Annotated in this window: 57 protein-coding genes and 1 riboswitch (2 of these 58 cut by a window edge); of the genes, 28 read left to right on the top strand and 29 right to left on the bottom strand. The window is 64.8% G+C overall.

Features of this window, described 5'->3' with window-relative positions; genetic code table 11:
* Window positions 1-522 carry the 5' portion of an aldo/keto reductase gene (locus NCR35_RS29165; protein ID WP_250537365.1) on the bottom strand. It extends 483 nt beyond the left edge of the window, so only the first 522 of its 1005 coding nucleotides appear in the window; it begins with the start codon at window positions 520-522; its stop codon lies off the left edge, out of view.
* Between the two features lie 127 nt (window positions 523-649).
* Between NCR35_RS29165 and NCR35_RS29160 the strand changes: the two genes are divergently transcribed.
* The 3 genes from NCR35_RS29160 (at window position 650) to NCR35_RS29150 (ending at window position 4793) form a co-directional block, all read left to right on the top strand.
* A complete protein-coding gene (locus NCR35_RS29160; RefSeq protein ID WP_244851192.1) occupies window positions 650-1561 on the top strand; it encodes a LysR family transcriptional regulator in 912 nt (303 codons plus the stop codon).
* Between the two features lie 368 nt (window positions 1562-1929).
* Window positions 1930-3003 carry a glycoside hydrolase family protein gene (locus tag NCR35_RS29155; protein ID WP_250537364.1) on the top strand — a complete coding sequence of 358 codons (1074 nt, stop codon included), beginning with the start codon at window positions 1930-1932 and terminating at the stop codon, window positions 3001-3003.
* Between the two features lie 215 nt (window positions 3004-3218).
* Window positions 3219-4793: a catalase gene (locus NCR35_RS29150; RefSeq protein ID WP_250537363.1), complete on the top strand. Its 1575-nt coding sequence runs from the start codon at window positions 3219-3221 to the stop codon at window positions 4791-4793.
* 52 nt (window positions 4794-4845) lie between these two features.
* Here NCR35_RS29150 and NCR35_RS29145 read toward each other — a convergent pair whose 3' ends face one another.
* The gene (locus NCR35_RS29145) at window positions 4846-5175 is read right to left on the bottom strand and encodes a GlpM family protein (protein WP_244851196.1); all 330 of its coding nucleotides are present in this window, start codon (window positions 5173-5175) and stop codon (window positions 4846-4848) included.
* 78 nt (window positions 5176-5253) lie between these two features.
* The gene (locus tag NCR35_RS29140) at window positions 5254-6444 is read right to left on the bottom strand and encodes a GGDEF domain-containing protein (protein ID WP_250537362.1); all 1191 of its coding nucleotides are present in this window, start codon (window positions 6442-6444) and stop codon (window positions 5254-5256) included.
* 152 nt (window positions 6445-6596) lie between these two features.
* Between NCR35_RS29140 and NCR35_RS29135 the strand changes: the two genes are divergently transcribed.
* The gene (locus tag NCR35_RS29135) at window positions 6597-7514 is read left to right on the top strand and encodes a LysR family transcriptional regulator (protein ID WP_250537361.1); all 918 of its coding nucleotides are present in this window, start codon (window positions 6597-6599) and stop codon (window positions 7512-7514) included.
* Between the two features lie 6 nt (window positions 7515-7520).
* Here NCR35_RS29135 and NCR35_RS29130 read toward each other — a convergent pair whose 3' ends face one another.
* The 10 genes from NCR35_RS29130 to NCR35_RS29085 all read right to left on the bottom strand — a co-directional run bounded on the left by NCR35_RS29130 (window position 7521) and on the right by NCR35_RS29085 (window position 20421).
* Complete coding sequence (locus NCR35_RS29130; protein WP_250537360.1) at window positions 7521-8219, bottom strand: sterol desaturase family protein; 699 nt, start codon at window positions 8217-8219, stop codon at window positions 7521-7523.
* Window positions 8220-8288: 69 nt separating this feature from the next.
* Window positions 8289-9662, bottom strand: a complete 1374-nt coding sequence (locus NCR35_RS29125) for an MFS transporter (protein ID WP_250537359.1) — start codon at window positions 9660-9662, stop codon at window positions 8289-8291.
* A gap of 109 nt (window positions 9663-9771) precedes the next feature.
* Window positions 9772-11511, bottom strand: a complete 1740-nt coding sequence (locus NCR35_RS29120; protein ID WP_250537358.1) for a GMC family oxidoreductase — start codon at window positions 11509-11511, stop codon at window positions 9772-9774.
* Between the two features lie 23 nt (window positions 11512-11534).
* A complete protein-coding gene (locus tag NCR35_RS29115) occupies window positions 11535-12341 on the bottom strand; it encodes an enoyl-CoA hydratase/isomerase family protein (protein WP_244851207.1) in 807 nt (268 codons plus the stop codon).
* A gap of 6 nt (window positions 12342-12347) precedes the next feature.
* A complete protein-coding gene (locus tag NCR35_RS29110; RefSeq protein WP_250537357.1) occupies window positions 12348-13940 on the bottom strand; it encodes an AMP-binding protein in 1593 nt (530 codons plus the stop codon).
* Window positions 13933-14493: a (2Fe-2S)-binding protein gene (locus tag NCR35_RS29105; RefSeq protein WP_250537356.1), complete on the bottom strand. Its 561-nt coding sequence runs from the start codon at window positions 14491-14493 to the stop codon at window positions 13933-13935. The genes NCR35_RS29110 and NCR35_RS29105 overlap by 8 nt, the downstream gene beginning before the upstream one ends.
* Complete coding sequence (locus NCR35_RS29100) at window positions 14466-15287, bottom strand: FAD binding domain-containing protein (RefSeq protein ID WP_250537355.1); 822 nt, start codon at window positions 15285-15287, stop codon at window positions 14466-14468. Before NCR35_RS29100 ends, NCR35_RS29105 begins: the two co-directional genes overlap by 28 nt.
* Window positions 15284-18316, bottom strand: coding sequence for a xanthine dehydrogenase family protein molybdopterin-binding subunit (locus NCR35_RS29095; RefSeq protein ID WP_250537354.1), 3033 nt, complete (start codon window positions 18314-18316; stop codon window positions 15284-15286). Before NCR35_RS29095 ends, NCR35_RS29100 begins: the two co-directional genes overlap by 4 nt.
* Before the next feature lie 4 nt (window positions 18317-18320).
* Window positions 18321-18935, bottom strand: coding sequence for a UbiX family flavin prenyltransferase (locus tag NCR35_RS29090; protein ID WP_250537353.1), 615 nt, complete (start codon window positions 18933-18935; stop codon window positions 18321-18323).
* Window positions 18928-20421 carry a UbiD family decarboxylase gene (locus NCR35_RS29085; protein ID WP_250537352.1) on the bottom strand — a complete coding sequence of 498 codons (1494 nt, stop codon included), beginning with the start codon at window positions 20419-20421 and terminating at the stop codon, window positions 18928-18930. Before NCR35_RS29085 ends, NCR35_RS29090 begins: the two co-directional genes overlap by 8 nt.
* Before the next feature lie 291 nt (window positions 20422-20712).
* Between NCR35_RS29085 and NCR35_RS29080 the strand changes: the two genes are divergently transcribed.
* The 4 genes from NCR35_RS29080 (at window position 20713) to NCR35_RS29065 (ending at window position 24802) form a co-directional block, all read left to right on the top strand.
* A complete protein-coding gene (locus NCR35_RS29080) occupies window positions 20713-21636 on the top strand; it encodes a LysR family transcriptional regulator (protein WP_250537351.1) in 924 nt (307 codons plus the stop codon).
* A 13-nt stretch (window positions 21637-21649) separates the two neighbouring features.
* The gene (locus tag NCR35_RS29075; RefSeq protein WP_250537350.1) at window positions 21650-23089 is read left to right on the top strand and encodes an aldehyde dehydrogenase family protein; all 1440 of its coding nucleotides are present in this window, start codon (window positions 21650-21652) and stop codon (window positions 23087-23089) included.
* 260 nt (window positions 23090-23349) lie between these two features.
* Complete coding sequence (locus NCR35_RS29070; RefSeq protein ID WP_250537349.1) at window positions 23350-23712, top strand: hypothetical protein; 363 nt, start codon at window positions 23350-23352, stop codon at window positions 23710-23712.
* 154 nt (window positions 23713-23866) lie between these two features.
* Entirely contained in the window at window positions 23867-24802 is a 936-nt protein-coding gene (locus NCR35_RS29065) for a GGDEF domain-containing protein (RefSeq protein ID WP_250537348.1), read from the top strand.
* Between the two features lie 14 nt (window positions 24803-24816).
* Here NCR35_RS29065 and NCR35_RS29060 read toward each other — a convergent pair whose 3' ends face one another.
* The 4 genes from NCR35_RS29060 to NCR35_RS29045 form a co-directional block, all read right to left on the bottom strand.
* Entirely contained in the window at window positions 24817-25758 is a 942-nt protein-coding gene (locus tag NCR35_RS29060; RefSeq protein ID WP_250537347.1) for an NAD(P)-dependent oxidoreductase, read from the bottom strand.
* A 95-nt stretch (window positions 25759-25853) separates the two neighbouring features.
* Window positions 25854-27158, bottom strand: coding sequence for an MFS transporter (locus NCR35_RS29055; protein ID WP_250537346.1), 1305 nt, complete (start codon window positions 27156-27158; stop codon window positions 25854-25856).
* A 67-nt stretch (window positions 27159-27225) separates the two neighbouring features.
* Window positions 27226-28149: a dihydrodipicolinate synthase family protein gene (locus NCR35_RS29050; RefSeq protein WP_244851223.1), complete on the bottom strand. Its 924-nt coding sequence runs from the start codon at window positions 28147-28149 to the stop codon at window positions 27226-27228.
* Between the two features lie 59 nt (window positions 28150-28208).
* Entirely contained in the window at window positions 28209-29783 is a 1575-nt protein-coding gene (locus NCR35_RS29045; protein WP_250537345.1) for a UxaA family hydrolase, read from the bottom strand.
* Between the two features lie 164 nt (window positions 29784-29947).
* Between NCR35_RS29045 and NCR35_RS29040 the strand changes: the two genes are divergently transcribed.
* Together NCR35_RS29040 and NCR35_RS29035 are read left to right on the top strand one after the other, a co-directional pair.
* Complete coding sequence (locus NCR35_RS29040) at window positions 29948-30853, top strand: LysR family transcriptional regulator (RefSeq protein ID WP_250537344.1); 906 nt, start codon at window positions 29948-29950, stop codon at window positions 30851-30853.
* A gap of 67 nt (window positions 30854-30920) precedes the next feature.
* On the top strand, window positions 30921-31403 hold the full coding sequence (locus NCR35_RS29035) for a GNAT family N-acetyltransferase (protein WP_250537343.1): 483 nt from the start codon (window positions 30921-30923) through the stop codon (window positions 31401-31403).
* A gap of 20 nt (window positions 31404-31423) precedes the next feature.
* Here NCR35_RS29035 and NCR35_RS29030 read toward each other — a convergent pair whose 3' ends face one another.
* Complete coding sequence (locus NCR35_RS29030; RefSeq protein WP_250537342.1) at window positions 31424-31840, bottom strand: organic hydroperoxide resistance protein; 417 nt, start codon at window positions 31838-31840, stop codon at window positions 31424-31426.
* A gap of 268 nt (window positions 31841-32108) precedes the next feature.
* Between NCR35_RS29030 and NCR35_RS29025 the strand changes: the two genes are divergently transcribed.
* Entirely contained in the window at window positions 32109-32816 is a 708-nt protein-coding gene (locus NCR35_RS29025) for an SDR family NAD(P)-dependent oxidoreductase (RefSeq protein WP_250537341.1), read from the top strand.
* A 24-nt stretch (window positions 32817-32840) separates the two neighbouring features.
* Window positions 32841-33077, top strand: coding sequence for a tautomerase family protein (locus tag NCR35_RS29020; protein ID WP_250537340.1), 237 nt, complete (start codon window positions 32841-32843; stop codon window positions 33075-33077).
* Window positions 33078-33081: 4 nt separating this feature from the next.
* Here NCR35_RS29020 and NCR35_RS29015 read toward each other — a convergent pair whose 3' ends face one another.
* Window positions 33082-34014, bottom strand: a complete 933-nt coding sequence (locus tag NCR35_RS29015; RefSeq protein WP_250537339.1) for a LysR family transcriptional regulator — start codon at window positions 34012-34014, stop codon at window positions 33082-33084.
* A 33-nt stretch (window positions 34015-34047) separates the two neighbouring features.
* A complete protein-coding gene (locus tag NCR35_RS29010) occupies window positions 34048-34503 on the bottom strand; it encodes a MarR family winged helix-turn-helix transcriptional regulator (protein WP_250537338.1) in 456 nt (151 codons plus the stop codon).
* Between the two features lie 174 nt (window positions 34504-34677).
* Window positions 34678-34844: riboswitch (FMN riboswitch) on the top strand.
* A gap of 70 nt (window positions 34845-34914) precedes the next feature.
* On the opposite strand from NCR35_RS29010, the gene NCR35_RS29005 reads away from it, so the two are divergent.
* A complete protein-coding gene (locus NCR35_RS29005) occupies window positions 34915-35415 on the top strand; it encodes a 6,7-dimethyl-8-ribityllumazine synthase (protein ID WP_250537337.1) in 501 nt (166 codons plus the stop codon).
* A 141-nt stretch (window positions 35416-35556) separates the two neighbouring features.
* Here the strand turns inward: NCR35_RS29005 and NCR35_RS29960 are convergent, their stop codons facing one another.
* A complete protein-coding gene (locus NCR35_RS29960) occupies window positions 35557-35973 on the bottom strand; it encodes a rubredoxin (RefSeq protein ID WP_284503382.1) in 417 nt (138 codons plus the stop codon).
* Window positions 35974-36116: 143 nt separating this feature from the next.
* Here NCR35_RS29960 and NCR35_RS28995 point away from each other — a divergent pair, with 143 nt between their 5' ends.
* The gene (locus NCR35_RS28995; RefSeq protein ID WP_250537336.1) at window positions 36117-36704 is read left to right on the top strand and encodes a TetR/AcrR family transcriptional regulator; all 588 of its coding nucleotides are present in this window, start codon (window positions 36117-36119) and stop codon (window positions 36702-36704) included.
* Window positions 36705-36711: 7 nt separating this feature from the next.
* Here NCR35_RS28995 and NCR35_RS28990 read toward each other — a convergent pair whose 3' ends face one another.
* Complete coding sequence (locus NCR35_RS28990; RefSeq protein WP_250537335.1) at window positions 36712-37047, bottom strand: hypothetical protein; 336 nt, start codon at window positions 37045-37047, stop codon at window positions 36712-36714.
* Window positions 37048-37194: 147 nt separating this feature from the next.
* Here NCR35_RS28990 and NCR35_RS28985 point away from each other — a divergent pair, with 147 nt between their 5' ends.
* From NCR35_RS28985 to NCR35_RS28975, 3 genes are all read left to right on the top strand, one after another.
* Window positions 37195-37671 (top strand): DUF2244 domain-containing protein, encoded by a 477-nt coding sequence (locus NCR35_RS28985; protein WP_250537334.1) that lies wholly within the window; start codon window positions 37195-37197, stop codon window positions 37669-37671.
* A 43-nt stretch (window positions 37672-37714) separates the two neighbouring features.
* Window positions 37715-38203, top strand: coding sequence for a hypothetical protein (locus tag NCR35_RS28980; RefSeq protein ID WP_250537333.1), 489 nt, complete (start codon window positions 37715-37717; stop codon window positions 38201-38203).
* 107 nt (window positions 38204-38310) lie between these two features.
* Entirely contained in the window at window positions 38311-38544 is a 234-nt protein-coding gene (locus NCR35_RS28975; protein ID WP_244140179.1) for a DUF2934 domain-containing protein, read from the top strand.
* Window positions 38545-38580: 36 nt separating this feature from the next.
* Here NCR35_RS28975 and NCR35_RS28970 read toward each other — a convergent pair whose 3' ends face one another.
* On the bottom strand, window positions 38581-38808 hold the full coding sequence (locus tag NCR35_RS28970) for a hypothetical protein (RefSeq protein ID WP_244851237.1): 228 nt from the start codon (window positions 38806-38808) through the stop codon (window positions 38581-38583).
* A gap of 151 nt (window positions 38809-38959) precedes the next feature.
* On the opposite strand from NCR35_RS28970, the gene NCR35_RS28965 reads away from it, so the two are divergent.
* Entirely contained in the window at window positions 38960-39859 is a 900-nt protein-coding gene (locus tag NCR35_RS28965; protein ID WP_244851238.1) for a LysR substrate-binding domain-containing protein, read from the top strand.
* A gap of 15 nt (window positions 39860-39874) precedes the next feature.
* Here the strand turns inward: NCR35_RS28965 and NCR35_RS28960 are convergent, their stop codons facing one another.
* From NCR35_RS28960 to NCR35_RS28945, 4 genes are all read right to left on the bottom strand, one after another.
* Entirely contained in the window at window positions 39875-41986 is a 2112-nt protein-coding gene (locus tag NCR35_RS28960; protein ID WP_250537332.1) for a phosphocholine-specific phospholipase C, read from the bottom strand.
* Window positions 41987-42015: 29 nt separating this feature from the next.
* On the bottom strand, window positions 42016-42327 hold the full coding sequence (locus tag NCR35_RS28955) for a hypothetical protein (protein ID WP_250537331.1): 312 nt from the start codon (window positions 42325-42327) through the stop codon (window positions 42016-42018).
* A 121-nt stretch (window positions 42328-42448) separates the two neighbouring features.
* Entirely contained in the window at window positions 42449-43189 is a 741-nt protein-coding gene (locus tag NCR35_RS28950) for a DUF421 domain-containing protein (RefSeq protein WP_250537330.1), read from the bottom strand.
* Window positions 43189-43896: a YetF domain-containing protein gene (locus tag NCR35_RS28945; RefSeq protein WP_250537329.1), complete on the bottom strand. Its 708-nt coding sequence runs from the start codon at window positions 43894-43896 to the stop codon at window positions 43189-43191. Before NCR35_RS28945 ends, NCR35_RS28950 begins: the two co-directional genes overlap by 1 nt.
* A gap of 145 nt (window positions 43897-44041) precedes the next feature.
* Between NCR35_RS28945 and NCR35_RS28940 the strand changes: the two genes are divergently transcribed.
* The 4 genes from NCR35_RS28940 (at window position 44042) to NCR35_RS28925 (ending at window position 48820) form a co-directional block, all read left to right on the top strand.
* On the top strand, window positions 44042-45259 hold the full coding sequence (locus NCR35_RS28940) for a DUF2252 domain-containing protein (RefSeq protein WP_244851243.1): 1218 nt from the start codon (window positions 44042-44044) through the stop codon (window positions 45257-45259).
* A 64-nt stretch (window positions 45260-45323) separates the two neighbouring features.
* Complete coding sequence (locus NCR35_RS28935) at window positions 45324-45887, top strand: DUF3005 domain-containing protein (protein ID WP_250537328.1); 564 nt, start codon at window positions 45324-45326, stop codon at window positions 45885-45887.
* A gap of 45 nt (window positions 45888-45932) precedes the next feature.
* Window positions 45933-46172, top strand: a complete 240-nt coding sequence (locus NCR35_RS28930; RefSeq protein WP_244851245.1) for a DUF3460 family protein — start codon at window positions 45933-45935, stop codon at window positions 46170-46172.
* 278 nt (window positions 46173-46450) lie between these two features.
* Window positions 46451-48820 carry a hybrid sensor histidine kinase/response regulator gene (locus NCR35_RS28925; RefSeq protein WP_502801737.1) on the top strand — a complete coding sequence of 790 codons (2370 nt, stop codon included), beginning with the start codon at window positions 46451-46453 and terminating at the stop codon, window positions 48818-48820.
* A gap of 47 nt (window positions 48821-48867) precedes the next feature.
* Here the strand turns inward: NCR35_RS28925 and NCR35_RS28920 are convergent, their stop codons facing one another.
* Together NCR35_RS28920 and NCR35_RS28915 are read right to left on the bottom strand one after the other, a co-directional pair.
* Window positions 48868-49275, bottom strand: a complete 408-nt coding sequence (locus tag NCR35_RS28920) for an Hsp20/alpha crystallin family protein (protein WP_250537327.1) — start codon at window positions 49273-49275, stop codon at window positions 48868-48870.
* 44 nt (window positions 49276-49319) lie between these two features.
* A complete protein-coding gene (locus tag NCR35_RS28915; RefSeq protein ID WP_250537326.1) occupies window positions 49320-49760 on the bottom strand; it encodes an Hsp20/alpha crystallin family protein in 441 nt (146 codons plus the stop codon).
* Between the two features lie 242 nt (window positions 49761-50002).
* Here NCR35_RS28915 and NCR35_RS28910 point away from each other — a divergent pair, with 242 nt between their 5' ends.
* The 6 genes from NCR35_RS28910 to NCR35_RS28885 all read left to right on the top strand — a co-directional run.
* Window positions 50003-50386, top strand: a complete 384-nt coding sequence (locus NCR35_RS28910; protein WP_175943644.1) for a hypothetical protein — start codon at window positions 50003-50005, stop codon at window positions 50384-50386.
* Between the two features lie 141 nt (window positions 50387-50527).
* On the top strand, window positions 50528-50968 hold the full coding sequence (locus NCR35_RS28905; protein WP_244851248.1) for a YsnF/AvaK domain-containing protein: 441 nt from the start codon (window positions 50528-50530) through the stop codon (window positions 50966-50968).
* A 96-nt stretch (window positions 50969-51064) separates the two neighbouring features.
* The gene (locus NCR35_RS28900; protein WP_244851249.1) at window positions 51065-51964 is read left to right on the top strand and encodes a YsnF/AvaK domain-containing protein; all 900 of its coding nucleotides are present in this window, start codon (window positions 51065-51067) and stop codon (window positions 51962-51964) included.
* 247 nt (window positions 51965-52211) lie between these two features.
* Window positions 52212-52415 carry a cold-shock protein gene (locus NCR35_RS28895; protein WP_159834819.1) on the top strand — a complete coding sequence of 68 codons (204 nt, stop codon included), beginning with the start codon at window positions 52212-52214 and terminating at the stop codon, window positions 52413-52415.
* 246 nt (window positions 52416-52661) lie between these two features.
* A complete protein-coding gene (locus NCR35_RS28890; protein WP_250537325.1) occupies window positions 52662-52880 on the top strand; it encodes a hypothetical protein in 219 nt (72 codons plus the stop codon).
* A gap of 256 nt (window positions 52881-53136) precedes the next feature.
* On the top strand, window positions 53137-55253 hold the 5' portion of the coding sequence (locus tag NCR35_RS28885; protein ID WP_250537324.1) for an EAL domain-containing protein. 304 nt of this gene lie beyond the right edge of the window; 2117 of the gene's 2421 nt are visible here — the first part of the coding sequence; it begins with the start codon at window positions 53137-53139; the stop codon falls past the right edge of the window.

Raw genomic sequence — 55253 nt, 5'->3', positions numbered from 1 at the left:
TACCGGATGCACGGCCGCAGCCTTGCGAATCGTCGCCGCGCCCACTTCGGACAGTCCGACGTGGCGCACATAGCCCGCCTGGATCATGTCCGCGATCGCGCCCACGGTGTCTTCGATCGGCACCTTGGGGTCGAGCCGCGCGGGGCGGTAAATGTCGATATGGTCCACTTGCAGGCGCTGCAACGTGTAGGCGAGAAAGTTCTTCACCGCATTGGGCCGCGCGTCGTAGTCGGTCCAGTTGCCCGACGGCTCGCGCATGCCGCCGAACTTCACGCTGATGATCGCCGAATCGCGGCGCGACGGCGGCGCGCTCTTCAGCGCCTCCGCGATCAGCATTTCGTTGTGGCCCATGCCGTAGAAGTCGCCGGTATCGAGCAGCGTGACGCCCGCTTCGAGCGCGGCGTGAATCGTCGCGATGCTCTCCGCGCGATCGGACGGGCCGTACATGCCGGACATGCCCATGCAGCCGAGACCGATGGCGGACGATTGCGGTCCCGTCTTGCCGAGTTGACGCACTTTCATGTTGATTCTCCCAACGAGATAGTCAGACGATGGAGCCCGAGAACCCGGGCTTGCGATGCATTATCCGAGCAAACCTCGCGTGCGATAATCCGCCTCAATTCGAATGGGCTGTGCGCCGAGGCGAACAATGAGCGAACCGGATCTGTCGGACCTGCATGCCTATCTCGCGGTGGCGCGCTCACGCGGCTTCCGTCAGGCGGCGCTGTTGCGCGGCGTGTCCGCTTCGTCTCTGAGCGATGCCATTCGCCGTCTCGAAGCGCGGCTCGGCGTGCGGCTTCTGAACCGCACCACGCGCAGCGTCACGCCGACGGAAGCTGGGCAGCGTCTGATCGAGCGGCTCACGCCCGCATTCGCGGAGATCGCCGGCGCACTCGACGCCGTCAACGTCTTTCGCGACAGTCCCACGGGGACGCTGCGCCTCAATGTGCCGACGATCGCCTCGCGGGAAATTCTGCCGTCCATCATTCCGCGCTTTCTCGCAGCGCATCCGGGCATCTCGCTCGAAGTCAGCGCAACCGACAATTTCATCGATGTGCTCGCCGCTGGTTTCGATGCCGGCATCCGCTACGACGAAAGCATCGAGCGCGACATGATCGCGGTGCCGATCGGACCGCGCACGCAACGCTTCGTCGCGGCGGCCGCGCCTGCGTATCTCGAAGCGCATGGCGAGCCGAAGCATCCGCGCGAACTCGTGAATCACGCGTGCATTGGGCATCGCTTCGAAAGCGGCGTGCTCGCGTCGTGGGAATTCAAGCGCGGCGGCAAGACAGTGCGCATTACGCCGCGCGGGCCGCTTGCCACGACATCGATTGAACTGAGCCGCAGCGCCGCGCTCGCCGGACTCGGCCTCACCTACACCTTCGAAGAATTCGTCCGCGCGGAGATCGAGCGCGGCACGCTGGTTCCCGTGCTCAAGCCGTGGTGGCAGAGCTTTCCAGGGCCGTCCCTCTACTACCCGAGCCGCGCTCATATGCCGGGGCCGCTGCGCGCGTTCGTCGACTTCCTTCGGGCACAGAACGCGTCGCGCGTCGAGAAGTAACTTATACCGTTGCCAAAATTGTCCCAGTAAATTTGTTAGACGAAAGCTAAAGTTGGTCTGGCGAGGGACGTTAAACAAGCAAGAAGAGCAACAACTGGTTACAAACACGGTAAGTTCTTCCTAAAGCGACTCGGCTGCAAACGTTTGCACCGCACGCACTTCCGTCTCTGAAACACATGGAAGCGCACGCAAGCGCACGCGCTCGGCATCCGAATCGGAGTTACGCAGCTTTGCCCGCCCGCAGGGATACGCGGGACCCTGGCCCGTTGCCGACCCGCCCCTGAAACGGCGCTCCGGACAGCACGCCTCTTCTTGACGATGCACGCTTGTCTATCAGTAGTACTTACCATACTAACCAACAAAAAATCATGACCCCGACCACCACACGACGCCTCTTCGCGAGCAAGGCCGCCCTCGCCGCCGCACTGACCACCGGATTGCTGCTTGCCGCTTGCGGCGGTGGCAGCGCCGCCGACTCCGCTTTCGATACAGCCGCCACCGCGAAGGTTACGACCGTGCCGGGCAGCATTTTCTACGGCATCAACGGGCATAACAACGAAGGCGGCGCGTACGACATCTCGACGCCCACGCTTCAACTTCAGCAGGTGAAGGACCTCGGCGCCACGCTTTACCGCAACGAGGTGTACAACCTGGGATCGGCGACCAAGCTCGCCGGTATCGCAAAGACGGCGGCTGCGGCGGGCGTGACGGTTTATCCCGTGCTGCTGATCGGTGTCGGCAGCTTCACGAACGAAACCGACGCCTACAACGCCGGCTTCACGCTCGGTCAGCAGACGGCGACGGCATATAAGTATCCGTACTACGAAGTCAGCAACGAGTTGGACAGCAGGCTTCTCACTGGCAATGTGGACGGTGTGTATCCGCAGCAGTACGTCAACGACAAGTTCAAGATTGCGCGCGGCATCGTGCGCGGCATGATCGCGGGCATTAAGTCGGTGGATACGAACGGCAAGATCATCATCGGCGGCGGCGCGTGGATGCACTACGGCTTCGACCAGATGCTGTGGAACGGCACGCAGCCGGACGGCACGTCGGGCTATCCGAAGGTGACGTGGGACATCACCGCATGGCACTGGTATTCGGATCAGGGCGACATCACGCATGCTTGCGGCGGCACGGGCTGTCACGACGTCCTCGCGACGCTGCAACAGTTCGGCAAGCCGATCTGGATCAACGAGTTCGGCGTGCGGCCGTGGCTCGGCACGGATGACCAGATCGCGTCGTACCTCGTGGGCAACAAGATGATGGCGCAGTTCGTCTCGATCGCGTCCAAGTACAACATCCAGTCGATCCAGGCGTATCAGCTGTATGACGACCCCGTGGGCGGCGAAGGCAACTACGGTCTCTTGAAGAACGACGGCAAGACGGTCAAGGCGGCCTACAGCGCGTTCAAGAACTTCGTGGCGACTAACCCGAGGTAAGCAGTACGCGGGCAGATCGACGTGGCGGTCTGCCCGCGCAGCTCGAATCATCGACGAATGCTGGACGACGACGCGCTCCGTGAATGAAGCGCGTCGTCGTCCATTGTATTGTCGACCGGTATGCGCGTTGCTACGATGAGGCGAACCGGCGGACAGAAGCATGCCGCCGGCTCGACCACTCACCTGTGACTCTGGCACAGAGCAAGGAGCGCGCTATGAGCGACAAGGCATTTCTCACCACGCGACAGGGACATCCTGTTCCCGACAATCAGAGCATGCGCACCGTCGGCGAACGCGGCCCGGCGACGCTGGAAAATTATCCGTTCATCGAAAAGATTACTCACTTCGATCGCGAACGCATTCCCGAGCGCGTCGTGCATGCGCGGGGCACCGCGGCTCACGGCTACTTCGAGGCCTACGGCAAGATCGGCAATGAGCCGGCTTCCAAGTACACACGCGCCAAGGTCCTGACGCAAAGCGGCGTCAAGACGCCCGTTTTCCTGCGCTTTTCGACGGTGATCGGCGGCAAGGAGTCGCCCGAGACGGCACGCGATCCGCGCGGCTTCGCCATCAAGTTCTATACGGAAGACGGCAACTGGGACCTCGTCGGCAACAACCTCAAGATTTTCTTCATCCGCGATGCGATCAAGTTCCCGGACATGATCCACGCGTTCAAGCCCGATCCTGTCTCGAACCGGCAGGAGCCGTGGCGCTTCTACGATTTCATCGCGCATCATCCGGAATCGCTGCACATGGTGACGTGGGTCAAGAGTCCGTGGGGCATTCCCGCCGACTACCGCCACATGCAGGGTTCGAGCGTCAACACGTACAAGCTCGTGAACGATCAGGGCGAAGCGGTGCTCGTCAAGTTCTCGTTCGAGCCGAAAGCGGGCGTCAGGAATCTGACCTCGCAGCAGGCGTCCGAGATTCAGGCGAAGGACGTGGGCCACGCCACGCGCGACCTGTACGATGCGATCGAACGCGGCGAGTTTCCCGAGTGGGAAATGTGCGTGCAGATCATGTCGGACGATGAACATCCGGAACTCGACTTCGATCCGCTCGACGACACGAAACGCTGGCCCGAGGACAAGTTTCCGCTTCTGCCGGTGGGACGTCTCGTGCTGGACCGAAATCCGAAGAACGTGTTCGCCGAAACGGAGCAGTCCGCGTTCGGCACCGGCGTGCTGGTGGACGGCATCGACTTCTCCGACGACAAGATGCTGCAAGGACGCACGCTCTCGTATTCGGATACGCAGCGGTATCGCGTTGGTCCCAACTATCTGCAACTGCCGGTCAATGCGCCGAAGAACGGCGCGCGCACGAATCAGCGCGACGGGCAGATGGCGTATTACGTCGATCAGGCGGGCGAGAACCCGCACGTCAACTATGAGCCGAGCATGATGGGTGGCCTGAAAGAAGCGCCGAAGAAGGAGCACGACTACCATCAGTGGGTCGAAGGGCATCTCGGACGCTATCAGAGCTCACGCACGCAGGACGACTACAAGCAGGCCGGCGAGCGGTATCGCACGTTCGAGGATTGGGAGCGCGATGATCTGATCGCGAACCTCGTCGAAGACATGAAGGCGTGCCCGAAGCCGATCGCGCTGCGCATGGTGTGGCACTTCTGGCATTGCGATCCGGACTACGGAACGCGCGTCGCGCAGGGCGCGGGCATCGACCTGGAAGAAGCGAAGAAGCTGCCGCCGCTGGAAGGCAAGCCGCTTCCGGGCGAAGGCCGCGACACGCCGGCCTACACGACTAACGAGCCGGAAGAAGAAGCGGCGCGTTGATCGACGAACGGTTCGGGGCGCATGGTGCACGCGCTCCGAACCGTGCGCGTGGCTAGAAGAATCGCGGCGCGAGAAAGATGGTCAGCGCCGCGATCAGCCATGCGGCGAGTCCGCCGAGAATCGCCAGCCGGTAGTCCACGAAATGCACGAGCACGTAGCATGTGCCCAGAAACACGAGGTAGGCGGGAATGGTGCGCGCGCCGGAGAGGCATGCGGTCCTGAAACCGGTCGCATCGCCCTTGGCGCCGACCACGAGAAGCGCCATGATCGCGAACGTGGGCGCAAGAGGCAGAATGCCGGGGAGCACGTTGCCCCGTTTGGATGCCATCGCGATCAGCGCGGTGACGAGACCGCCCAGCAGACCCTTCCACAATACGTCCATCGAATTTCCGTTGATGCAGGTGCGAAGCGGGGATTATAGGGAGAGTGGGACGGGCGTGGGCGCTCGAAAGCCCTCCGCTCAAACCACCTCCTCCCCACACCGCGCCTCGCCCCACTGCGCGAGCCGCCCCACTTCCACCCGATTCCCGCCGCCCGCCTTCGCCGCATACAAGGCCCGGTCCGCCGCGCCGAGCACATCGGCGAGCGCGCTCGCGGGCGTGCCGGATCGCGCAAGCCCGATGCTCACCGTCGCCCGCAACTCCGCGCCGTTCGCACCGCGAGAGGTCGCCGCGGCGAAGCGCCTGACGACATCCTCCGCGAGCTCTTTCGCGCGATCGCCGTGCGGCCCGGCGAGCACCGCCGCGAACTCTTCGCCGCCGATGCGCGCGAGAACCGCATCCGGTCCCAGCACCTTTCGCGCGATGAGCGCGAACGTCTTCAGCACTTCGTCGCCGGCCTGATGGCCGTATCGGTCGTTGATGGTCTTGAAGTGGTCGAGGTCGATGGCCAGCACCGACACGTCGCGCCCGGCCGCCACGCGCCCGCCGTCTTCGAAGAACGAGCGGCGATTGCCGAGTCCGGTCAGATAGTCGGTCTGCGATTGCCGCAAAAGCTGCGCGTGAGCTTCGTCGCGGACGAGCCGCAGCAGCGTCATCGGCAAGAGGACGGAATAGAGGATGCCCTCGTACATCGTGATCTTGGCGATCAGCATCAAAAGCGGCGTGCCGAGCGCCGCCATCCACGGAAGAACGCACGCGCGCGCGGCATAGAGCGCCGCATGCACGCCGCACACGATCACGGCGATGCGCCGCGCCTGTCCCCAGTGCATGCGGTCGCTGCGCAGCAGTTCTCGCGAGGTCATCGCGGCGGCGGCGGCGATGGGAAGCGCGCTCGCATAGCTCCACACGGTCTCCTGCCAGCGCACGCCGCCGATCGCCCAGGCGAGCGCCCACGCGAGCGCCTGCACGGCAAAGAGGCCGATGGAGAACGCGCGATGACGCCGCCCGTTCAACGCCGCGACGCCATGCAGGAGCAACAGATACCCCGCCTCGATGACGAGATTGCTCAACGCCGAGCCGAACACGCCCGGCACCGCGTGGCGGAACGACGCCGCCGCGCAGCCGATGGCGAGCGTGCCGTAGCCCGCCGCGAGGATTTTGAGTTCCCTGCTGCGCCCGGGGTTCGTGCGATGCTCCCAGAACGTCATCCCGCAACTGACGAGAAGCGTTCCGACGACTAGGACGTAGAAGGTGATGAGGTCGACACGCATGCGCTCGCTTGCCTGATATCTGCCCGAAATGACGATTCCATACGACGGAGTTAACGGCTCGATGCAGCGAATGCTGAAGGGTGCGTCGAACCGCGATGCGCCGCCCGGCGGTACCATGTCCGTTTCGCCGCCCGGCTGTGCACGCCTGTAACATGGAACTGAAGCAGATCCAGTACTTCATCGCGCTATTCGAGGAAGGCACCGTCACGCGGGCGGCCAAGCGCCTCAATATCGCGCAGCCTGCGTTGAGCATGCAGATCGCGAAGCTCGAAACCGAGCTGCGGCAGACGCTCTTCGAACGCGGGCCGCACGGCATGGCGCCGACCGAAGCCGCGCGCCTCATGTACCGGCTCTATACGCCGATCATGCGCGACATCGGCCATGCGCGCGAGCAGTTGAGCCGGCGCGATGTCATCGTGACGGGGCGCGTGTCGCTCGGGATGGTGTCGTCGGAGGCGCAGAGCGTGTTGCCCGAATCGCTCGCGCGCTTCGACGCCCTCTTTCCGCAAGTGGAAGTGTCGGTGGCGGACGGCTTCAGCGCGCAACTCATCGACGCCGTGGAATCCGGCCGGCTCGATGCCGCGATCATCAATAAGCCGCGCGGCCGACTCGCGCTCGACGTCGAGCCGCTGCTCGTGGAAGAGATGGTGCTCGTGACGAGCGCCGCGCACGGGCCGGATCTGCCGGAGACGATCGACCTCGTCGCGCAGTCCGGCATCGAACTCGTGCTGCCCACGCGGCGCAACGGCCTGCGCGGCGCGCTCGACGCCGCGCTCATGGCCGCCGATATCGTCATCAAGCCGAAGTTCGAAATCGACCTTCTCAGCACCATCGTGCAGTTCGTCGAGCAGAGCAGCGTCGCGACGATTCTGCCGCGCGTCGTCGTGCAGTCGAAAGTGGACGAAGGGCGGCTGCGCGTGCGCACCATCGACAAGCCGCCGATCGTGCGTCACATCATTCAGGTCACGCATCCGAAGCGGCCCATCGGGCCGGCGGCGCAGGCGCTCATCGCCATCATCACCGAGGAGATCCGGCGCGTGACCACGGGCGCGCCGGCTCCTTCCGCATGACGCGAATCAGCCGCGGCGCGCAGTCGTTGGCACGGTGCGCGGCGCATCGCTGCGCGTGCCGAACAGCGTGTCGCAGATCGGGAAGGTGAGATTGAAGTTCTGCGTCGCCATCTGCTCGGGATCGTGATGCGTCACATGCAGGCGGCGCACCGTGTTGACGAACGGCACGCGGTCGAGAAACGGACTGTCCGTGACGTGCGAAAGCGTGTGCAGCCCTTCGTACATCAGGTAGTACGCGGCCATCGTAAGGAGTGCGATGTATCCGGCATTGCGCGTGAACACGAAACCGATCAGCAACGCGAGCGGCGCGGCGGCGAGCACGAACGCGACCGGCGCGAACGGCGGAAACAGCAGCGCGCGCCAGTGCTTGTGGCCCTTGTACTCCAGCGTCACATGCGTGAAGAAGCGATGATGCACCGCGCAGTGCCGCTTGTAGACCATGCTGAAATACTTCGTCGGCCGATGCAGCACGTAGCGGTGCGCGGCCCATTCCGCCCAGTTGCCGAAGAGAAAGAGCGGCACGACCGCGAGCCATTCCGCGAACGTCGGCGCGTGAAGCTGCATGGCGCAATACAGGATCACCGCCGTCGTGAAGACGAGCGTGAAGCCCAGATGCATCTCTCCGCGATACCACTTCGGCGTCGCTTCCACGTATTCGTCGCGGAACTTGTACGAGCGCGCGCGAACGTCCTCGTCATACTTCATGATGAGCGTCTCCAGTGTTTGTATCGAACGATGCGGACCGCGTGCGTCGCGAGCCCGCAAGGACATGCTTCAGGACGGATTACGCGCCGCGCTGTTGTCCAGCTTGCCGAGCGTTTCCGGCACGACGAACGCGCCGACGAGGAAGATGATGCTGATCGCGCCGACGAAGATCGCGAGCGTCGACGGCAACTGGCTCGCGTCCTTCGCGACGAGCGAAACGAAGGTCGGCATCATCCCGCCGATGGCGAAGCCGATGTTCCACGAAAGGCCCGTGCCGGTCGCGCGGATCGCGGTCGGAAAGCGCTCGTTCAGGAAGATCAGGATCGGCGCATAGCCCGCGCTGCCGAGTGCGGAAAGCAGCACCGCGTAGACGCCGATCATCGTGATGCTCTGCGCCGTCGGCAACAACAGGAAAAGCCCCGGCAGCGCGACCAGCCGAATGAGGCCGATCCACACGAACGCGCTCTTGCGCCCGATGAACGTCGAGAGATGCCCCGCCGCGATCGATGCGATCACCACCGCGACGCTGCAAATCATCAGGATCGCGGCGGCCGCGCCGTTCGGCGCATGACTCACGACCTTGAGGAACGTCGGCAGATAGCCCGAGGTGAGGTAGTAGCCGCTGCCGCCGCCGATGGTGAGCAGCAGGTTCACGAACAACACCCCGCGATACTCGCGCGAAAACAGCGTGCGAATGGGCGAGCGCACGACTTCGACGGGTCCCGTCTTGACTTGCGCCGCCTTGGCCGCTTTCTCCGCCGCGAGCTTCTTCCAGAGCGGCGATTCTTCGAGGCTGTTGAACACGAAGAGCCCGAGCACCGAACTCACGATGCCGGTGAAGAACATGCAGCGCCAGCCCCACACATCGAAGAGTTCGCCCGGAAAGATGGACGACATCGCCAGATACGTGAGCGACGCGAGCAACGCGCCGAGGCCCGCGCCGCCGCCGCCGATCAGCCCCGACACCGCGCCGCGATACTTCGGCGCGACCGATTCGGTGCCGATGGTGTGCGTCGATGCCACCACGCCGCCGACGAACACGCCCTGCACGAGACGCAGCAGCAGGAACAGGATCGGCGCGACGAGGCCCGCCTGCGCGACGGTCGGCAGCACGCCGAACGCCGCCGTCGAGATGCCGACGCCGACCACCGCGAAGATCATCGCGCCCTTGCGGCCGTGGCGGTCCGCGTACGAGCCGAAGAGCGCCGAGCCGAGCGGACGCATGAGCAGCGTCACCGCGAACGACGCATAGACCGCCGCGAGCGACAGCATCGCGTGCTCGGAAGGGAAGAAGAGACGCCCGACCACCGGCGCGACGTACAACAACACGAAGAGGTCGAACAGATCGAGCGCCCAGCCCATGCACGAGGCCACCACCGCGCCCATGATCTGCCGCTGATTCACCGGAAGCGCGGCGGCCCCGTCTTGTGCAGCTACGGACATGTGTATCTCCTGGTTTGTCACTGGGCGGTCTTTCGATCGCCCCGGTTTCGCAGGCACGTTTCTTATTGCGTGCTCTTGTCGAGGTTAAGAAATCGTTATTGAATAATCGTTAGTGGGCGGCGGCGAGCGGCGGCGAACCCGAGACGTCGAGTTCCGCGCGTTCGCGCCGCGCCGCGACCATCGCGTCGGCGATCTTCTCGGCGATCATGATGGTCGGTATGTTCGTATTGGCCGATGGCAGCTTCGGCATCAGCGATGCATCCACCACGCGCAAGCCTCGCGCGCCATGCACGCGCCCTTGTGTGTCCGTGACGGCATCGCGGTCGTTCGCGCCGCCCATGCGGCACGTGCCGCTCGCATGCCACACGCCGAACACGTTCGCGCGGATGAAGTCCGCGAGCGCGCGGTCGTCGGCGAGCAGCGCGTTCATCTTCAGGCCGCGCGTGAAGAAGCGTTCGATCAACATCCGGCGCACGGGCGCGGGCGTGTCCAGCAGAAGCCCGAGCGCGGACGTAAGAAGCGCGTTGCCCTCGCCGACCTGGCTCAACGCCTTCACGCGCGGCGAAAACGCGGCCGGGAAGAAGTCGCGTGCATCGCGGCTCAGACCCGATGCTTCCACGATGCGCGCCAGCATTCGCACGCCGACAGCGAGCCGCTCTACATCGCGTTCGTCGTCGAGCAGATTCAGATCGACACGCGGCGCGGCGGCGGCATCGGCGGAAACGAGCTGCACGCGGCCACGCGAATACGGCCGGTTGCACCACAGAAAGAACAGCCCGAGCCGGTTGCCGAGCGCATGCCATGCGGCGCGTGTCGCGCTCGACAGATACAGGTCCGACTCGTCGCAGCCCGCGACGCCCGAACTGAGACGCGCAGCCATCATGCTGGCGCGGCGTCGCGCGAGCGGCATGCGAAAGCGCGGCTCGAGGAAATGGCAGAACGTGAGCGACGGATGATCCTGCAAATTGCGTCCGACGCCCGGCAGATCCACCGCGCACGTAATGCCGAGCGCCGCGAGTTCGCGCGCGTCGCCGATGCCGGCGCGCATCAAGAGCGCAGGCGATTGCAGCGCGCCCGCGCTCAGGATCACTTCGCCCGCATCGAAGCGCAGGCGCTCGCCGTCTTCGTCCACCGCGATCACGCCGCGCGCCGTCGCGCCTTGCATCACGATCCGCTCGACGCGCAGCTTCGAATACACCCTGAGATTGGGGCGCTTGCGCGTGGCCTCGTCCAGATAGGCGATAGCCGTGGACACGCGCTTGTCGTCCTCGTTCGAAAACGCGCCCGGAAAGAATCCGTCGCCGAACTCGCCGTTTTGATCCTTCAGTTCCGCGACGCCCTGCGCGCGCAAGCCCTTGCCGAACGCATGACAGAACGCGGGCCAGTCCTTCGGCATGATGCGTCGAATCGGCACCGGGCCATCGCCGCCGTGCAGTTCGCCGCCGGAAAAGTCGAGGTCGCGCTCCAGCTTGCGGAAGTACGGCAGCACGTCGCGCCACGCCCAGCCGTCGGCCCCTGTCGCGGCCCAGTCGTCGTAATCGCGCGGCAAGCCGCGATTAGCCGACTGCACGTTGATGCTCGACCCGCCGCCCATCACGCGGCCCTGCTCGTACACGCGGGGCGCGGCCTGCTTCGTGGCCTTGGCCTTCAAGTCCGGCCAGATGTACGTGTCGCCGCAGAACACCGGCATCGGATAGCTGTCGAGAATGGCCTCGGGCACCGCGCCCGGCGGCGTGTCCGCGCCCGCCTCGATCAGCGCGACGCGCAGCGACGGCAACGCCGACAGCCGATGCGCAAGCACGCATCCCGCCGAACCGCCGCCCACGATCACGTAATCGAAGCGTCTCATGTCGTCTCCCTTTGTCTGCGTGATCAGAAGCCGCGGAACACCGGCTTGCGCTTGCCGTGGAACGCTTCGACGCCTTCGCGGAAGTCGTCCGACGAGCGCAGGCGGCTATAGCAATGCCCTTCGAGTTCGATCGCGATGGAAAGCGGCGCGTCTTCCGAATCGTTCAGCAGCTTCTTCGCGGTGCGCTGGGCGAGCGGCGAGAACGCGCGCAGTTCGTCGACGAGCGCGTCCGTCGCGGCTTCGAGTTCGGCGTCGGGCACGCAGTCCACTGCGATGCCCCACTCGTATGCCTGCTTGCCCGGAATGCGGCGCGAGCGCATCACGATGTCCTTCGTCCGGCCGATGCCGACCATCGCCTGCAAGCGCGCCGAGCCGCCGGAGCCGGGAATCTGGCCGAGCTTCTGTTCGGGCAGCGCGTAGAACGTCGTGTCGGTGACGATGCGGAAATCGCAAGCGAGCGACAACTCGAAGCCCACGCCGAAGCAGAAGCCGCGATTGGCCGCGATCACCGGCTTCGAGCAGCGCGCGGGCGCCGCGATGTTCCATGCGAGCTTCGACACGTGTTCCGGCGACGCTTCCAGGAAGCCCTTGATGTCGCCGCCGCTCGAAAAGTGCTCGCCGTTCGCGCGCACGACGATCACGCGCACGCGCTCATCGTCGTCGAGTGCTTCGAATGCGGCACGCAACTGGTCGCGGGCGTGCATCGAAATGACGTTGAACGGCGGCCGGTGCAGGATGATGTCGGCGCGTTCCCGTTCGGCGTCGATCTCGACCGAGAAGCCGTCGAGGTCTTGCAGCAGCGTCTGGCCGCGATGATTCAGGTCGGTCATGTCGGGTTACTCCTTCGTGGTTTCCGGGGTTTCTGTAGGTTGCGCGGCCGCTGCCTGACTATCGGGCGCATATTCGCCCGCCGAGAGCTTGCGGCGCAGGATCTTGCCGACCGGGGACTTCGGAATGTCATCGACGAACACGTAGTCGCGCGGGCGCTTGAAGTTGACGAGGTCGGACTGGCGGCACCAGGCGTCGAGCCCTTCGGCATCGACATATTCGCGGCGCTTGATGAACGCGACCACGCGCTGGCCCCAGCGCTCGTCCTTCACGCCCGCGACCGCGACTTCATCGACGGCCGGATGCAGCGACAGCACCGACTCGATATCCACCGGCGAAATGTTCTCGCCGCCGCTGATGATCATGTCGTCCACGCGGCCGGTCACGTAGAGGTCGCCGTCGGCGTCGAAGTAGCCCGTGTCGCCGGTGAAGTACCAGCCGTCGCGCAAGGACTTCGCGTTCGCGTCCGGGCGATTCCAGTAGCCTTCGAATGCTTCGTCGCCGAGCAGGTCCGCGATGATCTGCCCTTCCTCGCCGACGGCCGCCGTCTCGTCGGGCGACACGGCGTCGAGCTTCACCACGCGCAGCCGCGTGTTGATGCCCGCGCGCCCCGCGCTGCCCGGCTTCTTCGTCGCGTCCTGATCGATGCTGAACGTGTAGACCTCGGACGAGCCGTAGTGATTGACGAACAACTCCGGCTCGAACGCGGCCGAGAGGCGCTTGAGCAGCCCGTCGTTCATCGGCGCGCCCGCGAAGCCGAGCTTTCTCACCGAGGACGTATCCGTGCTCGTGAAACCGCTGTCGGCGAGCAGGTCGTGATAGAGCGTCGGCACGAGATAGAGGCACGTCAGCCGGTGTCGTGCGATGGATGCCAGCGCGAGCTTCGCGTTCCAGCGGCGCACGCAGACGAAGACGCCATCGACGAGCGCCATTGCGAGCAGCGAGCGCACGCCCATCGTGTGATAGAGCGGCATCACGCCGAGCGTGCGTTCGCCGCGCCGGTACAGATTCTGCGCCACATGCGCAAGCGCGCCCGCGCGTTCGTGGCGGTGGCGGCGCGGCACGCCCTTCGGCTTGCCGGTGGTGCCGGACGTGTACAGGATCAGTGAGATGTCGTCGGCGGTGGCTTGCGTGCTTTCGGCTGTGCAGTCGTTTGCGCATTCCGGCGCGCGCTCGGCGGTCAGCGCGTCGAATGTCAGCGTGCCGCCGGATACGTCATCGAGCCCGATGCGCGGCAGGTTCTGCGCCGACGCGCTCTGCATCACGGCATCGGCGGAAACGGGTTCGTAGACGATCGCCTTCACGCCCGCATCCGTCACGCAGTATTCGACTTCCTCCGGCTTCGCGCGCCAGTTGAGCGGCACGATCACGATGCCCGCGAATTGCCCCGCCCAATGCAGCGTCGCCATTTCCCAGCGGTTCTGCAACACGACGAGCAGCCGGTCGCCGCGTCGCACGCCGAGCGCGCGCAGGCCATCGGCGACGTTCAGGATCACGCGATGCCACGCCGCGTACGTGAGTTGCAGGTCGCCGTCGACGAGCGCGAGCGCGTTCGGACTGCGCTCGACGCTTTGCATGAAAGTGCGGCCGAGATCAAGCATGTTCGGACTCCTTCGTATTTGCTTTTCCCTGACGGCGCGCGGCGACGTCCAGCACGGCCGCGACGATCGGCGTATAGCCCGTGCAGCGGCAGATGTGGCCCGACAGCATCTCGCGCACTTGCTCTTCGCTCGGGTCCGGCACGCGTTGCAGATAATCCGCGCACGACATCAGAATGCCCGCCGTGCAAAAGCCGCACTGCAACGCGTGATGACGCTGAAACGCCTGCTGCAAATCGCCGAGCGTCTGCTCCGGCGCGAGGCCTTCGACGGTATCGATGCGCCGTCCGTCCGCCTGCACCGCAAGCATCAGGCACGACCGTGCCGCGATGCCGTCGACATGCACCGTGCATGCGCCGCAGACGCCGTGTTCGCAGCCGACGTGCGTGCCCGTCGCGCCGAGTTCGTGCCGGATGAAATCCGACAGCAGTTCGCGCGGCTCGCAATAGCCGCTGCGTTCGCGGCCGTTGAGCGTCAGCGTGATGCGCTGCTCTTCGCCGTGCCGCATGATGTTGTCCGCCGTGTTGCTCACTTCGCCTCCTCGATCACGCGCCATCCCAGTTGCCGGACCAGATTCCGGCGATACTTCGCGCTGATGTGCGCGTCGTCCTGCGCGTTCAGTTTCCAGCTCAGGTCGTTCAATGCGCCGCGCAGGTCGTCGCCTGTCAGACGCGGCCAGGTCTCCGCAACCGGCCGGTCCGCGACGCCGCCTATCGCGATGCGGATGGCGTCGTCGGTCACGACCGCCGCGCACGCGACCACCGCGAAATCGCCGTGCCGCGCCGAGAACTCGGCGAACGCGTGACGCTCGCCGGGCTTTCTCAGCGGGAAACGCACGGCTTCAACCAGTTCGTCCGGCTCGCGCGCCGTCATCAGCATTCCCTGAAAGAAGTCCTGCGCGGCGAGCGTGCGGCGCTTCTTCTTCGAGCGCAGCATGACGTCGCCGCCGAGCGCGGCCAGCACGAGCGGCAGTTCCGCGCTCGGATCGGCATGCGCGATGGAACCGCACACCGTCCCGCGATTGCGGATCTGAAAATGCGAGATGTTCGGAAACGCCATCGCGAGCAACGGCACTTCGTCGCGCAACGAACGGCGCCACTCGACGCTGCCTTGCGTCGCCGCCGCGCTCACCACGAGATGCCCCGCCTCGTTATCGGCGCGCACGGCGTCCAGCTCGGCGGTGCGCGAGATATCGACGAGCACGCGCGGCTGCGCGAGCCGCATGTTGAGCACCGCCATCAGCGACTGCCCGCCCGCCAGCACGCGGGCGTCCTCGCCGTGCTGCGCGAGCGCGTCGAGCGCGTGTTGCGTCGTCATCGCGCGCAGATAATCGAACGGCGCGGGTTTCATGCATGCCTCCTGAAACGGCCGAGCAGCCGCGCGATCCATGATTCGCGCTGCGCCACCGGCTTGCCCGCCGCCTGCCGGCCGAGCGATTCGAACAATTGCCTGAGCACCACCTTCGCCGCGCCTTCGAGCATGCGTCCGCCGACCGCCGCGACCTTGCCCGAGACCTGCGCTTCGTAGTCGTATGCGAGGCGCGTGCCGTTACCGTGCGGCGTCAGTTCGACGAGACCGCTACCCCGCGCGCTGCCGAGCGGCGAGATGCCCGCGCCCGCGAGACGCAGGCGGCGCGGCGCGTCGATCTCCGACAAGCCGATGCGCGCTTCGAAACGCGCCTTGATCATGCCGACGCCCACGGTCACGTCCGCGCGATACTGGTTCGGCGCGGTCTCCTCCAGCGCGTGACAGCCGGGGATGACGTTGGCGAGCGCCTTCGGATCGAGCAGCACGGCAAACACGGCTTCGGGCGTCGCGGGCAAATCGACCGTGCCTTGCGCCGTCAATGCCTTGCCGCCGCCCGGCGTCGCGGGCTTCGTCGCGGCCGCTTCGCGGTATTCGGGGCGCGACGGTTCGGGATCGTCGATGCCGATCAGCGCCATCACCTTTTGCGGCGTGAGCGGCAGGCGTATGTCGTCGACGCCGAGCGCGTCCGCCACCGCATTCGCGATGCACGGCGGCGTGCTCATGTTGTTGCCTTCGCCGAGCCCTTTCGCGCCGAGCGGGGTGAAGGGCGACGGCGTTTCCAGATGAACGATCACCGGATCGGGCACTTCGCAGGTCGTCGGCATCAGATAGTCGGCGAGCGTGCCCGACTGGAAGCTGCCGTCCGCGCCGTAGCGGAACTCTTCCATCAGCGCCGCGCCCAATCCTTGCGCGAACGCGCCGCGAATCTGGCCGTCCGCGAGCGCGGGATTCAGCAGCGTGCCGGCGTCGTGCGCGGTCACGTAGCGGTCGATGCGCACGCGTCCCGTCGCGCGATCCACTTCGACGGCGCACATGTCGAACGCGAAGCCGTACGCCGCCGACGTATTGATGCGGTCCTTTTCATCGGGCGCGTCCATGTGCGGCGGCGACCAGAACACCGTCTCGCGCAAGCCCGGCTCTTCGCCTTCGGGCAGGAGCGCGGGCGCCCAGTGCGGCGCGTTGCTCGCCGCGCGCGCGAAGGGCAGCGCGCGGTCTTCGGCATCTTTCGGGAAAATGCGCGCACGCTCGAAGCGCACGTCATCTACTGCGCAGCCGAACTGCTTCGCGAGAATGCGCGAGAGCTTGTCGCGCACGCGCGTCGCGGCGAGATGCACCGTGCCCGCCACCGCGCCCGCGAAGCGGCTCGAATAGTTGCCCGCCGCGACGGACCACGCGTCCTTGTGCGTGTCGAACTCCACGTTCACGACGATGTCCTTCGGGTCCAGCCCGAGCACATCCGCGACGACTTGCGCGCACACCGTCATGTGGCCCTGCCCCGCGGGCGTCGATGCGATCGTGACGACCACGCCGCCGAGCAGATCCACGCTCACGGTCGCGCTGGCTATCGCGCCGTTCTTCGGACCGGCCTTCTTGCGCGCCTCGGGCGGCATGACGGTCGTGATATAGCCCATGTTCGATACCGACGGTTCGACGATCGCGGCAAAGCCGATGCCGTAGAGACGCCCTTCCTTGCGGGCCGCGTCGCGCCGCGCGACGAGTTCTTCGTAGCCGCCCTGCACGCTCGAAAGACGCAGCGCCTCCTGATAGTTGCCCGAATCGAGCAGCGCGCCTGCTGCCGCGCGATACGGGAACGCATCCGCGGGAACGAAGTTACGGCGGTACACGTCGAGCACATCGAGCTTCAGTTCGATGGCGATGCGCTGAATCAGCCGCTCCAGCGCGAAATACACTTGCGGTCCGCCGAAGCCGCGCACGAGGCCGGTCGGCGTCTTGTTGGTCAGCACCACGCGGTTGCGCACGGCGAGGTTCGGAATCGCATACGCGCCGGTGAGACAGCCGTGCATCCGGTAGAAGGTCGCGGGCTCGGGCGCGCGCACGTAGCCGCCCACGTCTTCCAGTTGATCGTACGAGAGCGCGAGAATGCGGCCGTCGCTTTCCACGGCGGCTTCGAGGGTGGACAGGCGCGCGGTCGCGGAGGTCGCGGCGCTCAGGTGTTCGAGCCGGTCCTCGACCCATTTCACCGGCGCGCCCGCCTTGCGCGAGGCGAGGCACATCAAGACGACATACGGAAACACCGCCTGCTTCACGCCGAAGCTGCCGCCGGAATCGCGCGGAGCCTTATGACGCAGACGGTTCGCGGGCACGTTGAGCGCCATCGCCATGACGGCGTGCAGCGAGAACGGCCCCATGAAATTCGACGTGACGTCGTAGCCTTCGTCGCCCGACAGGTATTCGGCGATCACCACGCCGCATTCGATCGGCGCGCACGTATTGCGCGGATAGTGCGCGACGAGCTTCACGCGATGCGGCGCGCGTTCGAACGCGGCTTGCGGATCGCCATAGCTGAAATGGCGGTCGCTGATCACGTTGCTGCCGACGCGTTCGTGCAGCACGGGCGAATCGTCCTGCACCGCCCGATCGATGGACGTGACCGGGTCGCGCAGCGCGTACTCGACCTTGATGAGGTCCATCGCATCTTCGGCAATGGCGCGCGATTCCGCCATCACGACTGCAACCGGCTCGCCGACATAGCGCACGCGGTCCATCGCGAGCGCCCACTGTTCCATCGGCGACTTGACGCCGACGACGAACGGACGCGACCACGGGCGCAAGTCGTCGCGCGTGAGAATGGCGCGCACGCCGTGCAGCTTCGATGCGGCTTCGGTGTCGATGGACACGATATCCGCGTGCGCATGCGGCGAGCGCAGAATCGCGGCTTGCAGCGTGCCGGGCTTCACGGCGAGGTCGTCGCCGTAGCGGCCACGGCCTGTCAGAATCGCGGGGTCTTCGACACGCGGCATCGGACGGCCGACGTGGCGCTCGGGCGCGGCGGCAGCGTTGTCAGCGACGCGTGCGTTCATATCCGCGAATGCTGTGTCGCGCTGGTTCATGGCGTCACTCCTTGCTCTCGGCGCGGCTGCCGAATTCATCGGCGAGACCGCTCCAGCGGCGCGCGATCTCGCCGTGCTCGATGCCGAACAAATCCAGAATGCGCCCGACCGTGTGATCGACCACATCGTCGATAGTCTGCGGATGCGCGTAAAACGCGGGCACGGGCGGCATCACGATGGCGCCCATTTCGGTTGCGAGCGTCATGTTGCGCAGATGCGCGAGGTTGAGCGGCGTCTCGCGCGCGACCAGCACGAGGCGGCGGCGCTCTTTGAGCATGACGTCGGCGGCGCGCGTCAGCAGGTTGTCGGCGAAGCCGTTCGCAACCGCGGCGAGCGTCTTCATCGAACAGGGCGCAATCACCATGCCGTCGCTCAGGAACGAACCGCTCGCCACCGCCGCGCCGATATCGCGCACGTTGTGCACGACGTCAGCGAGCGAATCGAGGTCGGCGCGCGAGAGGCCGAGTTCCTGCGCCGCCGTGACCGCGCCCGACGCCGAGACGATCAGATGCGTCTCGTGCGTGCCGAGCCGGCGCAGCGCGGCGATGAGACGCACGCCGATCACCGCGCCGCTCGCGCCCGAGATGCCGACGACGATGCGCTTCTTGCGCTCAGCCATGATCGCGCGTGAGGTAGGCGTCGAGCGCGCTGTTGTCATTCGCGACGAGCGCATCGAGATCGACGGTGTCTTGCCCCGGAATCCGCACGCGCGTGAAGACGTGCGCCGGATAAACGACCGGACGCGTGGCGTCGAGACCCATCTTCGCGCTCACGCCTTGCAGATGCGCGGGCGCGTCGTCGGGCAGGCCGACCGTCGTCGAAGGATCGAGCGGCGAGCCTTGCGCGCCCGCCACCACGACGAGATCGCGGTCGGCCTGAAAGCGCGTGGCGATCGCCCATTCGATCTCGGCGGGATCGTGCACGTCCACATCGGTATCCACGACGACGACCTGCTTGATGTCGTAGTGCGCGCCGAACGCGCAGAGAATCACGTTCTTCGCCTCGCCTTCGCGCTTCTTGTCGAACTGCACCCACAGGTGATAGCGGCACACGCCGCCCACCGAAAGATGCACGTCCTTGACCGAAGGATGGCTGCGCTGAAGATGCGCGAGCAGCGTGGCTTCACGCGGAATCGCGCCGAGCAGCAGATGCTCCATCTCGGCCGGCACGATCGTATGAAAGATCGGATCGCGCCGATGCGTGACTGCCGTCACTTCGATGACTTCGCGCGATTCCTTCGCGCTGTAGTACTTCGGGAACTCGCCGAAGGGGCCTTCCGGCTCGCGCACGTTCGGCAGAATGCGCCCTTCGATGATGACCTCCGCGAACGCCGGCACATGCACGCCGTTCGTCACGCACGACACGACCGGCAGCGGCGCGCCGTGCAGCGCGCCCGCGATTTCCAGCTCGTCGTGATCGATCGGCGTGATGGCTTGCGACGCGAGCATCGTGAGCGGATCGACGCCGATGGCGACGGCCACGTCGAGCGCATCGCCCGCTTCTTCGGCGGCGCGATGGAATGCGTACAGATGGCGCGGCAGCAGCAGAATTGCCATGCGGTCGCGGCCATGCACCTGAATACGGTTGATGGACACGTTCTGCACGCCCGTGCGCGGATTGCGCGCGATCACGAGACCCGCCGTGATGTACGGGCCGTTGTCGTGCTCGCTGTGCGTGGGAATCGGCAAGAGCGCGTGCAGGTCGATGCCGTTCGTATGCACCACTTGCTGGCACGGCGCGTCGTCACGCTCGACCACTTTCGACGCGAGCGGCGCGGCGGCCGCAGCGGAGAATCGCGCGAGCAGTCCGGCTTCTTCGACGCCCATCGCTTCGGCGATCCATGCGCGCTTCGCCATGAAGCCGCTCACGACCGGCACCGAATGTCCGCCCGGACGCGTGAAGAAGGCCGCTTGCGTGCCGTCGAGCCGCTTGGCGATGGCCGCGAGTTCATGTTCGAGCGCGACGGGCTTGCCGATAGTCGCGACGCGTCCGGTTTTCGCGAGATGCGCGAGCCAGTCGCGCAGCGAGAGCGAGCCCGCATCGGCGCCCTGGCAGGCCCATGCAAATGTGGAAATGCCGTTCGTTGCGGCATCGCGTGAGTTCATTGGTGTCTCCATCCATTGCCTGCCGTTGATCGGAAATGCCGCAGCAAGCGCATGGTTGAAGCGTAGCGAGATCACTCCATAAGTTCTAATACTGTTTTCTGATGCGCCGAATCATCGCGTCTTATATCCGTGTTAGCCCCGATGACAGCGTTCTTACAGTTACGTATCAATGGATGCCTTCGATACGCCGCCCAGTCGGGCGCAACTCGACGCGGCGCGTACAGGCCGCGTTTGACGCATAGTGATAACCCGGCGCAAAGCTATTAGCGTTGCTGATGAGGAAGGGATCAGATGGACCTCAAGCAAATCCAGTACTTCATCGCGCTTTTCGAAGACGGCTCCGTCACGCGTGCGGCCAAACGCCTGAACATCGTGCAGCCCGCGTTGAGCATGCAGATCGCCAAGCTCGAAGACGAACTGCATCAGCAACTCTTCGAACGGGGCGCGCATGGCATGGCGCCGACCGCGGCGGGGCGGCTCATGTATCGCCTCTTTCTGCCGATCATGCGCGACCTCGCGCACGCGCGGCAGCAGCTCGTGCAGCGCGATGAAGTCGTGACGGGACACGTGGGCATCGGGCTGATCGCGTCGGTCACGGAGAGCGTGCTCGCCGACTCGCTCTCGCGTTTTCATGCGCGTTATCCGGATGTCGAAGTGACTGTCGCCGATGGCTACAGCGCGACGTTCATCGACTGGGTGGCGGGCGGCCAACTGGATGCGGCGATCATCAACAAGCCGCGCGCGCGCCTTTCGCTCGATTCGCGCCCGCTGCTGGACGAAGAGATGGTGCTCGCAACCAGCGCCGCGCACGGCCCCGACTTGCCGCACGCGATAGAACTGGCGCAGTTACCCGAGCTCGAACTCGTCTTGCCGACCAAGCGCCACGGTCTGCGCGGCGTGCTCGACAGCGCCGCGCAACACGAAGACGTGCTGCTCGCGCCGCGCTTCGAAATCGACGTGCTTTCCACCATTCTCAAGCTCGTCGAGCACACGCGCTTTGCGACGATTCTTCCGCGCATCGTGGTCGAACGCGCCGCGCGGCACGGCACCTTGCGCGCGTGCCCCATTCTCGCGCCGCGCATCGTGCGCCATATCGTGTGCGTGAGTCATCCGCGCCGGCCGCTGAGCGCGGCAGCGGAGGCGCTTATCGCGATCATCGGCGACGAACTGCATCAAGCATCGAATACTTCGGTGTCCGATACATCACCCCAATGAAGGAACGAACACGATGAACGCATTGCACTGGATAGGCGGCGAATGGACCGGCACGCCCACGATCGACAGCATCGACCCCGCGACGGGCGAAGCCATCGGCCTATACGCCGACGGCGGCGCGCACGAAGCGGACGCCGCCATCGCCGCCGCGCGCCATGTGTTCGACGGCACGACGTGGGCGCAGGACGCGCGTTTGCGCCAGGACGTGCTGCTCGCGTGGGCCGCAGCGCTCGAACAGCAGCGTGATTCGCTCGCGACGCTGCTCACGCGCGAGAATGGCAAGGCCATTGCGCAATCGCGCGGCGAGATTTCGGGCGCCATATCGGAGGTGCGGTATTACGCGGGGCTCGCGCGGCATATCGCGGGTCATGTGCTCGAACCGGAACCCGGCACCCTCTCCACGATGCTGCGCGAAGCTGCGGGCGTCGCGGCGATCATCGTGCCGTGGAACGCGCCGGCCGTCTTGCTCGTGCGCTCGCTCGCGCCCGCGCTCGCGGCGGGCTGCACGGCGGTCGTGAAGCCGGCCGCGCAGACCTCGCTCGTCACGGCCGCGATGCTGCGCTGCTTCGAGCACACCGCGTTGCCGAAGGGCGCTGTCAATCTCGTGAACGAACAGGCGCACGCCGCCAGTCAACGGCTCGCGGATTCGCACGGCGTGGACGTGGTGAGCTTCACGGGATCGACCGCGACCGGCAAGAAGATCATGGCCGCGGCGGCGGACAGCATGAAGAAGCTCTCGCTCGAACTCGGCGGCAAGTCATGCTGCCTCGTGTTCGACGATGCCGACATCGCCGCCATCGCGCCGCGTCTCGCGCGCGCCGCGACCATCATCTCCGGTCAGCAATGCACGGCCGCGCGTCGCGTGCTGGTGCATGCGTCGCGCGCGGCCGAAATGCGCGAGCATCTCGCGGGCGCGCTTGCCGCGCTGAAAGTGGGACCGGGCATCGATCCGGCGACGGATATCGGCGCGCTCATCGATGCGCCCACGCGCGATGCAGTGGACCGCACGATCGAACGCGCTTGCGACATGGCGGATCGCGTGCTGTTGCGCGGCGCGCGCTCGGGCCACGCGTTTCTTTCGCCGACGCTCGTCGAGCACGGCGACCCGAAGGCGTTCTTTTGTCAGGACGAAATCTTCGGGCCGTTCGTCACGCTGGAAGTGTTCGAGAGCGAGCAGGAAGCTCTCGCGAAGGCCAATGACACGGTCTTCGGCCTGTCAGCCAGCGTATGGACGCACGACGGCCCGCGCGCCTTTCGCATGGCGCGTGCGCTGCGTAACGGCACGGTCTGGATCAACGACCACAACAAGCTCTTCGCGGAAGCGGAAACCGGCGGCTACCGGCAAAGCGGCCTCGGGCGTCTGCATGGCTACGACGCGCTCGCCGACTTCACCGAGATCAAGCATATCTGTATGCCGTCCGGTGTCGCGCAAGGCATTGCTCCGTTGCGCTGATACGTTGCGGCAGCGAGCGGCGTTCGCGCGCGTGCGCGTTCGCCGTCACAGTGAAGCCCGGCAAAAGCAGCGATGCCCGCAGGCGATTCATCGCGAGACCGCCTGGCGACCCGTTCGTCCGAGAAATGGCGGGCGGGCATCGTGGCGCGAAAGCGCCGGGAAGCCGCGTCCAGACCAATCGCTTTGCGTCGCATCCATCCCATGGCGCGGCACGACGCTTGCGCGCAATGCTCCCGTATGCATCCAGTGGGAGATTCGAAATGAAAGCGAAACTTGCAGTGACTGCGCTTGCGATCGCACTGTCAGGCGGCGTGAATGTGGCCGGCGCGGCGGACGCGGGTGGCGGCATGATCGGCGGCGCGGCGGGCGGCGCCGTCGGCGGAACGAGCGGCGCGGGCACAGGGACGAACGGCGTCAACGGACTGTCCGGCGCGACCGGCGCGAACACGTCGGGGCCGAGCAACGGCGGCGGCATCGGCGGCGCGAACGACGGCACCATGAGCGCAGCGCCGGGCCGGGGCGGCATGCAGCCGCCGGGCGCGACGCGCAACATGTCGTCCGGCGTGACGAGCCCGCAGAACACGCCTTCGCCGGGCGGCGGCGGATCACGCGGCGGATGGTAAGGCACGCGCTTCTACGCATCGGGCCAGCGCGGTTCGCGCCGCGCTGGCCCGGCGGATATTCGCTGCATCGGCGCCTCAGCTTCAGCCGTCAGACGGTAGAATAGTCTTAAGTTCTCCCGCCCGCTCGGGCATCCGCAAGCCGTTGCCGACACCAATGCTTGTCCCTATTAAGCCTGCGAACGAAAGCGAGCGCATTGCCGCGCTGCGCGCACTGAATATCCTCGATACCGCGCCCGAAGAGCGCTTCGACCGCCTGACGCGGCTCGCCAAGCGCCTGTTCGACGTGCCCATCGCACTGGTGAGTCTGGTCGACGAAAATCGTCAGTGGTTCAAGTCATGCACCGGCCTCAAGACGCGTCAAACGTCGCGCGATGTTTCGTTCTGCGCACATGCCATCGGCGGCAGCGACGTGTTGATCGTGCCCGATGCCCGCGCCGACGCGCGCTTCCACGACAATCCGCTCGTCATCGGCCCGCCGTTCATCCGCTTTTATGCGGGCTATCCGCTGAGCCTGCCCAACGGCGCGAAGCTCGGCACGCTGTGTCTCATCGACCAGCAGCCGCGCGCATTCGGCGCGGAAGACCGTCGGCTCTTGCGCGACCTCGGCCGCATGGCGGAACAGGAAGTGGCCGCGCTGCAACTCGCGACCATCGACGAACTGACGCTGCTTTCCAACCGGCGCGGCTTCGAGACGCTCGCGCAACATACGCTGAACGTCTGTAAGCGGCTCGCGCGCGAGGCCACGCTGCTTCTGATCGACCTGGACGGTTTTCGCGAGATAAACGATACCTACGGCCACGCCGAAGGCGACCGCGCGTTGCAGACGTTCTCCGACGTGCTGCGCGATGTGCTCGCCGAAAGCGACGTGATCGCGCGGCTGAGTGGCGACGAGTTCGCCGTGCTGCTCACCGACACGAGCGCCGAGGACGCCGACGAACTGGTCGAACGGCTGCGTCACGCGCTGCGTCAACGCGAAGCGCGCGTGCATCGCGGCTATTCGATCGGCTTCAACGCGCGGCAGACGCAGTTCGATCCGGCGCTTCATCACAGCGTGGCGGACCTGCTCGCCGAAAGCGGCTTCGACGATTAGGCCGCCCGGAGATATCAGCCGTTCTGTTTCGTGCCGTTCAACTCGGCAACGACATCGAACATATGCGGCACGTATTCGTCGCCGTGGCCGAGGTTGATGCCGAGCACGTAAATCTGCCGCACGGCTTCGGCCAGAATGTCGGTCGATGAATACGAAGCCGCGAGCTGGCTATACGAGCGCATGTCCTTCGCAGCATTTCGGATTGCGAACTGTTGTCCGCTGTCGTCGCCTTCGAGCAGATACGGGATGAGACGATCGAAAGTCTTGCTATGCGCGCCGCTCAGACGGCACACCGCCGCGAACTCATGCAGGTTCAACTGCGCTTTCGCGGCCGTGCCGAATGCCTCAGCGAGAATCGCGCCGTTCGCCTGCGCAATGAAGTTGTGAATGAGCTTCGCGCGATAGCCCGATCCGTGCGCGCCCAGATGATGCACCGTCTCCCCGTACGCGGCCATGAGCGGCCGCACGCGGTCGAGCACCGCTGCATCGCCGCCCACCAGCACGTTGAGCCGGCCCTCGCGCGCTTCCTTCGGCGTGCGGTTGACGGGCGCATCGAGGAACGCAGCGCCCTTCTCGCCGAATGCGCTGGCCGCTTCGGCGGCGAAGTCGGCATCGGCCGTCGTGCTGTCGATCACGATCAGACCGTCGTGCGCCCCCGCGAGCAGACCGTCTTCGCGGAACACGGCATCGCGCACGTGCGGCGTGCCCGTGACGCATACGATCACCACATCCACGTTGCGCGCGAGTTCGGCGGCGCTGCCGAGTTCGGTCGCGCCCTGCGCGACCAGTCCTTCAAGCGCCTGACGGCTGCGGTGCCCGACCACCGAGAGCTTGAATCCCTTCTTCATCACCTGCGAGGCGATGGCGCTACCCATCAGTCCCAGTCCGATCATGCCGACGCGTTCGATGCGCGCGGCAGATGCCGTTTCGTTCAGGCTCATGTTGTTCGTGTTCATTGACGTTGCGCTCAGAAAGTGACGGCTTCTGCATCGACTCTGCGTTGCCCGGAGTCGATGCAGGTACCGCGTACCTATACCTGCTGTACTGTCCGTTATACCGGCAGCTTGCGTTGATAGTTGATGTTGAGCACCGACAGCACTTGGAACACGGCCACCGCGACGAAGAACATCAACGCGAGGAAATACGAGCCCGTCGTCTGCACGATATAGCCGATGAAGATCGGCACGAAGATGCCCGCGATATTGCCGACGAAGTTCATGATGCCGTTGAGCGTGCCGGTGCGCGCACGCGTCGCGAGCATCGCGGGCGTCGCCCAGTTGCAGCCGCCGTTCCAGCGCAGGAAGAAGAGCGCCACGCACAGCAGCGTCACGACCAGGAACGGTGTCTTCACGAAGGCGACGCCGAGCATCGACAACGCGACGGCCGCCGCGCCGATAATCATCATCGAGCGATACACGAGGTTCGCACTCGCACCCGACGCCTTCCACTTGTCGGCGAGCTGACCGCCGAGCACTTCGCCCACGAAGCCGCAGAAGAAGATCAGGAACGTCGCGCCGCCCAGCGACTTGAGATCGAAGCCGTGGACCTTGAACAGGTACGTCGGCAGCCACGTCATCAGCCCGAAGAAGATCAGGTTGGTGCAGGTATGGCTCAGGCACATGCCCCACACGGACCGGTACGCGAAGAAGCGAAACAGCGACCCGCCCGCCGCGACCTTCGGCTCGTTCGCGTCTTCCTCGGCGTGCGCGCGCTCGATGTATGCGGCCTCTTCCTCGCTGATCGACGGATGTTCGCGCGGCGTATTGCGGATATACCACCACGCCCACACGCCGCACAGGATGGTGCCGACGCCCGCGACGACGAACGCCGCGCGCCACGAGCCGAGCACCGTCATCAGCGTTGCCACGACGATCGCGCCGACGCCCGAGCCGAGCGCGCTGCCGCCGTCCAGCAGCGCCGCGCCGCGCGTCTTTTCGTTCTTCGTGAGCCACAGCGCATTCAGCTTGCCGCCGCCCGGATAGATCGGCGCTTCGGTCACGCCGAGGCCGAGGCGCGTCAGCAACAGCAGGAACCAGCCGGTACTGAGCGCGCCGAGCGCCTGAAAGAAGCCCCAGCCGACGGTAGCGGCGGCGATCAATGCGCGCGGCTTCAGACGGTCCGCCAGCATGCCCGACGGAACCTGCATGAACAGATAGGTCCAGAAAAAGGAGCTCAAAATGATTCCCTGCCGTTCCGGCGTGAGGCTGAACTCCTGCGAGATGGCGGGCATCGCGACCGAAAGCGCCGCACGGTCGATGTAATTGATGGACACGAGCATCAGCAGCAGAAGGAAGATCTTCCACCGCACATTCGTCATCTTCACGGCTTGCGCACGACTACTGCTGGACACATCCATTGTCCGTCTCCTAACCAGTCTTATAGTTCAGGCGAGCGGAATCGCTCGCTCGTCATGCATGAGTGCTTCAGTGGCCCCAGCGCAGCACCAGCGGATCGAGCCGGCGCGCGACTTCGAGCAGGCCTTCGCGCGTCTTCGGATGCACGGACGCAAACGGGTGACGTACCGCGTCGGAGCCGATCACGCCGCCTTCCTTCATCAGGATCTTGCAGGCCGAGAGTCCGCACTGGCGGTTCTCGTAGTTGATGAGCGGAAGCCACTGCTGATAGAGCGATGCCGCCTGTTCCTTGTCGCCGCTCGCGTAGGCATCGACGATCTTGCGGATGCCGTCCGGATAGCCGCCGCCGGTCATCGAGCCGGTCGCGCCCGCTTCGAGATCAGGCATCAGCGTGATGGCTTCTTCGCCGTCCCACGGACCCACGACGCTGTCGCCGCCCAGTTCGATCAGCTCGCGCAGCTTCGAGGCAGCCTGTGCCGTTTCGATCTTGAAGTACGCGACGTTCTCGATCTCGCGCGCCATGCGTGCGAGAAACGGCGCGGACAGCGGCGTGCCGGCCACCGGCGCGTCCTGAATCATGATCGGAATGCCGATCGCATCCGACACCTTGCCGAAGAACTCGTAGATGCCCTTCTCGGTCACGCGGATGGTCGCGCCGTGATACGGCGGCATGATCATGACCATCGCCGCGCCCGCATCCTGCGCGGCGCGGCTGCGGCGTGCGCAGACGTCGGTGCTGAAATGCGTCGTCGTGACGATCACCGGCACGCGGCCGGCCACGTGTTCGAGCACCACGCGCATCACCGTGTCGCGTTCTTCATCGGACAACGCGAATTGCTCGGAGAAGTTGGCGAGAATGCACAGGCCGTTGGAACCGGCATCGATCATGAAGTCGACGCAACGCTTCTGGCCTTCGAGATCGAGCTGCCCCGCTTCGTCGAAGATCGTCGGAACGACGGGAAAGACACCGCGGTATGAGGTCGTATTATTCATAGTTAGGAATGCGATGGTTAAGGGTTGAGTACCGGATGTAACCGGACTTCCATGCGCCTTCAGGTAATCGCGCCGATCTGCCAGGGCACGAATTCATTCTGGCCGTAGCCGTGAATCTCGCTGCGGGTGCGCTCGCCCGATGCCGTGTCGAGCATGAGCTGGAAGAGGGCTTCGCCCATTTCCTCGATGCTCTTCTCGCCGCTCAGAATCGGGCCGCAGTTCAGGTCCATGTCTTCCTGCTGGCGGTTCCACAGCGCGTCGTTGGTCGCGATCTTGAGCGAAGGCGACGGCGCGCAGCCGTAGGCCGAGCCGCGTCCCGTCGTGAAGCAGATCAGGTTCGCGCCGCCTGCCACCTGCCCTGTCGCGGAGATCGGGTCGTAGCCGGGCGTGTCCATGAAGACGAGGCCCTTTGCATCCACGCGCTGCGCATATTCGTAGACTTCGACGAGATTCGTATTGCCCGCCTTCGCGATGCCGCCGAGCGACTTTTCGAGCACGGTGGTCAAGCCGCCGGCCTTGTTGCCCGCCGACGGATTGTTGTTCATCGCGGCGCGGTTGCGCGCGCAATAGTCTTCCCACCAGTGGATGCGCGCGACGAGCTTTTCGCCGACCTCACGATTGATCGCGCGGCGCGTGAGCAGATGCTCCGCGCCGTAGATCTCGGGCGTTTCGGAGAGAATCGCGGTGCCGCCGTGCGCCACGAGCAGGTCCACGGCTGCGCCGAGCGCTGGATTCGCGGAGATGCCCGAATAGCCATCCGAGCCGCCGCATTGCAGTCCGACGATCAAATGCGATGCCGGCACCGGCTGGCGCTCCACGCGGTTCGCGGAAGCGAGCATGCCCTTCACCACCTCGATGCCGTGCGCCACCGTCTTTGCGGTGCCACCGGTTTCCTGAATGCTGAACGTCTGGAGAAACGGCGCTTCGCTGAGGCCCTGCGTTTCCAGAATGCGCGAAATCTGGTTCGTCTCGCAACCGAGTCCGATCACGAGGACGCCCGCGAAGTTCGCGTGCGTCGCATAGCCGCCGAGCGTTCGCTGGAGCATCGCGAGCCCTTCGCCTTCGGGGTCCACCGCGCAGCCCGCGCCGTGCGTCAATGCGACGACGCCGTCCACGTTCGGATACGCTGCGAGGCTCGCGGGGTTCGTGTCGCGGCGGAAGTGATCGGCAATCGCGCGGGCGACGGTCGCCGAGCAGTTCACCGAGGTCAGAATGCCGATGTAATTGCGCGTCGCCACGCGCCCGTCCGGACGCACGATGCCGTTGAACGTGGCGGGCGTCTTCGCGTACTGCGTGGCGCGGGCGCTTGCGCTGAACGCGTAGTCGCGATCGAATTCGCCCATCGCGACGTTGTGCGTGTGAACGTGCTCGCCCGGCGCAATGGCGCGGCTCGCGAAGCCGATGATCTGGCCGTAGCGCCGCACCGCTTCGCCTTCGTGGATAGCGCGCGTCGCGATCTTGTGGCCCGGCGGAATGAGTCCGGATACGGTGATGGCTTCGTCGGGGAGCCGCGCCCCGCCGACCAGTTGCTCTCGCGCGATGACTACGTCGTCGTCACGGTGCAGGCGAATAACGGGGGATCGTGGCCTGGCTTCGTCGAGCCGGCCAGTTATGTTCTGGCTTGCGTTCTGCATGATGTGAACCCGTAACGGGTTTCTCGAGTGTCGTCTCCGAAACCGACTATACGGTTGGCGGACGCGGCATGTATATTGAATTGTTTCCATCCCCTGATCACTTCTCCTACTTGCCCCGCGACTCGCCGATGAACACGGTCCAGATGCTGCTGTCGAGACTCAGAATGAAACAGCTTCAATTGCTGATTGCGCTCGACGAACACAAGTCGCTGCACAAGGCCGCGGCGGTCATGGCCGTTACACAATCGGCGGCGAGCAAGGCGTTGCATGAACTGGAGGCGCTATTCGACACGCCCCTCTTCGAGCGCTCGGCGAGCGGCATGCTGCCGAATCAGTACGGGCATCGCGTGATTCAATATGCGCGGCTACTGACCACGGACTTGACGCTCTTGTGTCAGGACATCGCGGAGATTCAGTCGGGGCGCGGCGGGCGTCTTGCGATCGGCGCGATCATGGGCGCGATTCCGGCTGTCGTCGTGCCCGCGCTCGATGCGTTGCACGCGGACCAGCCGCATGTGTCGGTGGAAATCGTCGAGGACACGAGCGCGCGCATGCTGCTGCAACTGGATGAAGGCGTTCTCGATCTCGTGATCGGCAGATCGGCGGTCAGCGAACAGCCTTCGAAATACCGCTACTGGAAGCTCGCGGACGAGCCGCTCTCTGTGGTGGTCGGCTACCGGCACGCGACGAAGTCGCGCAGCCACGTTCAGATGCGCGATCTCGCGCACTGCCGCTGGGTCACGTACCCGAGTCAGATGCCATTGCGCGAACTGCTGGAACGCGAGATGGACCTCGCGGGCGTCGCCATGCCCGCCAACACGATCTCGACGGCATCCACGTTCGTCACGGTCGCGCTGCTCAACCAGAGCAAGGACCTCGTGTCCGTGCTGCCCACCGATATCGCCAACTTCTTCGCGCAGCACAAGATGCTGCGCATTCTTCCGGTGACGTTGCGCTCGCCATCGCAGACATATGGCATCGTGACGCGCAAGACCGGCGTGCTCTCGCCGATGGCGGAACGGTTCATCGCGCTGCTCACTAGCCGAACGCGCGTTCCAAACGCCTCGTAAGGCGGCGGCGGGACCGGGGTTTGCTCGACTCGTCGGGCCACTGTTGACAAGCCAAGGAGCCCCCGCCGTGACGCCCTTTGAGACAGCCATTCTTGTCCGACGTGAAGACCCGTGGTCGCTGGAAGCGCAGGCCCTGCTCGACGAACTGAGCGCCATGCTCGCCGTGTTTTCCGGCGACGGCGGCCAAAGCCGCTTTTCTCCGGAAGATGCGTGTTCGGCACGCGGCGCATTCGTCGTCGCGCGAACGACGCAGGGCCTCGCCCTCGGATGCGGCGCGTTCAGGCGCTTCGATTACGGTGTGGCCGAGCTCAAGCGCATTTACAGCAGGCCGAATACGTGCGGCGTGGGCAAAGCCATTCTGGCGCAGCTCGAAGCGGATGCGGCTGCGGTCGGCTATCACACGCTGCTGCTCGAAACGCGCTCGTTCAACCGGCGCGCCATTGCGTTCTATGAGCGTAACGGCTTCACGCCGACGGCCCGTTACGGCATCTACGTTCATCAGCCCGACGCCCGATGCTTTGCGAAAACCATCGGCGTCAAGGCTGATTAGCGCTACCCGCCGCAGCTCGCTTAGACGAGGTTGATCTCGACCTCGATATTGCCGCGCGTCGCTTTCGAATACGGGCAGGTTTCGTGAGCCGCATCGACGAGCGCGCGCGCCACGTCGTGTTCAACGCCGGGCAGACTCACGTTCAGGCGCGCGCCGAGCAAGTAGGCGTCGCCTGTCATGCCGAGATCCACTTCCGCGTCCACGGACAAGTCAGGCGGCAGCGTCACCTTGAGCTTGCGCGCCGCGAGCCCGATTGCGCCGATGAAGCACGCCGACCAGCCCGCCGCGAAGAGTTGCTCCGGGTTGGTGCCCTTGCCTGCGCTGCCGGGCGACGACAAGTCGATATCCAGACGGCCGTCGGAGCTGCGCGCGGTGCCGTCGCGCCCGCCGGATGTGTGGGTCTTCGCCGTGTACAGTACCTTTTCGATCTTGGACATGATGTTTTCCTCAATGAATGAAAGGCCGGTATTTAGATCGCATCCGATCTAATCGGTTGCGCCATACTGCTTGATCGGCTCCTGCGTGTCAATTGCTTATGCTTAAGCCGGCAATAGCCGTCTCTTGTTCCTTTTGTTCCTGCCGCGCAATAGTGTTTGTCCGCCGTGGGTGTTCGCGGTGCGGCGGCGCGCGCCTACAGTGAGCCTCCATCGGATCCGTCGATTCGAACGGCCAGACAGCCGACACTCACACCGTCAGAGGCTCATCATGAATGCAAGCAAAGTGGTCATCGTCACCGGCGCGTCGCAAGGCATTGGCGCCGAAACCGTGAAGGCTTTTCGCGAACGCGGCCATCGTGTCATTGCGACTTCGCGTTCCATCGGCGAATCGGTCGACAACAATCTCATCACGATCGCTGGCGATATCGCCGATGCGGGTACTGCCGAGCGCATCGTCGCGACCGCCATCAAACGATTCGGGCGCATCGACACGCTGGTCAACAACGCGGGCATTTTCATCGCCAAGCCGTTCACACAGTACACATCGGAGGACTATGCAGCGATTCAGCGCGTGAACGTGGACGGCTTTTTTCACATCACGCAGCGCGTCATCGCGCACATGCAGGAAGCAGGCAGCGGGCATATCGTCACCGTGACGACGAGTCTCGTCGATCACCCGATCAGCGGCGTGCCTTCGGTGCTGGCTTCGCTCACGAAGGGCGGCCTGAACGCGGCGACGAAATCGCTCGCCATCGAGTACGCTCGTTCGGGGGTGCGGGTGAACGCGGTATCGCCGGGCGTGATCAAATCGCCGATGCATCCCGAGCACACGCACGCCGCGTTGTCGGCGCTGCATCCGGTGGGCCACATGGGCGAGATGCGCGATGTCGTCAATGCGATCCTCTTTCTCGACGATGCCCCGTTCATCACGGGCGAAATCCTGCACGTCGATGGCGGCCAAAGCGCGGGCCATTGAATAGCCATTTCACAGGAGTCTGATATGCCTATCGTCACCATTCAGGTCACGCGCGAAGGCACGCGGCCCGGCGCGAATGCGATCACCGCCGACGAAAAGGCGCGGCTGATCGCGGGCGCGAGCCGGCTATTGCTCGACGTGTTGCACAAGCCGCTCGAAGCGACGTTCGTCGTGATAGAGGAAGTCGAGCTGGAGAACTGGGGCTGGGGCGGACTGCCGGTGCAGGACTACCGCAAGAAGCTAGCGGCCAAGGCGGGTTGACGCTTTACCGCGGCGCTCGGTCGGCGCGTGCGCGCGGCAGGTGTTCGAAGAGGAAGTCGACAAACACCCTGACGCGCGACGACAGGTGCCGCGCGTGCGGATACAGCAGAATGAACGGGCGCGTGCCGCGGTAGTCGGAGAGCACTTCGACAAGACGCCCCGCGCGCAGGTCTTCTTCGACGATGAAGCGGTACGTCTGAAAGAGGCCCGCGCCCGCTCGCGCGAGCGTGACGCCCGCAAGCGCGTCTCCCGACGAGCCATAGGCGCCTCGCGTGACGATATCGGTATCGCCCGATGCATCGCGAAACGTCCAGGCGATATTGCGCCCGCTGCTCGGCCGCTCGAACTGAATGCACTCGTGCGCTGCAAGATCGCCGGGCGACTCGGGCACGCCCTTGCGCTTCAGATACGCGGGCGTCGCGACGACGACCATCTCCGCGTCTTCGAGCTTGCGGGCAATGAGCGAGGAATCGTCCGGCGCGCGGCCGCGTATCGCGAGATCGAAGCCGTCTTCCGCGAACTCGATGTTGCGGTTGCTCAGATGCGTCTCGATGCTGACATCCGGATAGCGCTCGCGAAATGCAGGCAAAAGCGGCAAGACGCGGTAATGCCCGTACGGCGTCGGCATGCTGATGCGCAGCACGCCCGCGGGCGTGGTTTGCTGACCGGTCACTTCGCGTTCGGCATCGACCAGTTCGCCGAGCGCCTGCCGACAGCGTTCGTAATAACGACGGCCCGAATCGGTCAGACGAATTTGCCGTGTCGTGCGCACGAAAAGCCGTACGCCGAGGCGCTCTTCTAGCCGCGCGACCGACCGGCTCACCGCCGCCGGATTGACGCTCGCGGCATTCGCGGCGAGCGTGAAGCTCTCCAGTTCGGCTGCGAGGCAGAAAAGCTCGATACTGCCGAGCAGCAGGTCGTCGAACCTTCGTTGCATGCGTGCTCTTTCGCGGTTGGCGCCGGCGCTACGTCAGGCCGTTTCGTTGACTGAGCGGACAAGGTTCTCGCGCAGCGTGACGATCGCCTTCTGCACCTTCACGAATTCGGCGGGCTTGAGACCGGTGGCTGCGACGAGATCCATTTTGCCGCCCTTCTCGCGCAGCCGGCGGCCTTCTCTGGTCAGGCTCACGCGCACCTGGCGCTCGTCGGCGGGGTCGCGCTGTCTTTGTACGTAGCCCATCGCTTCGAGCTTCTTCAGGATCGGCGTGAGCGTGTTGGATTCGAGAAAGAGCTTCTCCCCCAGCCTGCCGACGGTCTGATCGTCTTCTTCCCACAACGCGATGATGGTGATGTACTGCGTGTAGGTCAGGCCGAGTTCTTCGAGAATGGGCTTGTACGCCTTGCCGAACGCGAGATTCGCCGAGTACACGGCAAAGCACAGAAAGTCCGACAGCGACGGTGCGGACGACGGTTCCGTCGATTTCATGATGCTCTCCGGGGCGAGACTTCGATGCAGGCATTATAGATCGCGCGCGATGGAATCGCTTCCGTCGAAATCCCTCATCAACCTCGAGCCGCATTAACCTCAAGCGACACGGGGAATTCCGCGCAGCGGCTTCGCGTCGTGATACCGTACCTGCGTTCTTCGATCATACGAAGGACACGTTCTCGGGGCGGGGTGCAATTCCCCACCGGCGGTAATCGTCCCATGCGGACGTAGCCCGCGAGCTGCTCGGCCTGGATCATCGAAAGATGGCATGGGGCGATGTCGGCAGACCCGGTTGGATTCCGGGGCCGACGGTATAGTCCGGATGAAAGAGAACAGGACGGTGCGCGCGCCTTCTTCGGGAGGCTCGCGGCCGTCCTTCGCCCTGTTCACACAAACAGGCTGAAGTCCATGAACACATCCAATTTCAACGAATCACAGGCAGTACAGGCTGCGGGCGCTCACCGTCCTCGCATTGCGTTCGTTCAGGCTTGCTGGCATCGCGATATCGTCGATCAGTGCAAGACGTCCTTTCTGCAGGCGATCGAAGAACAGGGCTATGCGCGCGACGACGTCGATCTTTTCGAAGTCGCCGGCGCCTTCGAGATTCCGCTGCACGCGAAGCGGCTCGCCCAGAGCGGGCGTTATGCGGGCATCGTGGCGGCAGGATTGGTGGTCGATGGCGGCATCTACCGGCACGAATTCGTCGCGCAGGCGGTGATCAACGGGTTGATGCAGGTGCAGCTCGAAACAGGCACACCGGTGTTTTCCGCCGTGCTCACGCCGCATCATTTCCATCACGGGGACGAGCACGTCGGCTTCTTTCACGATCATTTCCTCGTGAAAGGCCGAGAAGCGGCGCATGCGTGCGCGGATACCATCGGGAAGCTCGGCGCGCTGGCGGTTCTGTAAGCCTTAGTGAAGTAGCGGTCATGGGCGCTCGGCCCGTGACCGTTCTGCGGAAGCGGTCTGGGAAGACCGTTAGTTGCGTGCGGATGGGCAAGCCGATGGCGTGGCCTTGGGCGCGCTGGCTTGAAGCGGCAGCACCGACTATCAAAACTCCACGAGCGCGAAGTCGTCCTTGCCGACGTCGCAGAGCGGACAGCGCCAGTCATCGGGCACGTCGCGCCAGCGCGTACCCGGTGCAATGCCGTGCTCGGGATCGCCCGCGGCTTCGTCGTAGATCCATCCGCAGATCAGGCAGACCCATTGGGTGAACGCGGACGCCGCAGGTTCGGGCGCGCCGCCCCGGCGATCCGATTCGCGGGATTCGCGCTGCGCGTCTTCGTCGAGTGAGACGATGAGCGGACCTGCCTGCGCATCGATCCCTTTCGCCAGAAATGCGCCGAGTTCAGCGTGCAGCCGCATGGCTTCCTGCGCAGTCAGATCGATCCAGTACGGATCGCCCGCGCCGTTGTTCAGCCGCGCCGATGAGAACTGCAATTCGAGCGCGGCGCCCTTCTTGTACATGCCTTCGGCCTCATAGTGATTTCGCATACTTGCCGGTTTTCGGATACCGTAGAGTATCCGGATGCTAACACGAATCTATCCGGTGCTGCCCTTACTTGCTAGTATCGAGCGTCGGCAATATTCAACATCGAGAGGATTCGAACATGGCAAGGCTTTCGCGCGAGGAAACTCAGGCGCTTACGCGGCAGCGGTTACTGTCGGTCGCGAAAGAGCACTTCGCCCGCGATGGCTACGCCGCCGCCTCGCTCGACCGCATCGCCGACGAGGCCGGTTTCAGCAAGGGCGCGGTCTATTCGAATTTCGCGGGAAAGGACGAGCTTTTCCTCGGCGTGCTGGAAGAGCACGGGCGCGTGAGCCTCGATCAGATACTGGCCGATTTACAGGGCGCGCAGAGCATCGAGAAAGCCATCGACCGCATTGCGGCATGGGCCACGCGCAGTTCGCGCCTCGGTAACTGGCCGATGCTGATACTCGAATACTCGCGCGTGACGAAGCCCACGGACGCCTTCCGGAAGTCGCAGGAGAAGGTGCTGCGCGCGCAATGGAAGGCGCTCGGCGAGGTGCTGCTTCGGTTCGATCCCGACCTCGACGTCAAGCCCGAAGTGCTCGGCGCGCTCGTGTTCGAGCTTACCTATGCGCCCGCGATGAGTTTCGTCAGCAAGCCGACATCGGGCGACTTGCTGCGCACGGCACTGCGAGGTCTCTTCGGCTCGCTGCGCGAGGCCGGCTGATCCGCGCTCACCATCCCTGCGAGCCACCGGCATCGTGCTTCGTGACGGGCGAGGGCTTGCCGCTTTGCGCGCCGGGCGTCATCGCGCCGCCCATGTCGCGGCTCATGCCGCTTCCCTGCCCGCCCTTCGATACCGTGCCCGGCGAAACGTTGGACGACCGCTGCGTACCGGAAGCATCCGCCGATTGTCCTGCCGACGATCCCGCGCCGCCGGACGTGCTGCCGCCCTGTCCGTTGTTCACGCAGCCGCCTCCGCCGCAGCCGAGTCCTCCGCCGGCCGCATGAACGTTGCCGGCTATTACGAGCATCGAGCCCAGGATGATGTTGCGTGTCGTTGCGTGCATGGCGACTCCTTTCTTCATCGAGGTTCCTGAGGACGATGCAATCCACATGCCCCTCCGCCATGAAGAGCCGGCCGAGAGCGGCCTTGTCGCGGGACTGTGGATTGCTTTTCCGCCACGCCGACATCGCAACGTGAAGCAGGAGTCCTCATGCTCGCCCATCCGTCCCCGAAGCAATGGTCTCTCGCCCGGCGCGCGTCGTGTTCTCCGGCGGGCCTCGCGAGCGTCTGCGCGAGCCTCTCGATCATCCCCGTTGTCTTCGCGACCGCGATGCATGCGATCGACGGCAACGTCGTGTTCTACGGGTTAGCAGTCCTGCACGCGTGCATCATCTGGTCGTGCTTCTTCTGGCATGCAAGGCACGCGCTGGACGGCGACATCGTGACCTTGCACGGCCACACGCTCGTCATCGAATCGGCGCGCGGGCCTTATACGCGCACGCGGCGGATCGACGCGCGCTGGGCGGTGCTTCTCGTCGCGCAGACAGGCGCGCGCACGCGATTGTCGTTGCGCGTGGCCGGCGAGACGCTGGAACTCGGACGCTTCGCCACGCAGAGCCATCGTCTGCTCTTTCTCGCCGAGTTCCAGCAGGTCGCGCGCTGCGAGATGAACGCACTGGCTCACTAATCGTCACTACGCACCGGACTCACTGAATTTGCAGTCGAGCATCATGGACACCTCCCTCGTTTTATTGAAGGCGACCGCGGCCCCTGGAAAGCCCGGCCGCGTGACGCTGGCCGTGGCAAACCGGAGCGACGCGCGCATCGAGATCGTACGCAGTCTGTTCGAACTGAAGCGAACGTATCGCGACGCGAGGCATGCTTTGCCGAGAGCGGGCTGGGGCTATACGGTCACCTCGGTCATCACGAAGGGCACGCTGCTCGACGCGAACGCCGAGTGGTGGGCGTGGTTCGACGGCGATACGCGCACGACCTTCGGCGGCGTCATTCCCGCGCACGCCCCCATGCCCGGCGAGCCGCAGTTGTATCTGGCAGGGCGCATCTTCTATCGACGCACGAAAGGCGAACTGATGGAAACCGCGTTCTACCGCCGGCTCGATTATGCGGACATGTCGTTCAGCGGCATCGAACCGCTGGATCGCGCGCTCAACTACGCCGGCAAGGTGCTAATTCCGGGCGCGCTCGAAGCGCAGCATTAGGTTTGCGGCTCCGCCGGCACGGGGAATGCAGTGGACAACTTCCAAGGCGGACGTCGCGGCCCTAGAATCGAACTGCGCGCAGCGCGCCCACTTCACAGGACGAGAGAATGTCGAGCACACCGGACCACGAGGACGACGATGCACGCGACGCGATGACGCGTGAAGCCCTCGAACAGCGCATTCGCACGCTGGCCTATTACATGTGGGAGGCCGAAGGCCGGCAAGCCGGCCGGGCCGACGAGTACTACCACCGCGCGCGCGAGCAGTTGAACGCGGACAATCCGGATGCGGCTCGCGAACGATCGGTCAATTCGAAGAGCAAGAGCAAGCCGCCGTCGTGAGCACGACGGCGGGCATGGCAGGCTGCGGGCGTTCGTTCAGAGCGCAAGCGCCTCGTGTTCGTCCACCCACGCCATCGCGCGTTCGCGGGCGAAGGCAATCGCCTCGTTTTCATCGACGAAGGCGAGATGAAACTCCATGTCGTGCGATTCAATGTCGTCGCCTTCGTTCGCGGGCGGCATATAAATGCGCGCATTGCCGACGATGGTTCCGTCCTCGATGCTCGCCGACGTGTGAATCTTGCATGAACGATACTCGAATTCCATGGTGTGCCTCCGCGTATGGATGTGATGTTTGACGGAGGGCACAGCATGGAGCGTGCCGCGCACGGCGCTCGCGCGTGGCCGACGACAATCCGATAATGCGGGCCGGTGCTTTACACTCGACCACAACCGACTACAACCATATACAGCACCTATGCGTATCCCGCCGCTCAAGGCCATCGTCGCGTTCGAAAGCGTCGCGCGCACGAAAAGCGTGAATCGCGCGGCAGAGGAAATGGGCCTGTCGGCGTCGGCGGTGAGCCATCAGATCGCGAATCTGGAAGGCATCATCGGGCAGCCGCTCTTTCAGCGCTCCGGACGCGGACTCGTGCTCACGCCCGCCGGCGAACGCTATCTGTCCGACGTCACGGGCCTGCTCGCGGACCTGAGCCGCGCGACCGAGCGCGCATCGAGCCAGAAGGAAGTGGATATTCTGCGCGTGCATTCGAGCCCGAGCTTCGGGCTCATGTGGCTCTTGCCGCGCCTGTCGTCGTTTCAGGAGGACAACGGCGATATCCAGTTGAACCTCGCGTGCTCGTACGAAAACGTGTCGTTCTCGAACGGCTATTACGACATCGACATACGCCACGGCTATGGCAACTGGACCAATCTCGAAGTGCGGACCCTGCGCGGCGAATTCATCGCGCCGCTCGCCTCGCCGAAGTACCTCGAACGCCATCCCGTGAAGACGCCGGACGACCTGCTCTCGCATCGTCTGATCTATTCGGAGACGCCGCTCGTGCAGTGGAAGCAATGGTTCGGCAGAACGGGCGTGTCCGCGCCGCAGAAGACCTTCGACTTCTCGTTCGACCGCTCGTACATGTCGATCGAAACGGCGGCGCTCGGGCTCGGCATCGCGCTGGAAAGCCTGATGCTTGCGTCCGTCAAGATCAGCGAGGGCGTGCTCGTGCCGGTGTTCGACGCCAGCTATGCGGTGGAAGTCGGCGCGCATCATCTCGTCTATCCGAGCCAGAACGCCGACTTGCCGCGCGTCGAGCGGTTTCTCGCCTGGATCGAACGCGAGGCCGCGCGCGACGCTCATCCCGCGCGCTAGCCTCGCCAGTACCGCTTAGGCCGACAGCGCGGGATCGCTCATGCTGTCGCACCCCGTTTCGACGTGCCCGGCGAAACGGCGCGCGAACGCGCTGTCCGTATCCACCCTCACGCGCACGTCGTACCAGCCGTGCGACGCGCGCAGATCCAGGTACAACTGCGCGGTCTCGCCGCCCGCCACGCGCCGCGTGACGGTCTTCGAAGGCTCGTAGTCGTTCGTCACGCTGAAGGTGCACGGCCCGCTGCCGGTGTTCTTCAGGCGCAGTTGCAGATTGCCGTTCGCGACGTCGTAGCCTTCGGCGACTTCGGGCAGCGCCTCTTCGCGCGACCACCAGCTATGCGATGCCGCCGCCTTGCCCGCCACCCGGCGCAGGAACCCGTTCGGCCCATGCACGACGAAGTCGTAGCTGCCGTCGGCGTTCGTCGCGACGTGATCGGCAAGGCGCTTCTTGGCCTCCACCGTGTAGGTGCGCGGCGCATCCGTGCTGCCCTGCCGATACAGCAGGAACACCGCGCCCGCCGCGCCCGTGTTCACGAAGTCGAACGCCACCGTGCGCTGGCTCGCGTTCGCGTGCGTGCGCACGAAGAGTTCGTACGGCAGCGCGCGCGCGGGACGAACGCCCGGCTCCTGCTTCGGCATGGCGCCGACGACCGGGGGCACCGGCACGTAGTCGGGATGCCGCGCCTTGTCCGGCGGCGCGTACGACGCCGTGCCCGGCAGCGTCGGCATGCCGCGATTCGGATTGCGGAAGTCGAACGCGGAAGTCAGATCGCCGCAAATGGCGCGGCGCCACGGCGTGATGTTCGGCTCGGGAAGCCGGTGCGACGCGCCGAAGCGCTTCTGAATGAAGCGAATGACCGACGTGTGGTCGAACGTTTCCGAGCACACCCAGCCGCCGCGCGACCACGGCGACACGACGATCATCGGCACGCGCGCGCCGAGGCCGTACGGACCCGCTGCGTACTTCTGGCTGCCGGGGAAAATCTCGAGGCTCGTATCGACGGTCGAGAGGCCGTTCGCGCTCGATGTCGGCGGAAACGGCGGCACGATGTGATCGAAGAAGCCGTCGTTCTCGTCGTAGTTGATGAGGAGCGCGGTCTTGCTCCAGATGTCCGGGTTGGAGGTGAGCACCTGCAACACCTGATCGACGTACCACGCGCCGTAGTTGGCCGGCCAGTTCGGGTGCTCGGAATACGCTTCGGGCGCGACGATCCACGAGACCTGCGGCAGCGTGCCCGCCTGCACGTCCTGCCTGAGCTGCGTGAAGTAGTCTTCGCCCGCCGCGGCGTTGGTGCCGCGCCGCGCCTTTTCGTAGAGCGGGCTGCCCGGCTGCGCGTTTTGATACTGCGTGAAGTAGAGCAGCGAGTTGTCGCCGTAATTGCCGATGTACGGGTCCTGCGTCCAGCCCCACGAGCCCTTCGCGTCGAGCCCGGTGCCGACGTCCTGATAGATCTTCCAAGAGATTCCCGCGCGCTCCAGCACTTCGGGGAACGTCGACCAGCCATAGCCCGCTTCCGCGTTGTCGACCACCGGACCGCCGCCCGTGCCGTCGTTGCCCACGTAGCCGGTCCACATGTAGTAGCGGTTCGGATCGGTCGACGTATTGGTCGAGCAGTGATACGCGTCGCAGATGGTGAAGGCGTCGGCGAGCTGATAGTGGAACGGGATGTCGTCGCGCTTCAGATACGCCATCGTCGTCGTGCCCTTGAACGGCACCCATTGATCGTAGCGGCCGCCGTTGAACGCGCCCTGCCCGCTTACCCAGTCGTGCGGCAGGTCTTGCAGGAACTGCATCCCGAGGTTGGATGCGCCCGGATGAAACGGCAGCACGTCGCCCGCGCCGGCGGCAATCGGCTGGTGATAGACGGTGTTGCCGTTCGCGAGCCGCACGGCGCGGGTATCGCCGAAACCGCGCACGCCGCGCAGCGTGCCGAAGTAGTGATCGAAGGAGCGGTTCTCCTGCATCAGCACGACAATGTGCTCGATATCCTCGATGGAACCGTGACGGTTGTTCGCGGGAATGGCGAGCGCCTGGCGAATGCCGAGCGGAACGATGTTGAGTGCGGTGGCCGCGCCAGCGGTCTGCATGGCCGCGCGCAGGAATTCACGTCTGTTCTGGGTTGTCATCCGTGTACCTGGGGAAAGAAGGAAAGGCGTCAGTCGACCGTGTGAATGACCGGCGGCGCGAGTGCATCGGACGATGCCTGCGCGGAAACGGCCTGCGCGGACAGCGCTCGAGGCGGACGGGGCGTGCCGGTGGACGTGGCCGAGATCGCCCAGTTCTCCAGTTCGCTCGTTCCCGCAGTCGCGGCATCCGCTTGCGCGCTCGTGCGCGCCGGTGCGGCCGCAGCAGGGTCGGCTGCCGTATCGCTGTTGCTGTTGCTATTGCTGTTGCAGCCGCCAACGGTTGCGCACGCGAATACGGCGATGCCCGCCGCTACGTGGCGGCGTCTTCCGGCTCTCTTCATGCGTCCTCTCGGGCAAGTGGGCAGTTGCACTCAGCGCACGCAAGAGTATCGGTGACATGTGTAAGCAATGTGACCGGCGCGAGACGGGCCGGTGGATGGCATCGGCAAGGCGTTGCCGGGTTCAGCTGGCCGCGGTCTGTTCGGTACCGGTATCGGCGGCGGCGCCGGTGTCCGTCGCGGTCGACCGCTCGACGGGCACGCGCACGGCGGACTCCCACCGCTCGTAGCCGCACGCCTCGCACGGCCGGTCCGGACGCTCGTCCGACTGCACCGTGACGCCGCAGCTCCAGCACGAGAAATAGCCCTTCGCGCCGATGGCGTCGAGCAGCGACCGCTCCATGTCCGGCCGCACGGTCAGCCCCGGCGCAGGCTCCTTTCGCCACACGATGCTGATGGACCCGGACGCCTCCATGTACACGCGGCGCAGCTGCCCGAGATGCGCGACGTTCGCCGCCCGCAGCTCGGAGGCGAGCATTTCGCGCGAGACCTGGCTGGCTTTCAGTTCGTCGAGCAGTATGCGGCCGTCTTTCACGAGGATCGTGACGTCGCCCTGCTCCAGCACTTCGAATCTGCGCCAGCGCAGGCCGGCCCTTGCGCTCAGGCGTTGCAGCGCAACCACCGCGAGCAGCACGACAGCGGCCGGCAGCACGCCTTGCGACGACACCTGAATCGGCACGCCGATGGCCGCGCCCAGCATCAGAATGACGGCGAGTTCCGTGATGCTCAACTGCGCCGCGACGCGCTTGCCCATCATGCGCATGGCGACGAGCAGCATCAGATACATGACCACCGCTCGCGGGATGACTTCGATGAGAAAGGCCCACGGCCCGTCGCCGATCAGCAGTCGCTCGATGAAAGGCATCAGCGCTCCACTTCCGTCACGGCGTACGTCCACTCGCGCGATCCGCAGTTGTCGCAGCGCAGGTCGTCGGCGTGGCCGCTCTCGTCGGTGCGAACCGTATTGCCGCAATGCAGGCACGCGGAACAGCCCGGCACGCGGGCTTCGTCGCGCAATTCCTCGTCGATGGCGGGCAGCACCGACAAGCCCGGTTTCGCGGGCCGCGCGGGGATGAACGAGAACGCACCGGAAGGCTCCATGTAAAGGCGGCTGATCTGGCCGAGATGCTGCCAGCCTGCGAGCCGCATCGCTTCGTAGACCTTCTCGCGGGGCATCGCGGCGCGCGCCAGTTCGGCATGCTGGAGCAGCCCTTCGCGGGCGAGCAGCGTGACATCGGTCGATACCATCGTCTCCACGCGCCGATGCGTGATGCCCGCCGCCGCGATGATCCGCTGAAGCGCGACCGCGACGAGCGCAATGAGAAACGGCGGCAGCATGCCGCGATTCGCCGCTTGCAACGGCACGCCGATGGCGGCCGCCAGCGTCACGACGATGGAGATCTCGAAGAGCGTGAACTGCGCGGCGACGCGCCGGCCCAGCAAGCGCATGGCGATGACGAGCAGCACGTAAGTCGCGCACGTTCTCAGCAGCACTTCCAGCAGGAAGTGCCATGACGCATTGCCGAACAGGAAGCGATGCCAGTCGGTCAGTCTGAACGGAGGGGATTGCAAAGCGGCACCTGACAGCAGGTCGAGTGCCGAGCACGGCGCATTCCGCGTGCCTGAAACCGGCATGACGTAGCGGCTGCAGGGCCGCAGGCACACGTTGTGCGATGCACTAGAAAAGACCGCGCTACTCAATTCCGCAAGACGATTCATGTCCAAGCCATCCAAGCACAAAGTACCCGAGTTCGAGAGCCGGCAGGAAATACTCACGGCGCGACGCAATGCCAAGATGGCCCGTTCGACGCACGCCTATGTGCGCGGTAACACGTCCAAGTTCTACGACTGGCTGGAACAGGCGGAGATACGCGGCTTGCCGCAAGGCCCGGCCATCTGGATCTGCGGCGACTGCCACACCGGCAATCTCGGCCCCGTCGCGGACGCGAACAAGCGCATCGAGATTCAGATACGCGATCTGGATCAGACGGTCATCGGCAATCCGGTGCATGACCTGATCCGGCTCGGCCTCTCGCTCGCGACCACGGCGCGCGGCTCGGCCCTGCCGGGCGTCACCACCATCAACATGATCGAGGCGCTGTTCGAGGGCTACGCGCTCGCCTTCGACGCCGACAGCGACGCGGACGACACCTGCCGCAAGCCCGAACTGGTGCGCGTGGTCATGCGGGAAGCGGTGCGCCGCTCGTGGAAGCATCTCGCGCTCGAACGGCTCGACGACACGCAGCCGACCATCCCGTACGGAAGCCGCTTCTGGCCCGTCAACAAGGACGAGCGCGCGGAGATCGAGGCGCTGTTCCAGAAGGAGACGCTCGCCAAGCTGGCGACGAGCCTGCGCGGTCGTCCGGATACCGGCAAGGTCACCGTGCTGGATGCCGCGTACTGGGTCAAAGGCTGCAGTTCGCTCGGACGCCTGCGTTACGCGGTGCTGCTGGATGTGGACGGCGGCGTGGTCGAAGGCGACGATCTGTGCCTCATCGACATCAAGGAAGGCGTGAAGGCCGCCGCGCCCCGTTATCCCGGCACGAGCATGCCGCGCGACAACGCGGAACGCGTCGTCGAGGGCGCGCGCAACCTGTCGCCGCATCTCGGCGAGCGCATGCGATCCGCGACCTTGCAAGGGCGTCCCGTGATTCTGCGCGAACTGCTGCCGCAAGACCTGAAGCTGGAAATCGAGCACATCGGGCATACGGAAGCGATGGAAGTGGCGCGCTACCTCGCCTTCGTCGTCGGTCAGGCGCACGCCCGGCAGATGGACCGCGCCACGCGCAAAAGCTGGCTTGCGGAACTCAAGCGCACGAAGCCCAAGTCCATCGACGCGCCGTTGTGGTTGTGGAGCAGCATCGTCGAACTGGTCGGCAGTCACGAGGTGGGCTATCTCGAACACTGCCGGCGATACGCGCTCGCGGCGGCCTGACGCGCGCCCGGGCACGCGGAATGCATCGCAACGACATCGAGCAATTGAATTAGACGAGGACGTAATGCAAAACGCAGAAGGCAATCCGTCACAGCAACAGCAGAAGGAAATGGCGGCAAAGAGCCCCGTCAAGACGCCCGCGACCGGCACGGCTTCGCCCGACGCCGCGACGCAGGCCAAGGAGTTCGGCAGCACGAAACACGCGGGCTCCGCCGAACCGGGCCCGGCCGACGAGAACGGCGCGCTGCCGTCGATAGACGACCGCGCGGCCAGCAACGGCTCGTCCGATCCGGTGCAGGAAGCGGCGAGCCGCATTCGCGCGGTCGACGACGCAGGCATGGAGTCCACCGACGACACCGTCGACGCCGACGCGAAGTCGATCGAAGCGAGCCGCGATTTGTCCGGCTGGCACGACAACGTGATCTCGTCGAACGCGACGCTGTCCAATAACGTGCGCGCACCGGCGCGCGGACTCGGCGGCATCGACAGCCGTCCGACCGGCAACGTGCCGCCGATTCTGCCGAAGCGCGGCTATCGCGTGGTGTTCAGCCAGACGGTCTACGAGCAGGAGATGAACGGATCGAAGACATCGCACGTGTTCAGCTTCGAGCGTGTCGGCGATGCTTGAGCGCGCGGCGCTCTAAACCATCGACCTTGGTGAAGGAGAAGAAAAGTGGGCTTGTTCAAACGTCATCGTGAGCAAGGCGGCGTATCGACCGGCCTGTATGTATCGGAGTTCGAGCAGTTCCTCAACCGGCTGAAAGAGGACCATCCGGACATGGACCGGAACCAGATGCTCGGGCGCGCGCTCTTGTGGGACAAGCTGCCGCGACTGCCGGACTCGCCCGATTCGGTCGGCAAGGAAGGCAAACTGCGCCAGCCCTCCTACGTCTATTACAGCGACCTCGACTAGCTTGCGGCGGGCCTGAAAGCCAGCACCCGCGCTTCCGCGCGTCCAGCGCGGTGGCCCGCCTTGTCCGGCGCCTGCCTGCGCGCAACCGTCGTTGCCCGTCCCGCTACGCACCTTCCGCCACGCACCTTCCGCCCATTCTTCGCGCTTTTCCGCAGCCGGCCTGGCGTCGTTCGACGCCGGGCGAGCAAGCCGCTAGAATGGTCCGTTCGGAAACGCCCCACCAAAATCATGCCCATTGCCGCTTTCAGGTCAGCGGGGTCAGCGAGCCAAAAGAACCGATGACGAACGTCATGCGCAATAGCGAGAACACGCCGGCCGGCATGCGCCCCGACTGGGCACGCGTCTGGGTCGATTCCACGACCGCTCTCGCGGCGTTTTGCCTGACGCCGGAAGGTTATGTGTCGACGTGGAACCCGGGCGGCACGGCCATCTACGGCTATGCGCCCGAAGAAATCGTGGGGCAACACTACTCGGTGTTCTTTCCCGAAGACGGCCGCGAGAGCGCGACGCTCGAAAGCGAACTGCGCGAAGCGCGCGCGCACCGCAGCTTCGAAACCGAAGGATGGCGCAGGCGCAAGGACGGGTCCGTGTTCTGGGCGAGCGTGCTCACCACGGCGCTGATCGAGGCGGACGGGTCGCTCATCGGCTTCGTGAAGATTGTCCGCGACGAAAGCGACAAACGAAAGGCGCACGACGCGGTAATCGAAAGCGAGCGGCGCTTTCGTCTGCTCGTCGAGGGCGTGACGGACTACTCCATCTTCATGCTCTCGCCCGAAGGTCTCGTGACCAACTGGAACAGCGGCGCGCGGCGCATCAAGGGTTATACCGCCGAAGAAATCATCGGCTCGCATTTTTCGCGCTTCTATTCCCCGGAAGATGCGGCAGCCGGCCTGCCGCAACGCGCGCTGCGCATTGCCGCCCGCGAAGGACGGTTCGAATCCGAAGGCTGGCGCCTGCGCCGCGACGGCACGCGCTTCTGGGCGCACGTGATCGTGGACGCCATTCGCGACGAAACGGGCACGCTGATCGGCTTTGCGAAGATCACGCGCGACGTCACCGAAAAGCGCGAAGCGGATCAGTTACTCGAAGAAACGCGCGCCGCGCTGTTGCAGGCGCAGAAGATGGAAGCCATCGGCAAGCTGACCGGCGGCGTCGCGCACGACTTCAATAACGTGCTGCAAGTGCTGCGCGGCAATCTCGAACTGCTGCGCAGCCGCTGCATGGGCGACAACTGGAGCATGGACCGCTTGGGCAACGCGATCGATGCAGTCGAACGCGGCGCGAAGCTCGCGTCGCAATTGCTCGCGTTCGGCCGCAGGCAGGCGCTGCGGCCCGTGTCCGTGAATCTCGCCTCGATGGTGCGCGGCATGGACGACCTGCTGCGCCGCGCGCTCGGCGAAACGATTCAGGTGGAGACGGTGGTCTCCGGCGGCCTGTGGAATGCGTTCGTCGACTTGCATCAACTCGAAAACGTGCTGCTGAACCTTGCCATCAACGCGCGCGACGCGATGCCCGACGGCGGCAAGCTCACGCTCGAACTCGCGAACGCGATGCTCGACGACCGCTACGTGCGCTCGCTTTCCGACGTGCCGGCCGGACAGTACGTGATGCTCGGCGTGACCGATACGGGCGTCGGCATGCCGCCCGAAGTGCTGGAGCGCGCATTCGATCCTTTCTTCAGCACCAAGCCCGAAGGCGAAGGCACCGGGCTCGGCCTCAGCATGGCGTACGGCTTCATCAAGCAAAGCGGCGGGCATATCCGCATCTACAGCGAAGTCGGGCACGGCACCACGGTGCGCGTCTACCTGCCGCGATCGCTGGTAGAGGCGCTCGAACCCACGCCGTGGCGCAACGCGCCGGTGACGGGCGGCACGGAAACGATACTCGTCGTGGAGGACGACCAGAAGGTGCAGTCCACCGTCATCGAAATGCTGACGGACCTCGGCTACAACGTGCTCAAGGCCGACAACGCCGATCAGGCGCTCGTGGTGTTGAGCAGCGGCGTGCACATCGACCTCGTCTTCACCGATGTCGTGATGCCCGGCTCGCTCAAGAGTCCCGAGATGGCGCGCCGCGCCGTGAAAATGCAGCCGAATCTGCGCGTGCTTTTCACGTCCGGGTACACGCACAATGCGATCGTTCATGGCGGACGCCTCGATCCCGGCGTCGAACTGTTGAGCAAGCCGTACAGCCGCGAAGACCTCGCCTCCAAGATCCGGCAGATGCTCGGTACTCCGAATCAATCGTCCGAAACGACCGTGACGAAAGCCGAACCGCCCGCCGCTGCAAAACGCGTGCTCGTGGTGGAAGACGACCGCTTCGCGCGCGAAGCGGTGAGCGAACTGCTCGTCATGCTCGGCCATCACGCGGTGAGCACGGCCACGGCAAGCGGGGCGCTCGAAGCGCTGACGCTCGACGCTTTCGACGTGCTGCTGACCGACGTCAATCTGCCCGACATGGCGGGCACCGAACTCGCGCGGCGCGCGGTGGAACGTTGCCCCGGTATGCGCGTGATCTTCGCGTCGGGAGACAGCGTGCTCGACAACGAAGTGCAGGGCTTCGAATGGCAGGCGCTGCGCAAGCCGTACACGCTCGAACAACTCGAAAAAGCGTTGCGCGACGAAGGTAGCGCGAGCAGCCAGCGATAACATCGGCGGGGCCAGCGTCGCGCCGGCCCCGTCACCGCGTCACGACCTTACGCGGCAGTTACTTCAATGCGTCGCGGCTTGGCTTCCTCGCGGCGCGGCAGCGTCAGCTTCAGCACGCCGTCCTTGAGCGTCGCTTCGATCTTCGACGTGTCGAAGTCTTCGCTCACGGTGAACGTGCGCGAGAAGTACGGCGCGCGCACTTCCGCATGCGCGAGGCGCAGATTGGACGGCACCGGCACGACCGACTCGCCTTCGATGATGAGACTGCCGTCGTGGACCTTCACATCGAGCCGATCCTTCGATACGCCCGGCAGGTCCGCCCACAACGTGACGGCATGCACGTCCTCGACGATATCGACGCTCGGCGCAAGCGTCGTGCGGCGCCGTTCCTGGCTGGACTCCTGACGAGCCACAGCGCCTTTTTCGCGTTCCGCGATCTGAGTGTTGTCGCTCATGATGTCACCTCTTCTTTCGCTCATTGCATGGGTCATTTCGCAGTTCATTGAACAGTGATCGCACGCGGCTTCGATGCCTCGCGCTTGCCGACCGAGATCAGCAAGCAGCCATCGACATAACGCGCCTGCACCTTGTCCGGATCGGCCTGCTGCGGCAGTTCGATCACGCGACGGAAGGCGCCGTTGAAGCGCTCCTGCGCGTACTCGCGCGCGCCTTCGGGCAAATCGCGCTCGCGCGTCGCGCGTTCGCCGGCGATGTTGAGCAAGCCCTTGTCGATGGACACGTCGAGCTTCGTGGTGTCGAGGCCCGGCGCGAACGCGACGATCTCGATGGTGTCATCGGTCGAACCGATGTTGACGGGCGGGAACACGCCGGGACGGCTCGATCGCAGGCTTCGCGGAAAGCCGTCGAACACGCTGGACAGTTGCCGCTGCACTCTCTCCAGTTCGCTGAAGAGGTCGGCCCCAGTGAATACTTCGTTCATTTTCGCTCTCCTCCGGCGGCAAGAGGGAAGCTCGTTGCGCTTCAGCTTTAGCTGCCCCATGCCGCGGACAATTAAGGTTGAAACACGCAGCGCCCATGACGAGAGCGGCTGCCTTTACGAGGCCAATATATGAAACGCCGCGAGATTTTCAAGGGGTCGCGCGTGCGCTTCGTGCGCTTCGTGCGCTTGAAAATGGAGGCGTCGCCCATACCATCCGCGCACCAGGTCACAAGGAGAATTTCGTGGAATTCGATACCGACTGGAGAACGCTCGGACGGCATCGCATCAAGCTGCGTTCGACCCGGGGCTTTCCCACGGAGATCATGAATCAGCTCGCCGAAGTGGCGCGCCTCGCGGTGGATCACAACATGAGCGCGCGGGCGCGGATCGTCGAGATCGTCTTTCGGCACGAGAAGGTGTACGACATCACCGTCGGCACGACGATCGCCGAAGACCGCGTCTGTGCGCCGCAACTGGAAGCCGCTATCGCCGCCGTCTTCGGACTCATGCCGGAGCAGATCAATCTCTTCGTTCAGACGGTCACGCAGGAGGAAGTGGATCTGCACTTCGGCGTCTACGAAAGGATGCTTGCGGAGAAGCTCGGGACCGTCGCGCCGATACATTGACCGCACACGGGCTTGCGTTCGCTCACGAGCGGCACAGTGCTTGCGCCGTCCATGGGTCGGATGGCCGCTGCGCAACCCGCGCAAGGCGGCCGTCTTCCAGCGGGCGAATCAGCGTTCCGCGAATCTGCGATGGAGAAGCCGATGAACCCAGACGATACCCCGTCCAATGCCACGCCGCCGTCCGAAGAGGTGCGCCTCTCCGCCGTGCAGGAAGAACTCTCGGTCGGCGTGCGCACGACCGAGACCGGCTCCGTGCGCGTGCGCAAGGTCGTGCATGAGGAAATGCAACCCGTTTCGATGCGGCTTTCCACGCAGCAAGTCGAAGTGAGGCGCGTGGCAGTGAATCGGCCCGTCGAGGAGCGTAGCGAGCCGCGCCGCGAGGGCGATACGCTCGTCATACCGGTATACGAATACGTGCCGGTGGTCAGGATGCAACTGACGTTGAAAGAAGAGGTGTACGTGAAGACAACCGAGACGCAACAGGACGTCGTGCACCAGGTTCTCGTGAATTCTGAGGAACTCGTCGTAGAGCGGCGCGAGGGGCCGGACGGCGAATGGAAGCGCGATTCGCAGGCCGGCTGAAGAACGCTTGGGAGTTGCGCAGGAACGCGCGTTGCGCTTCACCTCGCACGCGCTTTAATCCCGGCTTGCGTACGCCTTTTTCTCGGAGATGCTGCTATGACTCAGACTATCATTGGTGTATTCAATACGCTTCAGGACGCCGAACTCGCCCAGACCCGCCTCGAAGCAGAAGGCATCGCGCGCACGGACATGAGCGTGCATTCGAACGATGCCGGCTCGTCGATGACCTCGGGCTCGACGATGAGCGATGTCTCGACGGACCGCCCCGTCGGCGAGGCGCACGAAGGCGCCATGGGCCGTATCGAACACTTCTTCAAGAACCTCTTCGGCGATGACGACCGCCCGGAAGAGATCGGTCATTATCAGGAAGCGGTGCGTCGCGGCAGCGCATTGCTGTCGGTCGACGTGCGGGACGAAACGGCGACCGAACGCGTGCGCGACGCGCTGTATGCGGCCGGCGCAATCGACATCGACTCGCGCGTGGCCCAGTGGCGCAATACCGGCTACACGGGCTATGACCGCAACGCGCCCGCCTACACCGCAGATGAAATCGCGGCGGAACGCCAGGCATTCCCGGTCGTGCAGGAGTCGCTCGAAGTCGGCAAGCGTGAAGTGCAAACGGGCGGCGTGCGCGTGTACTCGCGCCTGACCGAAACGCCGGTCAGCGAGTCCGTGAACCTGCATGAAGAACACGCGAGCATCGAGCGCCGCGCAGTGGACCGTCCGGCGACGGCGGCGGACCTGAAGGAAGGCTTCGTCGAGATCAAGGAAACGGCTGAACAAGCGGTCGTCGCGAAGACGGCGCGCGTGGTCGAGGAAGTGGTCGTCGGCAAGGAAAGCTCCAACCGCACCGAGACGATCACCGATACGGTCCGCGGCACGGAAGTGGAAGTGGAACGCACCGCGGGCGTGGAAGGCACGACGACCGGCGTGCAAGGCACCACGGGTCTCGAAGGCACCACCGGCGTGACCGGCACGAAGAAGACCCCGCTGTAACGGCAACATGACGTCGGCCCGGTCGCGTCGGACACGCGACCGGGCTTGCTCAACCGTCCTTAACGAAATACAGTCGAAGAAATAGTTGACTGATTCGATTGGGATTGGCATAATGCCTCTTGAAGTACAAGAAGTCGATTGCTGCTCATCAATAGTCCGATATTCCTCCGGTATTCGTTGTCCACTCCCTCCTTGCCGCTTCACCCCGCTCTATTCGAGCATCTTCAATTTTTATTTCAGGATTTTCATGGACACCGGTACCGTCAAGTGGTTTAACGACACCAAGGGCTTCGGCTTCATCACCCCCGACAATGGCGGCGACGACCTCTTCGCGCACTTCTCGGAGATTCGTGCCGACGGCTTCAAGACCCTGGCCGAAGGCCAAAAGGTGAGCTTCGAAACGAAGCGCGGCCCGAAGGGCATGCAAGCTTCGAACATCAAGCCGCTGTAAGCCTTGATTCAGTAGTTCGCAGTAACACGCAGCATGCGCGGGGGCCACGAGGCCCCCGTGTTTTATCCGCGATTTCCCGCGTTTTTTCCGCTTCCCTCGCTTCGCCTCTCTCCGTCCTCCGCTTATCTCTCGGCCATCTTCGGCCAGATCTTTCGGCCCAGACGATTCTTTCTGGCGTCTTTCGAGGGCGCATTTGTCCTCCGGCTTCTTCCGCCTCGACGGAAAGCCACCGACCTTAAAATTAAAATGAACACGACTCAACACTACCGCGGTTATGCGGTGCACGCGTTCGCGCATCCGCTCCGCGACAAAACCTTCTCCGCCGATCTGCTTCTCGAACGCGACTCCGCGAGCGAGAACGACGCGCAATACCAGTTCTACTCGCTGGACTACTTCGCCAACGAATCCGACGCTATCGAGTACTCGCGCCAATGGGCGCGCGAGTGGATCGACACGCGCGGGTAATCCCTTTGTTTCCGATGCTCTTCGCGGCCAAAGCCGCTTTTTACCTCACAGAATTTTATCGGCCGACGTTATTCGATAATTAACATTCAACGCACCAAACGTTTGCTCCTCGACGCTTTGCCCTCAAGGCCGGACGGCACCTGCCGATATTCCGGATGAGGGTGAATTAACCGGATCGTCCGGTCGGCGTGGTCGTGAACTCGGGCCAACAGTCGCATCGCTCAAGTCGTTTCAAGCGAACAACAAGAAGGTAAATATGCGCGTTGCCCCCAAGACGACCAACCGGCAACTGTTCAACACGATCTGGCCGTTTCTCGCCGTCGTCATCTCCCTTTTGGCGATGGCGGCGACGAGCCTCGCCATCATGTCGTCGGTGCGCGCGTATATCGGCGGTGAGAGCACCTGGTCGAAAGGACAGAAGGACGCCGTTTTCTATCTCGCGCGCTATGCGCAGACCGGCGAGGAACAGGCGTTCCGTCAATACGAAGACGCGATCGCGTATCCGCTGAACCTGAAGCGCGCGCGGCTCGCGCTCGACCGGCCCGACCCGAACGTGCCCGAGGCGCGCGCCGCGCTGCTCGCAAGCGGCGTCTATCCCGCCGACGTCGGCGCGGTGATCTGGGTGTTCCGCACGTTCCGGCGCGCGAGCTACTTCCAGGAAGCCGTCGCGTACTGGACGGCGGGCGATCTGCTCGTCGACCAGCTCACCGACGCCGGCCGGAAGCTGCGCGCCGCCGTCAGAAGCGGCCCTGCGGCTCGCGCCGAAGTGGACCGCCTCACCAACGAAGTGTGGAACATCAACGGTTCGATTGCGCCGATCTCGCGCGCATTCGCCGATGTGCTCGGCTCGGCGTTCCGTCAGACGGCGATGCTGCTGTTCACCGTGAACGTGGTGATCGCGGTGCTGCTCGTGTGCCTTTCAGCTTGGTATGCGCGACGCTTCATCCTCGCGCGGCTGGAAACCGAGAACGCGCTGCGCAAGAGCGAGGCGCGCGCGAAGGCGACGCTCGGTTCCATCGGCGAAGCGGTGATTTCCGTGGGACCGTCGGGCCTCGTCGAGTTCATCAACCCCGCCGCCGAAAAGCTCTTCTGCCGCGAAGCCGCCGCGTGCGTGAACCGGCCGCTGGGCGCGCTCGTCACAGTGGCGCGGGAATGGGACCGGCGCCCCGTCGATGTGATCGACGAGGCGCTCAAGGGCGCGGAACCGGAGGAAGCCGGCGGCGACCTCATTCTCACGAACGCGCTGGGCAAGGATATCGTCGTGCAGGCGATCACGTCGTTGGTGCGCGACACGTCGGACACGTTGACGGGCGTCGTGCTGCTGCTGAGAAACATGACGCGCGAGCGCGAGTACGTCTCGAACCTCGCGTGGCAGGCGACGCACGACGGCCTCACCGGGCTTCTGAACCGCACCGAATTCGAACGGCGCCTGAGCACCGCGCTCGATCCCGAGTCGGATATGGACGACTCGCATCGCGCGCAGATGCTGATGATGCTCGACCTCGACCAGTTCAAGGTCGTGAACGACACCTACGGCCACGCCGCCGGCGACGCGATGCTGCGCGAAGTCGCGCTCTTCATCGAACAATGCCTGCGCGAAGAAGACGTGCTCGGCCGCCTGGGCGGCGACGAGTTCGGCGCGCTGCTCTGCAATTGCGACAAGCATCGCGCGATGCAGATCGCCGAGCGTTTGCGCAAGGACGTCGCGGCGTTCGAATGGTCATGGGAGACGCATCGCCTGTCGACGAGCGTGAGCATCGGCGTGGTCGATCTGCGGCAAACCGGGCTCGACGTGGAAACCGCGATGCGTTACGGCGATATCGCCTGCTATCTCGCGAAGGAGCGCGGCCGCGACCGCGTGCATCTGGCCGTGCCCGGCGACAAGGAACTGACGCGCCACGCGAGCGAAATGTCGTGGTGCGGCCGCATCAAGGACGCGCTCGCGAACGACCGCTTCTGCCTCTATGCGCAGGACATTCAGGCCGCCGACCCGCGCGCGGGCCGACACGAAGAACCGGAGCACGTAGAGATTCTCTTGCGCATGGTCGGCGAACGCGGCGATATCGTGCCGCCGGGCCTGTTCATGCCGGCCGCCGAACGCTACGGCCTCATGTCGGCCATCGACCGCTGGGTCGTGCGCGCGGTCTTCTCGACGCTCGCGAATACGCCGCCCACCGATCGCATGCAGTACGCGATCAATCTGTCGGGCGCGTCGATCGGCGACGAGCGTTTCCTCCAGTTCCTCAACGAGCAGTTCGCCATCACCGGAGTCGCGCCCTCGGCGATCTGCTTCGAAGTGACCGAAACCACCGCCGTCGCCAATCTCGCCGCGGCCGCGCGCTTCATCCGCGAGTTGAAGAAGCGCGGCTGCAA

It is taken from the genome of Caballeronia sp. AZ10_KS36 (assembly GCF_023631105.1).
Taxonomy (GTDB): Bacteria; Pseudomonadota; Gammaproteobacteria; order Burkholderiales; family Burkholderiaceae; genus Caballeronia.
This window is presented reverse-complemented; position numbering and strand designations above follow the sequence as displayed.

Excerpts from the sequence above, each read along its gene's own strand:
- NCR35_RS28925 (WP_502801737.1), top strand. The coding sequence starts at position 46,451 with ATGACGAACGTCATGCGCAATAGCGAGAACACGCCGGCCGGCATGCGC.
- NCR35_RS29145 (WP_244851196.1), bottom strand. The coding sequence starts at position 5,175 with ATGGACGTATTGTGGAAGGGTCTGCTGGGCGGTCTCGTCACCGCGCTG.
- NCR35_RS28985 (WP_250537334.1), top strand. The coding sequence starts at position 37,195 with ATGCTCGCCCATCCGTCCCCGAAGCAATGGTCTCTCGCCCGGCGCGCG.
- NCR35_RS28980 (WP_250537333.1), top strand. The coding sequence starts at position 37,715 with ATGGACACCTCCCTCGTTTTATTGAAGGCGACCGCGGCCCCTGGAAAG.
- NCR35_RS28990 (WP_250537335.1), bottom strand. The coding sequence starts at position 37,047 with ATGCACGCAACGACACGCAACATCATCCTGGGCTCGATGCTCGTAATA.
- NCR35_RS29015 (WP_250537339.1), bottom strand. The coding sequence starts at position 34,014 with ATGCAACGAAGGTTCGACGACCTGCTGCTCGGCAGTATCGAGCTTTTC.
- NCR35_RS29160 (WP_244851192.1), top strand. The coding sequence starts at position 650 with ATGAGCGAACCGGATCTGTCGGACCTGCATGCCTATCTCGCGGTGGCG.
- NCR35_RS29115 (WP_244851207.1), bottom strand. The coding sequence starts at position 12,341 with ATGACCGACCTGAATCATCGCGGCCAGACGCTGCTGCAAGACCTCGAC.
- NCR35_RS28975 (WP_244140179.1), top strand. The coding sequence starts at position 38,311 with ATGTCGAGCACACCGGACCACGAGGACGACGATGCACGCGACGCGATG.
- NCR35_RS29060 (WP_250537347.1), bottom strand. The coding sequence starts at position 25,758 with ATGAACACGAACAACATGAGCCTGAACGAAACGGCATCTGCCGCGCGC.
- NCR35_RS29040 (WP_250537344.1), top strand. The coding sequence starts at position 29,948 with ATGAAACAGCTTCAATTGCTGATTGCGCTCGACGAACACAAGTCGCTG.
- NCR35_RS29050 (WP_244851223.1), bottom strand. The coding sequence starts at position 28,149 with ATGAATAATACGACCTCATACCGCGGTGTCTTTCCCGTCGTTCCGACG.
- NCR35_RS29100 (WP_250537355.1), bottom strand. The coding sequence starts at position 15,287 with ATGAAACCCGCGCCGTTCGATTATCTGCGCGCGATGACGACGCAACAC.
- NCR35_RS28955 (WP_250537331.1), bottom strand. The coding sequence starts at position 42,327 with ATGAAGAGAGCCGGAAGACGCCGCCACGTAGCGGCGGGCATCGCCGTA.
- NCR35_RS28960 (WP_250537332.1), bottom strand. The coding sequence starts at position 41,986 with ATGACAACCCAGAACAGACGTGAATTCCTGCGCGCGGCCATGCAGACC.
- NCR35_RS29135 (WP_250537361.1), top strand. The coding sequence starts at position 6,597 with ATGGAACTGAAGCAGATCCAGTACTTCATCGCGCTATTCGAGGAAGGC.
- NCR35_RS28895 (WP_159834819.1), top strand. The coding sequence starts at position 52,212 with ATGGACACCGGTACCGTCAAGTGGTTTAACGACACCAAGGGCTTCGGC.
- NCR35_RS29065 (WP_250537348.1), top strand. The coding sequence starts at position 23,867 with ATGCTTGTCCCTATTAAGCCTGCGAACGAAAGCGAGCGCATTGCCGCG.
- NCR35_RS28995 (WP_250537336.1), top strand. The coding sequence starts at position 36,117 with ATGGCAAGGCTTTCGCGCGAGGAAACTCAGGCGCTTACGCGGCAGCGG.
- NCR35_RS29095 (WP_250537354.1), bottom strand. The coding sequence starts at position 18,316 with ATGAACCAGCGCGACACAGCATTCGCGGATATGAACGCACGCGTCGCT.
- NCR35_RS29080 (WP_250537351.1), top strand. The coding sequence starts at position 20,713 with ATGGACCTCAAGCAAATCCAGTACTTCATCGCGCTTTTCGAAGACGGC.
- NCR35_RS29045 (WP_250537345.1), bottom strand. The coding sequence starts at position 29,783 with ATGCAGAACGCAAGCCAGAACATAACTGGCCGGCTCGACGAAGCCAGG.
- NCR35_RS28950 (WP_250537330.1), bottom strand. The coding sequence starts at position 43,189 with ATGCCTTTCATCGAGCGACTGCTGATCGGCGACGGGCCGTGGGCCTTT.
- NCR35_RS28890 (WP_250537325.1), top strand. The coding sequence starts at position 52,662 with ATGAACACGACTCAACACTACCGCGGTTATGCGGTGCACGCGTTCGCG.
- NCR35_RS29110 (WP_250537357.1), bottom strand. The coding sequence starts at position 13,940 with ATGCTTGATCTCGGCCGCACTTTCATGCAAAGCGTCGAGCGCAGTCCG.
- NCR35_RS29020 (WP_250537340.1), top strand. The coding sequence starts at position 32,841 with ATGCCTATCGTCACCATTCAGGTCACGCGCGAAGGCACGCGGCCCGGC.
- NCR35_RS29030 (WP_250537342.1), bottom strand. The coding sequence starts at position 31,840 with ATGTCCAAGATCGAAAAGGTACTGTACACGGCGAAGACCCACACATCC.
- NCR35_RS29055 (WP_250537346.1), bottom strand. The coding sequence starts at position 27,158 with ATGGATGTGTCCAGCAGTAGTCGTGCGCAAGCCGTGAAGATGACGAAT.
- NCR35_RS28935 (WP_250537328.1), top strand. The coding sequence starts at position 45,324 with ATGCAAAACGCAGAAGGCAATCCGTCACAGCAACAGCAGAAGGAAATG.
- NCR35_RS29025 (WP_250537341.1), top strand. The coding sequence starts at position 32,109 with ATGAATGCAAGCAAAGTGGTCATCGTCACCGGCGCGTCGCAAGGCATT.
- NCR35_RS28915 (WP_250537326.1), bottom strand. The coding sequence starts at position 49,760 with ATGAACGAAGTATTCACTGGGGCCGACCTCTTCAGCGAACTGGAGAGA.
- NCR35_RS29070 (WP_250537349.1), top strand. The coding sequence starts at position 23,350 with ATGAAAGCGAAACTTGCAGTGACTGCGCTTGCGATCGCACTGTCAGGC.
- NCR35_RS29090 (WP_250537353.1), bottom strand. The coding sequence starts at position 18,935 with ATGGCTGAGCGCAAGAAGCGCATCGTCGTCGGCATCTCGGGCGCGAGC.
- NCR35_RS29150 (WP_250537363.1), top strand. The coding sequence starts at position 3,219 with ATGAGCGACAAGGCATTTCTCACCACGCGACAGGGACATCCTGTTCCC.
- NCR35_RS29105 (WP_250537356.1), bottom strand. The coding sequence starts at position 14,493 with ATGGCGCGTGATCGAGGAGGCGAAGTGAGCAACACGGCGGACAACATC.
- NCR35_RS29075 (WP_250537350.1), top strand. The coding sequence starts at position 21,650 with ATGAACGCATTGCACTGGATAGGCGGCGAATGGACCGGCACGCCCACG.
- NCR35_RS29120 (WP_250537358.1), bottom strand. The coding sequence starts at position 11,511 with ATGAGACGCTTCGATTACGTGATCGTGGGCGGCGGTTCGGCGGGATGC.
- NCR35_RS28940 (WP_244851243.1), top strand. The coding sequence starts at position 44,042 with ATGTCCAAGCCATCCAAGCACAAAGTACCCGAGTTCGAGAGCCGGCAG.
- NCR35_RS29005 (WP_250537337.1), top strand. The coding sequence starts at position 34,915 with ATGAACACATCCAATTTCAACGAATCACAGGCAGTACAGGCTGCGGGC.
- NCR35_RS28900 (WP_244851249.1), top strand. The coding sequence starts at position 51,065 with ATGACTCAGACTATCATTGGTGTATTCAATACGCTTCAGGACGCCGAA.
- NCR35_RS29960 (WP_284503382.1), bottom strand. The coding sequence starts at position 35,973 with ATGTACAAGAAGGGCGCCGCGCTCGAATTGCAGTTCTCATCGGCGCGG.
- NCR35_RS29130 (WP_250537360.1), bottom strand. The coding sequence starts at position 8,219 with ATGAAGTATGACGAGGACGTTCGCGCGCGCTCGTACAAGTTCCGCGAC.
- NCR35_RS29085 (WP_250537352.1), bottom strand. The coding sequence starts at position 20,421 with ATGAACTCACGCGATGCCGCAACGAACGGCATTTCCACATTTGCATGG.
- NCR35_RS29010 (WP_250537338.1), bottom strand. The coding sequence starts at position 34,503 with ATGAAATCGACGGAACCGTCGTCCGCACCGTCGCTGTCGGACTTTCTG.
- NCR35_RS28920 (WP_250537327.1), bottom strand. The coding sequence starts at position 49,275 with ATGAGCGACAACACTCAGATCGCGGAACGCGAAAAAGGCGCTGTGGCT.
- NCR35_RS29155 (WP_250537364.1), top strand. The coding sequence starts at position 1,930 with ATGACCCCGACCACCACACGACGCCTCTTCGCGAGCAAGGCCGCCCTC.
- NCR35_RS28905 (WP_244851248.1), top strand. The coding sequence starts at position 50,528 with ATGAACCCAGACGATACCCCGTCCAATGCCACGCCGCCGTCCGAAGAG.
- NCR35_RS29140 (WP_250537362.1), bottom strand. The coding sequence starts at position 6,444 with ATGCGTGTCGACCTCATCACCTTCTACGTCCTAGTCGTCGGAACGCTT.
- NCR35_RS28965 (WP_244851238.1), top strand. The coding sequence starts at position 38,960 with ATGCGTATCCCGCCGCTCAAGGCCATCGTCGCGTTCGAAAGCGTCGCG.
- NCR35_RS28970 (WP_244851237.1), bottom strand. The coding sequence starts at position 38,808 with ATGGAATTCGAGTATCGTTCATGCAAGATTCACACGTCGGCGAGCATC.
- NCR35_RS29125 (WP_250537359.1), bottom strand. The coding sequence starts at position 9,662 with ATGTCCGTAGCTGCACAAGACGGGGCCGCCGCGCTTCCGGTGAATCAG.